This is a genomic window from Photobacterium salinisoli, from assembly GCF_003614885.1.
Lineage (GTDB): Bacteria > Pseudomonadota > Gammaproteobacteria > Enterobacterales > Vibrionaceae > Photobacterium > Photobacterium salinisoli.
Map to the genome: position 1 here is coordinate 1 of NZ_QZMS01000016.1, position 57671 is coordinate 57671.

Here is a 57671-nt window from a genome sequence, read left to right on the forward strand (position 1 = left end):
TTCAATCTGAGCCATGATCAAACTCTTCAATTAAAGTTTTGTTGCCTTTCTGAAGAAAGGCGGCTCAGTGATTACTGATGTTCCAACCGAAGTTGAAACGAATTGACTGTGCCGGTAACCCTTTCGAAAAAGCGCTACCATTTGGTCACTCAGTTCACTGATAAATCTTTTATGACTGTATCATTGTCGAGTGCCCACACAGATTGCATGGTCAAATTGTTAAAGAGCTTTTCCAGACTAGCCATTGACTTGTCGTGGACAGGGCGGCCATTCTATCGAAATGAAAAACTGTGTCAAACACTTTTTTCAATCTATTTCAGAACAACTTTCCTGTGAACCTCTGGTTTTCAGCTTTCTTTGCCGTAATCCCGTTCAGTGAGGCGGCATTATAGGGACTTTATTTCAGGGCGCAAGCGCATTTTCAGATTTTTTTTGATTTTATTGTTTTTCGAACAAAAGCTCATCAAAAGCCCCCTTTTTTAACCATTAAAGTTGCTTAAACACCTGACTAAAAGCACTAACCTTGTCCCAATCCGTATATTCGACTTCTTTTGTCGTATCGGTTTCTCCGCCAGTCATTCGCATAATGAGCTGAATCATGGTTCGGTCAAACCAATGGTAACGCGGATAACGCAGCGCTCCGGCGAATACGGCCAAGAGCTTGGGCTGCCAGGGTGATTTCTGCAGAAACTTCTGCACATAGACGCTGGTCTCCGGTGTATCCTTACCGGGTTTCCGCGCGGTCAGGTTTACGCAAAAGAAAGCCGCTTTATGTTTATCCAGAGCTTGCTGATTCTGCGCTACAAACTGATACAGCTTTTTATTTAAATGGCCATATCTAACGGATGCACCAATCAGCACTCGGTCATAGCGAGTAAAGTCAATCTCAGGTGACCGGTGAATATCCTGTGTCTCACACTGATAGTGCCCGCCTAACTGCTGCTCTATATAGCGTAAGATTTTGATGGTTTGACCGTCACAGCTGGAGTGCAGCAATAAAACCTTCTCCACACACTTCTCCTTAGTTTCGCCAGAATGTCGGGGTGAATAGCACTAGTAAAGTAAATACCTCAAGACGCCCAAACAGCATGGCCACGATTAATGTCCACTTTGCCGCGTCGTTCACCTCTGCGAAATGAACAGCGACTTGCCCTAATCCCGGACCCAGGTTATTGAGGGTGGCAGCGACTGCCGAAAATGCCGTCAGCTCATCCATTCCCGTCCCGACCAGAACCAACATGCAAATGACAAACACCAGTGCATAGGCGGAGAAGAATCCCCAGACCGCATCCACCACACGTTGCGGCAGGGCTTTGTTACCGACTTTAATGGTATACACAGCACGGGGATGCACCAGACGTTTAAGCTCCCTGACGCCTTGCAAAAACAACAGCAGTACGCGAATCACTTTAATCCCGCCTCCCGTGGAACCGGCACAACCACCAATAAAGGAAGAGAACAGAAGCAATACGGGCAAAAACAGTGGCCATTCAGAAAAACTGGTTGTAGTAAAACCGGCTGTCGTTGAAATAGAGACAGTTTGAAACAATGCCTGATCCAGAGTCGTCCACCAACTGTCATAGGTTTGGTGCTTCATTAACATGCCGTAGCAAATAAGCAGCAGGATCAGCTGTATAACCAGAAAAGCCTTGAACTCGGGATCACGCCAATAGGTTCGCAGGTTATGGCCTCGGTTGGAAAATGCCGCAAAGTGCAATGAAAAGTTACAGGCGGAGATCAAAAGAAAGACCACAGTGACCATATTAATGGCGGTACTGTTGTAATAGCCGATACTGGCATCGTGTGTCGAAAAACCGCCAATAGCGACGGTCGAAAAGCTGTGTGCAATGGCATCAAAGAGATCCATCCCGGCCAGCCAGAAAGCACCGGCGCAGGCAACTGTCAGTGTCAGATAGATATACCAGAGCGTCTTGGCGGTTTCTGCAATACGGGGGGTCATCTTACTGTCCTTGACCGGTCCCGGGATTTCAGCCCGGTAAAGCTGCATACCACCGATACCTAAAACAGGTAAGATAGCCACGGCCAGTACAATGATCCCCATACCGCCAAACCACTGCAGCATTTGTCTGTAGAACAAGATGGCTTTGGGTAATTCATCGAGCCCCACAATGACGGTGGCACCCGTGGTAGTCAGAGCGGAAAACGACTCAAAAAAAGAATCGGTAAAAGAGAGATCCGGTGTCTTAGACAAAATAAAGGGCACTGCACCGGCGCTGCCGATAACTGTCCAGAACAGCACAACAATTAAAAATCCGTCACGGGCTTTCAGTTCTCGCCTTTGATGACGATTAGGCAGCCAGAGTGCCGCTCCGCCCGCCAGCAAAATAAAGAAGGTCACCACAAAAGGAAACCCCGCACCGTCACGGTACAGCAATGCTATGAGGGCCGGTACCAGCATAGTGACACTAAATAGCGCCAGTAACAGGCCAACGATACGGATAATGGAACGAATTTGCATAATCTAGCGGGCGCTCATTATTGGTTCTTCAAAATATTGTTTGCGTCCTGAATCACAATCCGGCCGCCACTGCGATTGATCAGCACGGCCTTGAATGTTTCGGCTAAGCGAGCATCCAGCAGAATATCCATGGTGACATCAACCCCGTAATCAGCGCTCTGCACTTCAGCATGATGCTCAGCGATCACAGCCTCAAGTAAAGGCACCTGATTATACGCACAGCGGACATAAAGTGGTGAAGTAATGACCTTTTCTTTGGTTGTGAGCACAGCAAGCGCCTGCTGCACCCCGCCGCCATACGCTTTCACTAAACCGCCCGTCCCCAGCCGGATGCCGCCATAGTAGCGTGTGACGACGGCCGTTACTTCCCCGACCCCACTGCCACTGAGCTGGGCCAGCATAGGTTTACCGGCCGTTCCGGATGGCTCGCCGTCATCACTGAATCCCCAGGACATGGAATCTTCAGGGCGGCCGGCCACGAAGGCCCAGCAATTATGACGTGCATCCGCATGACGTAATTTGATGCTCTGAACAAAGGCTTTCGCCACCTCCGCACCGGGTGTGTGGGCTAAATAGGTAATGAAACGGCTTTTTTTGATCTCTTGTTCGAAAACAACGGGTTCCGCTGGTATTAGATAAGGAGCCTGATCCATTTTGCCTGCCCACATGACGCCATACAAAGGCGCAAGGATAGCATAAACGCGCTCACAGATTCACAGCGAACAACAAAGAGCCGTCTATCGATCGTGCCTTTCCATATCAGGTGATGGCAATGGGTTTGGCGGATCATTCGGAACAGCCCGCAAAATTCAAAGAGTAACGCCATTGTTATTATTTTCATGGACTATACATGAATGACAGTCCACGGCGAAGGCATGGTGGCAACCTGTTGAGTTACCACACAACAAATTGAAATAAAAAACAAAAAACCATAACACCTATACCGGGAAACCCAGAGATAAGCCTAAAGCCAGCGATGTAAATCAGCCTCAGTTACATACTAATATCAAATATTAAACAATTGTTTAAAATAGGTGTTGAAATCCCTTTGCAACAGGTTCAGACTAATCTTTAACCTGGTTGGAGGCCAAACCAGTTAAAATCAAACCGGCAATGAACCGGTATTCACGGAGATAGAACATGATTTACCAAGGTGAAACCCTATCCGTAAGCTATCTGGAAGATGGCATTGCGGAAATCAACTTCAATGCGCCAGGCAGCGTCAACAAGCTGGATCGCAAGACCCTGGAAAACCTCAGTGAAGCTATCAACGCGCTGTATCAGCAAAATGAACTGAAAGGCGTCATCCTGACTTCCGGTAAATCCGCCTTTATAGTTGGTGCGGACGTCACCGAGTTTCCTGACATCATGACCCAAAACGCTGATGTTCTGTCCAGCTGGCTGGCAGAAGCCAATGTCATTTTTAACCGCCTGGAAGACATCCCGGTCCCGACCATTACCGCTATTACCGGCTTTGCATTGGGTGGCGGCTGTGAGTGCGTGCTGGCAACAGACATGCGCGTTGCAGACAATACTGCGCTGGTAGGCCTGCCAGAAACCAAATTGGGTATTATGCCTGGCTGGGGAGGCTCCGTACGCCTGCCTCGCCTGATTGGCGCCGATCCGGCCATGGACATCATCGCTGGCGGTAAAGCCAAAAAAGCCGACGAAGCCTTAAAGCTTGGAATTGTGGATGCCGTTGTGGCACCAGAGACTCTGCGCGAAGCCGCGCTGACCATGCTAAAAGATGCCATTGCCGGCAAGCTGGAATGGCGAGCACGCCGTGAGCAGAAAAAAGCACCACTGAAACTCAACAAAATTGAAGCAACCATGAGCTTCACTATGGCCAAAGGCATGGTGATGCAAGTGGCCGGCCCGCATTATCCTGCTCCAATCACTGCCGTTAAGTGTATTGAAGAAGCTGCAGGCATGAGCCGTGATGACGCCCTGAAAGTAGAAAACAAAGGTTTCGTGGCCCTGGCCAAAAGTGATGTTGCCCCAGCGCTTGTGGGTATCTTCCTCAATGACCAGTACATCAAAGGCAAAGCGAAGCAAGCCGCTAAAGAAGGCAAAGACACCCAGCGTGCAGCCGTTCTGGGTGCCGGTATTATGGGCGGCGGTATTGCCTACCAGTCGGCATTGAAAGGCGTACCGGTTGTGATGAAAGACATCGCTCAGCCATCGCTGGATCTGGGGATGAATGAAGCTTCAAAACTGCTGAACAAGCAGCTGGAACGCGGCAAACTGAATGGCCTGAAAATGGCTAAAATCCTGGCATCCATCCAGCCAACGTTGCATTACGCAGGCATTGAAGAAGCCGATGTGATTGTTGAAGCTGTGGTTGAAAACCCGAAAGTGAAAGCCGCTGTACTGGCGGAAGTGGAAGCGCGTGTCGGCGAAGATACGGTGATCACCTCGAACACTTCTACCATTCCAATCAACCTGCTGGCGAAATCGTTGAAGCGCCCGGAAAAATTCTGCGGCATGCACTTTTTCAACCCGGTACACCGCATGCCGCTGGTTGAAATTATCCGCGGCGAGCACACCTCGGAAGAAACGATTTCGCGCGTGGTGGCTTACGCGGCCAAAATGGGCAAATCCCCTATCGTGGTCAACGACTGCCCGGGGTTCTTCGTCAACCGCGTACTTTTCCCTTACTTTGCCGGTTTCAGCCTGCTGCTGCGTGACGGCGCTGACTTCACCAAGATTGATAAAGTCATGGAGAAGAAATTCGGCTGGCCTATGGGCCCGGCTTACCTGCTCGACGTTGTTGGTATCGACACGGCACACCATGCACAGGCGGTGATGGCTGAAGGCTTCCCGGATCGCATGGGTAAAGACTACAAAGATGCGGTCGACGTGATGTTCGAAAGCCAGCGTCTGGGCCAGAAAAACGGCAAAGGCTTCTATGCCTACTCTGTCGATAAAAAAGGCAAGCCGAAGAAAGATCTGGCTCCAGAAGTAGCTGAACTACTGGCCCCTGTTGTCAGCCGCGCAGCTGATTTCAGTGATGAAGACATCATCGCCCGTACCATGGTGCCTATGATTAACGAAGTGGTGCGCTGCCTGGAAGAAGGCATTATCGCCACACCGGCCGAAGCCGATATGGCGCTGGTATACGGCCTGGGCTTCCCTCCGTTCCGTGGCGGGGTGTTCCGTTACCTGGATTCAATCGGCCTGGCGAACTATGTAGCAATGGCAGAAAAATTCGCGCATCTGGGCGCTGTTTACGAAGTCCCTGCCGGTCTTCGTGAAAAAGCCGCTAAAGGCGAAAGCTATTACAACGCACCAGTAAACGCTTAAGGACGAGGAACACACACATGAATAACGTCGTAATTGTTGATTGCATCCGTACCCCTATGGGGCGTTCAAAAGCCGGTGCTTTCCGTAACAAACGCGCTGAAGATTTGTCAGCGCATCTGATGAAAGGCTTGCTGGAACGTAACCCTCAGGTTGACCCAGCAGCCATTGAAGATATCTACTGGGGCTGTGTCCAGCAAACTCTGGAGCAGGGTTTCAACGTTGCCCGTAACGCAGCGCTGCTGGCAGGTATTCCGCACACTGTAGGCGCTACCACCATTAACCGCCTGTGCGGTTCTTCGATGGATGCGCTGCACAGTGCCACCCGTGCCATCATGGTCGGTGATGCCGATATCTGCCTGGTTGGCGGTGTGGAGCATATGGGCCACGTGCCGATGAACCATGGTGTGGATTTCCACCCTGGTCTGTCTAAGTCTGTGGCTCAGGCTGCGGGTATGATGGGTCTGACCGCTGAAATGCTGGGCCGTATGCACGGCATCAGCCGTGAGCAGCAGGATGCATTCGCTGCCCGCTCTCACCAGCGTGCTTATGCCGCTACCGTTGAAGGCCGCTTCAAGAATGAAATTTTACCGACCGAAGGCCATGACGAGAACGGCGTACTCAAAGTATTCGACTATGATGAAGTGATTCGCCCTGAAACCACAGTTGAAGCTCTGGCCGGTCTGCGCCCTGTGTTCGACCCGGCCAACGGCACTGTGACAGCCGGTACATCCTCAGCCCTGTCTGACGGTGCCTCAGCTATGCTGATCATGAGCGAAAGCAAAGCCAAAGCACTGGGCTTGCGCATTCGTGCCCGTATCAAGTCAATGGCGGTAGCCGGTTGCGATCCATCAATCATGGGTTACGGCCCGGTACCTGCGTCGAAAAAAGCACTGAAACGTGCCGGCCTGACTATCGAGGATATCGGCATGATCGAGCTGAACGAAGCCTTTGCCGCTCAGTCTCTGCCATGCGCCAAAGATCTGGGTCTGTTGGATGCAATGGATGAAAAAGTGAACCTCAACGGCGGTGCTATTGCACTGGGTCACCCACTGGGCTGCTCCGGTACCCGTATCTCAACCACGCTGATCAACCTGATGGAACATCAGAATGTGAAATACGGTCTGGCAACCATGTGTATTGGTTTAGGCCAGGGCATTGCGACCATCTTTGAGCGCGTTGACGACTAATCCGTTACCTTAGTACCGATTAAGCCCGCACCTGTCGCGGGCTTTTTTATATCGATAATCAAACAAAAGTTGTTTTAGGTTCAGGTATGAGACACTCTGACTCATTACAATCAAAAACAGACGCTTATTCCCTGCACGGAGAACCGTAATGTTTAAGGCACTGATCCTCAACCAGCAAGACAAAACGACTCACGCTCATGTTGGCGATATTGACCACAGCCAGTTGCCGGACGGCGATGTCACAGTCGCTGTCGAGTATTCCTCGCTCAATTACAAAGATGGCCTGGCTATTACTGGCGCTGGCAAAATTATCCGTCAGTTTCCTATGGTGCCGGGTATCGACTTTGCCGGTACTGTCATCACTTCCGATGATAGCCGCTACCAGCCGGGCGATCCGGTCATACTGACCGGCTGGGGCGTAGGGGAAAATCACTGGGGCGGCATGGCTCAGCAAGCACGAGTGAAAGCCGACTGGCTGGTTCCCCTGCCGGCAGGTTTAAATGCCGAACAGGCTATGGTCATAGGTACAGCCGGCTTAACCGCCATGCTCTGTATCCAGGCTCTGGAGGATGCTGGTGTCACGCCTGAGTCTGGCGAGATTCTGGTCACCGGCGCCAGCGGTGGTGTCGGTTCCGTTGCCGTGGCTTTGCTGTCCAGACTGGGCTATCGCGTTGCAGCGGTAACTGGCCGCTCTGCTCAAAACGCAGCGCTGCTGAAACAGCTGGGAGCAGAGTCCATCATTGAACGCAGTGAACTGGAAGAAGCGGCCAAACCGCTGGAGAAACAGCGCTGGGCGGGTGCCGTCGACACTGTGGGCAGCAAAGTCCTGGCCAAAGTGCTGACTCAAATGGATTATAATGGCGCGGTCGCGGCCTGCGGACTGGCAGGTGGTTTTGATTTACCGACCACAGTGATGCCTTTCATCCTGCGCAATGTGCGGCTGCTTGGAGTCGATTCTGTATATTGTCCATACGAAAAACGCCAGCAGGCATGGCAACGTCTGAGCGAATTGCTGCCGGATAGTTTTTATCAGCAGGCCGGCCGGACCATATCGCTGGAACAAGTGCCAGAGTTTGCCCAAGCCATCATTAAAGGCCAGGTCACCGGGCGCACGCTGGTTAAACTGTCCTGATAAACCATAACGCCCCCGGTCAGCTACACTGGCCGGGTGATTTTTTCTGTACCCTGGATAAAAAAAATCCCGCTATAAAAGCGGGGAAGCCCAAGAAAACTGGGGAGTGTAGTAGATGTGAAAGTTAGCTTTCCTCTTCTTCAAGCTCAGGAGAATGAGAGAGCTCGAGCCAGAGTCCAATCGCCGCGGCAACCAAGCCCGCCAGCGAAAAGAGAGTTAAGTCGTTTGCATTGCGCAGCACAATAGAGCAGAAAGCGATAAAGCACAGCACACAGTAAATAGTCAGTCTATCCATCTGAGTAATCATTTTCGCCTCCCTGCGATGACAAATTGGTTAACAAGTTGTTAACTAAGTTACACATAATTGTTACCTTTGCCAACCCCCGGTTGATTGTTTATTATCCGTGAGTATGATCTGGCTCTCATTTACGATATGGCTTCACTATGATCACGAAATTTGAATCCGCCACTCACAATCTGGAAGCACAAGGACTGCGTTGTCCGGAACCTGTCATGATGGTGCGTAAAACTATTCGCAGGATGGCAGATGGCGACACACTATTAGTGCTGGCCGATGATCCATCCACCACCAGAGACATCCCCAGCTTTTGCCGGTTTATGGACCATACACTGCTGGCAGCGGAAACAGACTCACTGCCATACCGCTACCTGATCCGTAAGGGCAAGCCATAACAACAAATGACAGAAATAAGTAAGGCAGCCTAACGCTGCCTTATGACAATATCATTGATCGCAGGCATAAAACGCCCACTATTCACTCAATCCGGGTTACAGGCCAAAGGCGGCACCCAGTGCCAGCAAAGCAAATAAGCCTGCCGTCACTTTCCGAATCAGCCCCAGCGGCATTTTATCCGCGGACAGTTTACCAATCAGAACCACAGGCACATTCGCCAGCAGCATACCAATAGTGGTACCCAGCACGACCAGCATCAGGCCATCATGGTATTTCGCTCCAAGCATAGTGGTTGCTACCTGCGTCTTATCGCCGATTTCTGCAATGAAAAATGCAATGAAACTGGCAACAAACGGGCCACGGTTTGAAATGGTCTCATCGTCATCCAGTTTATCCGGGATCAAAATCCAGCCCGCCATCACCACAAAACTCACTACCAGCACCCATTTTAAAATCTCAGGCGACAGATAATCTGCGACAACAACTCCTAACCAGGCAGCTAAAGCATGGTTCGCCAGAGTCGCCAGGAAAATGGCCAGAATGATAGGAACAGGCTTGCGGTACCGACTGGCCAGCAACAATGACAATAACTGGGTTTTGTCCCCAATCTCAGCCAGGGCGACCGTTGTAATAGAAACAGCTAAAATGCTCACGACATGCTCATTGGGGCGAGGATTATTATGCTAACCAAAGACAAACAGACACGCCCCACCCCGGTTCATGTCGATTTGCCTATGGTCTCGCCAAACTGACCGGAGTAATGGTCAGTCACAATCACCATGAAGATTTTGCTTCAATTATGTTGATGATTGTTCCGTCAGAACGGAAGGCTACTCCCCAAAGGAGGTCGCATGATAGCCAGAATGGCAACCGGAATCAAGTGACGAAAAAGGGAAGCCAATGCTTCCCTTTCTTTCCAAAACGCATGCTTCTTTGTGGATCAAGAGGCTGTCGGGCTCAATACAATTTCCACCCGGCGGTTTTGCGCACGTCCCTGATCACTGCTATTAGAAGCAATCGGATGCGCTTCTCCCATGCCTTTTGCCAGCACTCGCTGAGCCGCTACGCCTGTGCGAACCAAATAGTTACTGACTTCACTGGCACGAACCTGAGACAAGCGCAGGTTATAAGCTTCAGACCCTGTGCTGTCAGTAAATCCGTAGACATTCAGCTGCGTTTTATCGTATTCCTTCACCACCAAAGCCACATTTTGCAGCGCATTCATTGCCTGCTGGCTCAGGTTAGACTGGTCGACACCGAAAGTGATGGAGTTTGGCATATTCAGCACAATCTGATCGCCTTCACGCGTAACACTGATGCCGGTTGACTCCAGTTGCTGGCGCAACTTTGCTTCCTGCACATCCATGTAATAGCCGACACCACCACCCAGCGCTGCGCCGGATGCCGCACCGATCAATGCACCTTTACCCCGGTCACTTTTGCTTGAAGAGGCCACACCGATAGCCGCACCCGCGACTGCACCAATCAGTGCACCGCTGGCTGATTTCGCCGTCTGATCTTCACGTGTATAAGGGTTAACTGTGGTACAGCCCGTGGCTACCATAGAGGTAACACCGGCCAAAAGGATAGCGCGTACCCACTTACGTGACGTTGTTGAATATTGTTGTTGCATGTTCTTTCCCCGATAAATTGTCAGTTTGCCCAATGGAACGCCTTTTCCGCTAAGCATTATCCTGCTGCATTGTAGTCAAGTAGAGGCGGCAGATATCAAAAACCTGTCAATTTTTTTACCCTGTTTCTGCTTATAGCGGAAGCCTGATGACAAAAATTTACATTAGAGGCCGTTATGCACAAAAAACGTGCGCAGCCCCTACTCCCTCAAGGCGACCCAAGGTATACTGGATTGTTATCTTTTCTACTTATATCAACGGATCTCGCGAAGCTGACAATGCAAAAATACGACATCAAGACCTTTCAGGGCATGATTCTGGCGCTTCAGGATTACTGGGGCCAGCAAGGTTGTACTATCGTGCAGCCGCTGGATATGGAAGTGGGTGCCGGTACCTCGCATCCAATGACCTGCCTGCGAGCACTGGGCCCGGAGCCGATTGCGGCCGCCTATGTGCAGCCATCACGTCGCCCGACTGACGGCCGTTACGGTGAAAACCCTAACCGTCTGCAGCACTATTACCAGTTTCAGGTGATCATCAAACCATCACCTGACAACATTCAGGAACTCTATCTGGGCTCGCTGGAAGCGCTGGGCGTAGACACGCAAGTACATGACATCCGCTTCGTAGAAGACAACTGGGAAAACCCGACTCTGGGTGCCTGGGGTCTGGGTTGGGAAGTGTGGCTGAACGGTATGGAAGTGACCCAGTTCACCTATTTCCAGCAAGTCGGCGGTCTGGAATGTAAACCGGTCACCGGTGAAATCACTTACGGTATCGAGCGTCTGGCCATGTACATTCAGGGCGTCGATTCTGTTTATGATCTGGTGTGGACTGACGGTCCTTTAGGTAAAGTGACCTACGGTGACATTTTCCACCAGAACGAAGTAGAACAGTCGACCTACAACTTTGAATACGCTGATGTCGACTTCCTGTTTACCTTCTTTGATCAATGCGAGAAAGAATGTAAGTCACTGCTTGAACTGGAACAGCCTCTCCCGCTGCCCGCTTACGAGCGTATTTTAAAGGCCGGCCATGCCTTCAACCTGCTGGATGCCCGTAAAGCGATCTCGGTAACTGAGCGCCAGCGATATATTCTTCGCATCCGTAACCTGACCAAGCAAGTGGCTGAAGCCTACTATGCCTCACGTGAAGCACTTGGCTTCCCGATGTGTAAAAAAGACAAGTAAGGATCACGCATGGCTGACAAGAATTTTCTGATTGAACTGGGTACGGAAGAGCTACCACCAAAAGCCCTGCGCACCCTGGCAGAAGCCTTTGCCGAAAACTTTACGGCGGAACTTAACGCGGCTGAATTAGCCTTTGACCATATCAAATGGTACGCCGCACCCCGCCGGCTGGCCCTGAAAGTCACCGCACTGGCGGACGGCCAGGCAGATAAAGTGGTCGAGAAACGCGGTCCGGCCATCAGTGTCGCTTTCGATGCGGACGGCAACCCAACCAAAGCCGCTCAGGGCTGGGCCCGCGGCAACGGCATTACGGTTGAACAGGCCGAACGCCTGAAAACCGACAAAGGCGAATGGCTGCTGTTCAAAGAGGCAGTGAAAGGCAAACCTGCCGCTGAGCTGCTCTGTGAACTGGCTGCCGCAGCACTGGCGAAACTGCCAATTCCAAAACCAATGCGTTGGGGCGATAAAGAGACACAATTTATCCGTCCGGTAAAAACCCTGGTCATGCTGCTCAATGACGCGCTGATCCCAGGCACCATTCTGGGTGTGGAATCGGCACGTACGATCCGTGGCCACCGTTTCATGGGCGAATCTGAATTCAGCATCGAACATGCTGATCAGTACCCTGCCATCCTGGAAGAACGCGGTAAAGTCATCGCAGATTACGAAACCCGTAAAGCCCAAATCATCGCAGGTGCAAAAGAAGCGGCTATCGCTGTTGGCGGTCAGGCCGATCTGGACGATGAGCTGGTTGAAGAAGTCACCTCTCTGGTCGAATGGCCTGTGGTACTGACAGCCTCTTTTGAAGAAGAATTCCTCAACGTACCGGCCGAAGCTCTGGTTTACACCATGAAAGGTGATCAGAAATACTTCCCGGTCTACGACGCTGACGGCAAACTGCTACCGAAGTTTATCTTCGTGTCGAACATCGTCTCCAAAGAGCCTCGCCACATTATCGAAGGGAATGAAAAAGTCGTTCGCCCTCGCCTGGCGGATGCTGAATTCTTCTTTAACACCGACCGTAAACGTCCGCTGGTCGATCGCCTGCACGAACTGGACAGCGTACTGTTCCAGAAACAATTGGGCACCCTGCGTGACAAAACAGATCGTATTACCGCGATGTCCGGTTATATCGCTCAGCAAATTGGTGCTGATATTGAGCACGCAGAGCGCGCTGGTCTGTTGTCAAAGTGCGATCTGATGACATCCATGGTCTTCGAATTTACCGATACCCAAGGCGTGATGGGCATGCACTATGCACGGCTTGACGGTGAACACGAAGACGTTGCCGTCGCGCTTAACGAGCAGTACATGCCACGCTTTGCCGGTGACAGTCTGCCGGGTTCTGATGTCGCAGCTGCGGTTGCACTGGCTGACAAAATGGACACCCTGGTAGGTATCTTCGGTATCGGTCAGCACCCTAAAGGTGCCAATGACCCGTTCGCTCTGCGCCGAGCGGCTCTGGGTGCCCTGCGCATCATGGTAGAAAAAGGCTATCAGCTGGATCTGGTCGATATGATTGCCAAAGCCAAAGCGCTGTTTGGCCATAAGCTGACGAACCAAAACGTAGAAGCTGATGTGATTGATTTCATGCTGGGCCGCTTCCGTGCCTGGTATCAGGATGAAGGCCACACGGTTGATGTGATTCAGGCCGTTTTGGCCCGTCGCCCGACCTCTCCGGCTGACTTTGATAAGCGCGTCAAAGCAGTCAGTCATTTCCGCTCTCTGGACGCGGCTGAATCACTGGCTGCGGCCAATAAGCGTGTCGGCAATATCCTGGCGAAATTTGACGGTGAATTACCTGCGGCGATTGACAGTCAGTTGCTGGTTGAAGATGCCGAAAAAGCCCTGGCGAAAGACGTAGAAGCAGTTACCGCTAAACTGGCACCTGTCTTTGCTGCCGGTGATTATCAGCAAGCTCTATCAGAGCTGGCGACCCTGCGCGATTCGGTCGATGCCTTCTTCGACAACGTCATGGTCATGGCTGAGGACGAAGCACTGAAAGTGAACCGTCTGACGATGCTCAATCAGCTACGGAATCAGTTCCTCAAAGTGGCAGATATTTCCCTGCTTCAGAACTGACAGTCCTAGCAGAGCGTCAGTGACTCACTGACCTGATCACAAAGCCCGCAGATTACAGCGGGCTTTCTTTTATCTGCTTGTCCCTTCTCGCCCGGCACCAAAAGCTGACAGGCAGAATCTAAGATCTGACTGCCGGCTCACTGCCGCTGTATGTTTCACGTGAAACAGCCCAGTCATACTGTCGCTTGGCTCAACTAGTCCTGAACCCAATGCAATGAAGACAGCGATGCATGATCCCAGGTCCAATGTTGCTCCGGACTGACTTTTATCCCCCCGACCCAATACGTGCCGGACACCATCTTTTGCTGCTGTGACAGGCATAATCTTCCCTGCTCAGTCAGACTGACAGTCTGTTCCAGCCAGGAAGCTGCACCGGTTGACGGCTCAAGACAGATTAAAGGCTGACTGCCTTGCAGCAACGGCTTGAGCAATACCCAGAACATCAAATCGCCCAAAAAGGGTAACGGCTCCAGCGCTTGATAGCCACGAAACAGATCAGCAACCGTCATCGTGCCTGATGCCGACAACACGGTCAGCGCCAACGACTGAGTCAGGCTTAGGCCGGACTGCTGATGTGGCAGTTCCTGCAAATGGCGGCGTATCACCTGCGCCATGTTCTCGAATCGACTCAGCCAGGGAGCATTGAGCAAGCCAAGCAGCGCAGCAGGATCAGGGGAACGAAACCCCTGCCACAGTTCGCTCGCTTTCTGCAGGGTCACAGAATCGACAGACCGTCTGTGCTGCCAGAGCGATCTCAGCCCCTCGGCGGGTAACTGACCCAACCCGATAAAACGGGTGTTGCCCGGAAAATGATTCACTTCGATGATCTCAAGCTGACGGTCGGCCACATCCGGCAGTGACGACACATAAGCCAGCAAGCGTATCAGCATAAGTTGATCGTAATTATCGTGCTCTACCCAGAAGACCAGTCTGCGATACTCAGGGTTTGCGAACTGCGCTAACTTGTCCGCCGTCTCAGTCACGATGTCATCCGTAGTTCGCGGATCGCCGATTTCGCTCAGTAAATACTGCCGGATGTAGTCAGCCCGTTGCCGTTCGAAATCGGGTGCAGCAGTGAGTGGGCCCATGCAGTAGGGATCGATAAAAGGCAAGAAGTCGCCATAAAAGCCCGCCTGCGCTAAGCGCTGCGCAATATCATGGCCGCAGCGAATGTGTAAGGTGGCGAGATCCTTATCCAGCGCTTCACACCCCTGCTCCATTTGCTGTTTGTGATGCTCCAGCATTTCAGCATGGTGTACCAGGCTACTCCAGCTGGGCAGCCCACACTCCCTGGCCATCACAAATTGGACATCTGCCAGTGTGATATTGTCCGGATTGAGCTGTGTCTGTGTCGGATGTAACTGCCGAACAGACTGCAGGGCATGATGATCGCCACTGCGTACGGCTTTCAGGCGAGACTTGGCCTGGGATTTGAGATCGCTCAGGTTAAACGAAAACGCACTGTCAGTTTGCATGATTTCCTATACTCTTTGATTCCTAAGTTCGCACGACAGAAGAGCAGGCAAAAATAGGTTGTCGGCTGTGTTACCGCAAACCCAGTGACCCCGGATATATTTCTTCTGCGAGCAGGTGGCGCAGACAGGGCCATTCAAGGTTACATCACACGGCTCATTAAGCAAGCCAGCCTCAGGATCAAGTCGCCTAAGTATCACCATCGTGCAGACCATCGCCCCCTCCAACCTGCAACCCTGGATGGCCGCGTCGCCAACACAACGATTCACCGGTTAGCTTCATCTAAACTTAAGGTGACACGCCTGATTTACGTCTGTGTTTCACGTGGAACCTATGATGAACACTATGTTGGTCTGCGGTGACTAAAGCCACTTTCACTGTATGAATCATTGTTGTATGTTGTTTGGCTCACCCACAAAATAATCACAACAGACACACTGAGGTCGAAGCAAGATGGAGTTTTCTACATTCGGTAACAAGTTTGCCCGCTACTCAGGCATTACCCAGCTGATGGATGATTTGAACGATGGCCTGCGTAATCCAGACGCCATTATGCTAGGCGGCGGTAATCCGGCACAGATACCTGCTATGGTGGAGTACTTTACCCAGCTCAATAACAGTTTGAATCACAGCGGCGATCTGACAGCTGCCATCACAAATTATGACGGGCCACAAGGTAAAAACACCTTTATTAATGCGCTTGCTGCCCTGCTGAGTGAGCGCTACGGCTGGGACATCAGCAATAAAAACATCAGCCTCACCAACGGTAGCCAAAGTGCCTTCTTCAGTTTGTTCAATTTGCTGGCAGGTGAGTTTCCCGATGGCCGCCACAAGAAAATTCTGTTACCTCTCGCTCCAGAATATATCGGCTATGGTGATGCCGGCGTCAGCCCGGATATGTTTATCTCTTATAAGCCCGAGATCAGCTTACTGGAAAATGGCCTGTTTAAGTACAACGTCGATTTCAACGCCCTGACCCTTGATGACAGTGTCGGTGCTATCTGCGCGTCGCGTCCGACCAACCCGACCGGCAATGTGCTGACCGACGAAGAAATCCGCCATTTGGATCAGCTCGCCCAGCAGCACAACATCCCATTAATCATAGATAATGCTTATGGCATGCCATTCCCTGACATCATCTTTGAAGACGTCACGCCGTTCTGGAACCGCAACACTATCCTGTGCATGAGCCTCTCTAAACTGGGGTTACCCGGCGTGCGCTGCGGCATTGTCATTGCCAGTGAAGAAATCACCACAGCGCTGGCAAACATGAATGGAGTGCTCAGCCTGGCACCGGGCAGCGTTGGCCCTGCGATTGCGAACAAGATGATCGAACAAGGCGACTTGCTGCATTTGAGCGAAACTGTCATCAAACCTTACTACCAGAAAAAGTCACAGCAGGCAGTGCAATGGCTGCAACAAGCCATTCCTGACCCGCGTTTCCGGATCCATAAACCGGAAGGCGCCATGTTCCTTTGGCTGTGGTTTAAAGAATTGCCAATCACCACCATGGAACTGTACCGTCGCCTGAAAGCACGAGGAGTGCTGATAGTACCCGGTGAATACTTTTTCATTGGATTAAATGAAGACTGGCTACACGGTCATGAATGCCTGCGCATGAACTATGTGCAGGAAGACGAAAAGATGCAACGCGGCATTGCCATCATTGCCGAAGAAATCGCAAAAGCTTATCAGCAAGGCTAAGCGTGTCACTAAACACAAGCGTTAAAGACAAATCACAGGGCATTCACTGCCCTGTTTGCTGATCTGGACCAAGACAGGGTCGTCTGCAAGCAGCATAATTTCTGTCACAGATACCGGTGACTCAAAGGATTGTCTTTGTATTCGGATGGTAAACCATAGTGACAAACTGAGAATCTTCAGTGATCTTTTCAAATCCAAACCGCCGATATAAACCGCTCACTGGATTCCCTTGTAAATACGTTAAGCAACAAGGTCGATGTGCTTTGTCAGACCAGGCAATTACTGCGCGTAGCACCGCACTGCCGATCCCCCGTCCCTGCCATTGCGGTAAAAGAAAGAAGCGGCTGAAATAACTGTGCGGTGAACCGGCACTGTCTTGTTCAGCAGCCGGAGGCATTCCGGCTCAATCGTTTCCAACAACACACTGCCAATCGGGATGCCGTCCATCAAGATCAATAAAGGTTGGCATTCCTGCCACTCAGTCAAATGCAGTTGATACTGCAACGCTTCATCCCAGCCAAAGACCTGTGTGACAGCCTGCCGTTCAGCGGCTTTCTTTAATTCGAAAATGAAGCGTTCATGATGAGGCGCTGCAATAACAAGAGACAATCCGGCTGGTTTATCCGCAGGTAACAACTGCAGCAGATAGGCTGCGCTGACGGTTGAGGCTTAATTGTGGTTTGCTATCTATAGCCACGTCTTTCTTCCTTGATAATTGATCATCGCTTGACGAAGATAGCCCAAACCAAAGCGTCACTACAGTGTTGTTTCACGTGAAACCTTCATCATGGGATACCGCCTGTGTTTCACGTGAAACATAGGCCGCAGCTCTGGAAGTTATGGCCATCAATAAAAAAGGCCAGCGCTGAGGCTGGCCTTCCATACAGACAGAGAAAACTCAGAGGCTGTCGCTGACAACCGATTCATCTCGACCAATCAAACGCTGACCGTTAATGGCAATCTTACGCGGTTTTTCCTCTTCAGGAATTTCCCGCTCCAGTTCGATGTGCAGCAAACCGTTTTCCATTGAGGCTCCCACCACTTTGACGTGATCGGCTAACTGAAACTTGCGCTCAAAATCGCGCTCAGCAATGCCCTGGTACAGATAATGGCGCTTTTCTTCGTTGCTGTCGGCATCGGCACGTTTGCCCGTCACAATCAGGCGGTTTTGATGCTGACTGATGTCCATCTGCGCTTCAGAAAAGCCGGCCACTGCCATGGTAATACGGTAGTGGTTCTCGTCTTGCTGCTCTATGTTGTATGGAGGATATCCGCCATTGCTGTTATTCATATTCTGTTCCATCTGGTTGAACAGACGGTCGAAACCAATGGCAGAACGGTACAGGGGAGAAAAATCTAGGGTACGCATAATCACTATCCTTCTATGAAGCAATACTATTACGATAATCAGTTATGAAGCGGGTTTTCCTCATGGACAAACCTGTGAAGGCCCAATGTCTGGCGCCTCCTGCTTCACAAATAGATATAAGGGCATCTGAATTGGCTTCAAGGGATCATGGAAAAAAATTTTTCGACACCGGCTCACAACGACAACTCATCCAATGATGAAGGCAAGAACTCGCAAGACGACAGCCTCTCAGGCCAGCAACTGACGACGGTATTCGCCCGGCGCCTGCCCTGTCCAGCGCTTGAACGCGCGGTGAAAATTCGCCTCGCTGGCAAAGCCCACCAGATAACCGATTTCACTTAAGGTTACATCTCGCCGACGGATATGGTTAAGCGCCAGGGTTTTACGGCTGTGTTCCAGTATCTGCTTATAGCTGGTGCCTAACTCACTGAGTTTACGCTGCAGATTACGCACGCTCATTCCTAAAGCCGCTGCAACCTGGGTTTGGGTCGGGGCGCCAAGCGAAAGCCGTTCGAGAATGTTGCACTTCACCTGGTGCACCAGATCGATACGAGCCAAAAACTCGTTGAGGATCTTTTCATGGCCAGCTCGTATCGCCGGGTTGCCACTGAGTAATGGCTGCCTTGCTGCACTCCTGTCAAATGCCAGCAAATTACGCGGCTGCTCAAAACTAACCGGGCATCGAAAGAAAGCCCTCAGATACTGCCCTTGGTCAGCCGGCGGGGAAAACTGGAACGTCACATAAGCCGGTTGCAAATCGACATCTACCACATCACGCGCAAAACTGACCACCATTGCCATAAAAGCTTCCAGTTCCTGGCGACGCATGAGCGACTGCTCCTCAGTCCCGGCCATCAAAGCGATATCCAGCACCAGAGCTTCCGGGCTCTCGATTAATTGCAGATTACTGATGTCACAAACCACGCTGTTATAATCGACAAGCTGTAACAGCGCCTCTTCCAGGGTATCCGCCGACATCATGGCGTAACCCAGAATATGAAAAACACCGGGATGAAAATACCGTGCAATCTGGACAGTAAAATCCTGCTCGGGTAAAAAGCGGTTACAGTAATCGATCAGTGCCGACAATTTTCGGATGGATATCCGTACTTCCTGGCTCTGCAGTTCACGCAGATCGAGACCGCACTCATGGAGAGCCTGCTCCATATCCAGGCCATAATGCTGCATCGCTTTCGCGATAGGGATCATCCAGCTGCTCAGGGTTGAGTAATAACCTTCCATCAATACTGTCGCGCACTCTTGCGGCCTGCCTCCCAAAAATGTCATCACAACTGCCGGTTGCACAGATCAACAATAAATTGGCGTGAACAGACATAGTCAAACATGACTGCTGGTATACAGTCTGATGTTAAGGCGATGTTAATGATATTGGCGGGGAATGTCGAATGCCATGATCGCCAAAGCCACAGAAAATCAACAGGACACACTGCCCCCTTACAACCAAAGAGAGCCGAATATGGAACCTTTCAACCCGGCCACCAGCCAGGATACCCACGCGGTACTGAACCAGCCAAAACCCTTAGAAAACTACAACGCATATGACTCTGACAGCATATTAAAATATTGGGTAGCACAGTTTTCCGGGGACTGGGCAAACAGCCGGCTGTCGCGTTTTGGTCATCATACAGGTCATGAATTACAGAAAGCCGGCTTTCTGGCCAATAAACATTTACCTGAGTTTCAGTCCCATGACCGCTTCGGATACCGGGTTGATCAGGTGGATTACCATCCGGCATACCACCAGCTCATGGCGCACGCGATCGAAAACGGCCATACCAGCCTGCCGTGGACACAGCCCAAAGCCGGTGCCCATGTTGCCCGGGCGGCGCTGGCCTTTATGCACAACCAGGCCGATCCCGGCTCAGGCTGCCCGCTGACCATGACCTTTGCCTGCGTGCCGGCCCTGCAGCACCAGCCTGACGTTGCAGCACTCTGGCTGCCGAAAATCACAGCCCCTGTCTATGACGGCAGTAACAAGCCTTATTTCGACAAAGCCGGCGTCACCATAGGCATGGCGATGACAGAAAAACAGGGCGGATCGGACGTGCGGGCAAACAGCACACTGGCAACGCCTGTCGCTGACGCCGGACCGGGAAAACTCTACAGCCTGGTCGGCCATAAATGGTTCTGCTCGGCACCTATGTGTGATGCGTTTCTTGTCCTGGCCAAAACCGGCGAGACGCTGTCCTGTTTCCTGGTACCGCGCTGGCGTGAGGACGGCAGTAAAAACCCGATGCAAATCCAGCGCCTGAAAAACAAGCTCGGGAATAAATCCAATGCCAGCTCTGAAATCGAATTTCGCGGCGCACACGGCTGGCTGCTTGGCGAGGAAGGACGGGGGATCCGCACCATTATTGATATGGTCGCCCTCACCCGCTATGACTGCATGATTGGCTCCAGTGCACTGATGGCTCAGGCCGCCAAAGAAGCTATCTGGCATACTTCAGGCCGCAGCGTCTTTGGCCGCAATCTTCACGACCAGCCACTGATGATCAATGTCCTGGCTGATCTGGCACTCGAAGCCGAAGCGGCACTGGCGATCACCATGCGCATTGCTCATGCTCTGGATAACAGCAAGGACAGCAAGCAAGCGGCACTGATCCGCAGTGCAACGGCCATCGGCAAATACTGGATCTGCAAGCGGGCAATTCAGCATACCGCCGAGGCGATGGAGTGCATCGGCGGTGTGGGCTACGTCGAAGAAAACATTGCCAGCCGGCTGTATCGCGAAGCCCCGGTCAATTCGATCTGGGAAGGCTCTGGCAATGTACAGTGCCTGGATCTGTTACGTGTGCTGCAGCGCGAACCCGATACCTTCAGCGCCCTGTTTGCCGAATTTGATCAGGCACAAGGTAAGCACCCACTTTTCGATCGCAAGCTGGCACAACTGAAAGCCGAATTTGCCAGCACAGACAACATTGAGGTACGTGCCCGGCAAATGATGGAGCAGTTGGCGCTGATCTGGCAGGCCGCGACCCTGTTCAGCTATGGCGAACCCCACATTGCCGAGGCCTTCGCCCAGGCTCGCTTAACCGATCATTTTTTCCAGTTCGGCACCCTGCCGGCAGACATCGATGCCAAATCCATCGTTGAGCGGGCGCTGGCCAAAATCTGAACCTCCCCCTTATAACAATAAGCCTCCGCCATGATGCGGAGGCAATCCCTGAACGGAACAAGAAGAGAGATCATCATGGATGCATACCAATAGCTGAACACCTTACTAACCTGGCGGATTTTCTGGAAGACGGTTTTGCCCGCTATACGCATAACCCGGCCTTTCACTGCCTGGGACAAACCCTGACCTATAACGACATTGAGCAGCGCTCGCGGCATCTGGCGCAGTGGCTGCAGCACCAGAGCGGGCTGCAGGCCGGTGAGCTGGGTTTCATCGCACCAGATGGTTACATCAAGATAGTCGATCGCCTCAAAGACATGATCATAGTGTCCGGATTTAACGTGTACCCGAACGAGATTGAAGAAGTGCTGTGTCGTCACCAACACATTGTCGAAGCGGCTGTAGTCGGTGAGGCCGATGAGAAAACCGGCGAAGCGGTCCATGCGCACATCACCACCTCCGCCCGGTTAAACGAAGCGGATGTCATCGCCTTCTGCCGCGAGCACCTGACAGCCAACAAGGTGCCCAAACGTATTTCCGTGCATCAGGAATTACCTAAATCCACGGTCGGTAAAATCCTTCGCCATGAACTGCGCACGACCTGAGTAACCAGAATAACCCGCATAAAAAAACGCCGCTCTGTCTGAGCGGCGTTTGTCTGTCAACCCTATTGTTTATCCGGCGTACTGGTTACACATCCAGATTCGCATTCAGGGCGTTCTCTTCAATGAACTGACGACGCGGTTCAACATGATCGCCCATCAAAGTAGTGAACAGCTCATCGGCAGCCACCGCATCATTGATAGTAACCTGCATCATGCGACGCGAGTTCGGATCCATAGTCGTTTCCCACAGCTGATCCGGGTTCATCTCACCCAGACCTTTGTAACGCTGACGGCTCAGACCACGGGTTGAATCTTTAATCAGCCACTCCAGCGCTGTCTTAAAGCTGTCAACCGGCTGCTTACGCTCTCCGCGCTGAACATAGGCTGTCTCTTCCAGCAGATCGCACAATGCTTCAGACAAGTCAGCCAGCTTAGCGTACTCTTTCGAGTGCAGCAGATCGTAGCTCAGCGGATACTGGTAATCGACACCGTGGGTACGCACAACAATCTTAGGCAGCCAGGCGTTATGCTCCGTGTCCTGGAACACTTCATAACCGTAATGGCTCTCACCGGCCTGCTTGCTGTTCAGGGCATCCACCACCCCTTTAACCCAGGCTTCCACCTGAGACTGATCCGCCAGTTTATCTTCACCCAGACGAGGCTGGTAGGTCAGCTCATTGAGCAGCAGGGTCGGGTAACGACGGCTCATACGCTCAATCAGTTTCACCGCACCATTGTATTGTTTGACCAAGGTTTCCAGCGCCAGACCGGAAATGGCCGGTGCACTGTCGCTGGTGAACAGAGAGGCATTTTCCAGTGCCAGGGCCACCTGGAACTGGTTCATGTCTTCATCGTCTTTAATGTACTGCTCTTGCTTGCCTTTCTTCACTTTATACAGTGGCGGCTGGGCAATATAGATGTGACCACGCTCGATCAGCTCAGGCATCTGACGGTAGAAGAAAGTCAGCAGCAGCGTACGAATGTGCGAACCATCGACGTCGGCATCGGTCATGATGATGATACTGTGGTAACGCAGTTTGTCCGGGTTGTACTCGTCGCGGCCGATACCACAACCCATGGCCGTGATCAGAGTGGCCACTTCCTGTGACGACAGCATTTTGTCGAAACGGGCTTTTTCTACGTTGAGGATCTTACCTTTCAGCGGCAGAATCGCCTGATTCTTACGGTTACGACCCTGCTTGGCGGAACCGCCGGCCGAGTCACCCTCCACAATGTAAAGTTCAGACAGCGCCGGGTCTTTTTCCTGACAATCAGCCAGTTTGCCTGGCAGGCCGGCCAAATCCAGCGCGCCTTTGCGGCGGGTCATTTCGCGGGCACGACGTGCCGCTTCACGGGCACGTGAGGCATCGATAATCTTGCCGCAGACAATCTTGGCATCGGTTGGGTTTTCCAGCAGGTATTCACTCAGCTTCTCACCCATGGCCGACTCAACCGCCGGTTTCACTTCGCTCGACACCAGCTTATCTTTGGTCTGGCTGGAGAATTTAGGATCCGGCACTTTTACCGAAACCACAGCGGTCAGACCTTCACGGGCATCGTCACCTGAGGTCGCCACTTTGGCTTTTTTGGTATAGCCCTCGGCATCCATGAAATTGTTCAGGGTACGGGTCAGTGCACCGCGGAAACCGGCCAGGTGACTACCACCATCGCGTTGCGGAATGTTGTTGGTGAAACAGTAAATGTTTTCCTGGAAGCTGTCGTTCCACTGCATCGCCACTTCAACAGAAATACCGTCCTCACGCTCATAGGCAAAGTGGAACGCTTTCGGGTGGATAGGCGTTTTATTGCGGTTCAGGTGCTCAACAAACGCACGGATACCACCTTCATACATAAAGTGGTCCTGCTTGCCGTCACGCTCGTCGCTCAGCTTGATAGAAACACCTGAGTTGAGGAAAGACAGTTCGCGCAGACGCTTGGCCAGAATCTCATAATGGAAAGTGGTATCGGTAAAAATAGTATCACTCGGCCAGAAACGGATTCGGGTACCGGTGCGGTCCGAGTCGCCCACGACGCCCAGCGGCGCCTGAGGTTCACCCAGGTGATAAATCTGTTGATGAATGTGACCGTGGCGATGAATAGTCAGTTCCAGTTTGTCAGACAGGGCGTTCACAACCGACACACCTACCCCGTGCAGACCGCCGGACACTTTATAGGAGTTATCATCGAACTTACCGCCGGCGTGCAGAACTGTCATGATAACTTCAGCGGCGGACACTCCTTCTTCCGGGTGCATGTCTGTCGGGATACCACGACCATCATCGCTGACAGAGACCGAGCCATCCTCATGAATCGTGACTACGATATCTTCACAGTGACCAGCAAGAGCTTCGTCGATAGAGTTATCGACGACCTCAAAAACCATGTGGTGCAAACCTGTACCGTCATCCGTATCGCCGATGTACATACCCGGACGCTTACGTACCGCATCAAGACCCTTTAATACCTTGATACTTGATGAATCGTAATTGTTGGACATTGAGTTACTCTCGCTTTAATTATCTTGCGGTTATTTTACCCTGTTCGACATGAAACATCTTGCCCTTTTCGGCCTTCATATCGCCCAGTTGCTCCTCGCTGATGGCACTGATGACCACCTGAGCCTGAGTATCGTGTAATCCCTTTGCCAGCAGTGCACGTTTGCTGCTGTCGAGCTCTGAGGCAAAGTCGTCAATCAGGTAAAGACACTGCTTGCCTGTTGCCTGACGAAGCTGCTGACCCTGTGCCAATCGCAGCGCACACATCAATAGTTTAAGCTGGCCGCGGGACAGGACATCGTCCACAGGCATAGCCGACACCTTGAGCCGCAGATCCGCTTTATTGGGGCCGCTGACGGTATAACCGAGCTGCAGATCCCGCTCAAAGTTGGCGGCCAGCAGCTCGCTGTAAGGGGTCGTTTTTTCCCAGCCACGGTAGTAGCCGAGCTGAATATCGTATTCCGGCAGAAAATCGCCACAGAAGGCTGTTGCCTGCTCACGCAGGGCATCGATGTAATCCCGGCGCCAGCCGTCAATCACTTCCGCCAGTTGTGCCAGTTCCTGATCCCAGTAACTGAGTTCACGGTAGCTGCGCGCGGTTTTCAGCAGCGCATTGCGCTGCCTGGTCAGCCTTTTTACCCGACTCCAGGCCTGATAAAACCGCGGTTCCACGTGAAACACCCCCCAATCGATAAACGCACGACGGTATTTGGGGCCGCCCACCATCAGCTCAAACCCTTCCGGGGTGATCAGCTGCAACGGCAGAATCTGCGCCAGCTGTGCCACTTTCTGGCCAGTCTGGCCGGCTATTTTAACCTGAGTCGTGCCATCCCGCTGCTTTCTGATCCCCAGCGGTCGCTCCAGATCACCTTTCAGTGCACTGTCCGCATGCACCCGGCCATGCAGTACCAGTTCATCCTGACCATGGCGGATAATCCGGCTGGTCAGGTGGCTACGAAAGGAGCGGCCATGGCCGAGAAAATAGATGGCTTCCAGTAAACTGGTTTTACCGCTGCCATTGGCACCGACCAGAAAATTGAACCCCTCCGAGAAGGTGAGATCGCAGGCCTCAAGATTACGAAAATCTTTAACAATGAATCGCGTTAACGCCATAGGTTAGAGCCGGATCGGCATAACCACGTACAGCGCATCACTGTCAGCGACATCTTCAATAAGGGTACTGGCGGTCGCATCCGTCATCGAAATACGCACCTGATCGCATTTCAGGGTATTGAGCACATCCAGGATATAACTGACGTTAAACCCAATCTCCAGCTCGTCGCCCTGGAAGTCGACATCCAGCACTTCTTCTGCTTCTTCCTGCTCCGGGTTGTTGGCCGTGATCCGCATTTCATTGTTGCTCAGGTTCACCCGCACACCGCGGAATTTCTCATTCGATAAAATGGCGGCGCGGGAAAAGGCCTGACGGAGTTCCTCGCAGCTGGCTTGCAAAAACTTGCTGCTGTTTTGCGGCAACACACGGCGATAATCCGGGAAACGGCCATCAACCAGTTTTGAGGTGAAAATGAAATTGTTCACCACGGCACGCAGGTTCGACTGGCCAATCTGCAGCACGACCTCGGCATCCGGGCTATCGAGCAAACGCATTAACTCCATCACCCCTTTACGCGGCAGGATAATTTGCTTGCCTGGCATGTCGCTCTCGGTCTCCACAGTGCAAACCGCCATACGGTGCCCATCGGTCGCCACAGAGCGCAGCTGTTTACCATCGGTTTCCATCAGCATACCGTTCAGGTAGTAACGCACATCCTGATTGGCCATGGAAAACTGGGTACTTTCAATCAGCTGGCGTAACTGGCCCTGTGCCAGATGCAGTTCAACATCGCTTTGCCAGTCTTCAATATTGGGAAAGTCGCTGGCCGGCAGCGTCGTCAGTGAGTAACGACTACGGCCAGAGCGCAGTAGCAGCCTGTCACCCTGCAATTCAATCTTGAGTTGCGCACTGTCTGGCAGGCCGCGGCAGATATCGAGAAATTTCCGGGCAGGCACAGTGGTCGCCCCCGGTTCCCAGTCGCCGTCCAGTGCCAGATTGGCCACCAGCTCCACTTCCAGATCGGTCGCAGTCAGAGACAGCTTACCCGCTTCTACCTGCAGCAACAGGTTGCCGAGGATAGGCAGTGCCGGACGGCCACCCAGGGCACCGTTTACCTGCTGCAGAGGTTTAATGAGATGTTCTCGTTCAACGGAAAATTTCATATTACGACGACAATGTCCTGATCAGGTTAGAGTAATCTTCTTTAATATCATGGCTTTCTTCACGCAACTGTTCGATTTTACGACACGCGTGGAGCACAGTAGTATGGTCGCGGCCACCAAATGCATCACCGATTTCCGGCAGGCTGTGGTTAGTCAGCTCTTTGGCCAGGGCCATCGCCATCTGACGAGGGCGGGCCACCGATCGGGAACGGCGCTTGGAGAGCATATCAGCCATCTTGATTTTATAGTACTCGGCCACTGTCTTTTGAATGTTATCAATTGTGACCAGCTTTTCCTGCAGCGCCAGCAAGTCACGCAGTGCTTCGCGGACAAAATCAATCGTGATGGCACGGCCGGTAAAATTGGCGTTGGCAATCACCCGGTTCAGCGCCCCTTCCAGCTCACGCACGTTCGAGCGCAGACGCTTGGCAATAAAGAAAGCCACTTCATCGGCCAGGCGAATGTTGTGGTCTTCGGCCTTTTTCATCAGGATAGCTACCCGGGTTTCCAGTTCAGGCGGCTCAATCGCCACAGTCAGCCCCCAGCCAAAGCGGGACTTCAGGCGATCTTCCACCCCGCTGATCTCGCGCGGGTAACGGTCTGAGGTCAGGATGATCTGTTGGTTACCTTCCAGCAGGGCATTGAAGGTATGGAAAAACTCTTCCTGCGAGCGCTCTTTATTGGCAAAGAACTGAATATCATCGATCAGCAGAGCATCGACGCTGCGGTAGTAGCGCTTAAATTCTTCAATCGCATTGTTCTGCAGAGCCTTTACCATGTCCTGAACAAAACGCTCAGAGTGCATGTAGACCACTTTGGCGTTAGGTTTGCGATCCGCAATGGCGTTACCCACAGCATGCAGCAAGTGGGTTTTACCCAGACCTGTGCCACCATAGAGAAACAAGGGGTTGTACGCCGCACCCGGGTTATCCGCCACCTGGCGGCAGGCGGCCAGCCCGAGCTGGTTCGATTTACCTTCAACAAAATTGTTGAAGTTATGTTTCGGGTTAACGTTGGAGCGGTAACCTTTTTGCGATTCCGGCTGAACCGGCGATGGGGCCGGCTCCCAGGTCGGTGACGGCGGATCGATTTTATCCCCGCTCACCACAGCGGCTGGCTGAGGCGGCGGCACAGTCACAGGCTTGCTGCCCACTTCAAAACGCAGCATTGGGGTATCAGCACCGCAAAATTCATTTAACAGGCGGTTGATACTATTGAGGTACTTATCCCGTACCCAGTCCAACACAAATCGGTTCGGGGCGAACAAGGTCAAGGTGTTGTCGTTTAACTCGGCCTGTAGCGGACGAACCCACATGCTGAATTCCGTGGCAGGGAGTTCTTCCTGAAGGCGTTGAAGGCACTGCAGCCAAAGCGAAGATGACAAGTTCGACTCCACATTGAATAACGAAAATACGAAAAGGGACGCAATTTTATACCTGCTGGCTTAGGATCTCCAGCAAAGAGATCCCAGATCCAGTGAATAAGATCTAAGTTATTCACACAGATCCCACAAGCCAGGGGCAGATCAGCACAGTTTAGCCTAGTCTTACCCACAGTTATTTGCACAATCAACAGGATCTTGAGGACAAAAACAGCAGATTGCCTATTAAAAGGCTATCATTTCATGCCTTATATAAGCAGCAGCCGCTTTTACCTGCACAAACTTTTCCGCTTCGCCGAGTAATAGCCCCTATAGTTATTACAAATAACTTTTGGTTATTTAAGCATTGTTCTTACTGACAAGTAGGATGATAGGAATCACCCTACAAAAACAACATCATCTCAGGAGTAGACAGATGAAAAACTGGGTTAAAGTTTCATTAACCGCCCTTACACTTGGTCTGAGCGTCAGCCAGGCAGCCATTGCTGCTACTGACGTTAAAGTCGGCATGTCTGGCCGCTACTTCCCGTTCACTTTCGTGAAACAAGATCAGCTGCAGGGATTTGAAGTCGATCTGTGGAATGAAATTGGTAAACGTAACGATTACAAAGTGGAATATGTTACCGCCAACTTCTCCGGTCTGTTTGGTTTGCTGGAAACCGGCCGTATTGACACGATTTCTAACCAGATCACTATCACTGATGAGCGTAAAGCCAAATACGTATTCAGCGACCCTTATGTGATTGACGGTGCGCAACTGGTGGTGCGTAAAGGTAACGAAAACATTAAGAGCACAGACGATCTGAACGGCAAAACCGTGGGTGTGAATCTGGGCTCTAACTACGAGCAACTGCTGCGTGGCCTGGATAATGCTGATGAAATTACCATCAAAACTTATGACACCGGCATTGAACACGATGTCGCGCTGGGCCGGACTGACGCCTTCGTGATGGACCGTTTGTCTTCTGTTGAACTGATCAATAAAGCAGGCTTGCCGCTGCAGCTGGCGGGGCCGACTTTTGAGCGCATTGAAAATGCCTGGCCTTTCCAGAATAACGAAAAAGGCCAGCAGTTGCGTGACGAAGTGAACCAGGCGCTGAACGCCATGCGTGAAGACGGCACACTGACCGAAATTTCACAAAAATGGTTCGGTACTGATATTACCCGCTAATTTGCAGTAATTAATCCTGCCATTTCAGGTCACCTTCCTTATACTAATACGTAATATCAAGACTCACCTTTAGGTGGGTCTTGTCACTTTCGTTATCAATACTCCACGGAACACGCATCCATATGGGCTTCGATTTTGAATACATGCTGTCGCTCATGCCTATTTTGCTCAAATACCTGAGCACCACCATGGGCATGGCGGTATGGGGACTGTTTTTTGCGCTGATCATCTCCGTCACCCTGGCTTTGGTTCGGGTTTATCGGTTACCTGTGCTGGATCAGCTCAGTCAGGTATATATCAGCTTCTTTCGCGGCACTCCCCTGCTGGTACAATTGTTTCTGCTTTATTACGGCTTGCCGCAAATCTTTCCTCCGCTGGTCGGCCTGGATGCATTCAGTGCTGCCGTAATAGGACTCAGCCTGCACTTTGCCGCCTACATGGCGGAAAGTATCCGCGCTGCCATTATCGGTGTCGACCATAGCCAGCGCGAAGCCAGCCTGTCTATCGGCATGACTGAAATGCAGGCCATGCGCCGTATCATACTGCCGCAGGCGACCCGGGTCGCGCTGCCGTCGCTGATGAACTATTTTATCGACATGATCAAATCCACCTCGCTGGCGTTTACCCTGGGAGTTGCCGAGATCATGGCCAAGGCGCAGATGGAAGCCTCCTCCAGTTTCAAATTCTTCGAAGCATTCCTGGCTGTCGCCCTGATTTACTGGGGGATAGTGGTGGTACTGACCCGGATTCAAAACTGGGCAGAAGTGAAACTTAACAGGGCATACGTACGATGATTGAGCTGCATAACTTAAGTAAACGCTTTGGCGATAACACCATTTTCTCGGGGATTGACCTGTCGATCAGCCAAGGTGAGATTGTCGTGATCATCGGCCCGTCCGGGACAGGAAAATCCACCCTGCTGCGCTGTATCAATTTTCTGGAACAGGCCAACACTGGCCATATGACCATTGACGGCATCCATGTTGAAACCCCGGTGGCGACCAAAAAAGACATATTGGCCATTCGACGCAAAACCGGCTTCGTGTTCCAGAACTATGCCCTGTTCGCCCACATGACGGCCCGGCAGAACATCGCCGAAGGCCTGATCACGGTCAAAGGCTGGCAGAAACAGGCCGCCAACGACAAAGCCCAACAGATACTCGATGACATCGGGCTGGGCGACAAAGGCGACAGCTACCCGGCAGCCCTGTCCGGCGGCCAGCAGCAAAGGGTCGGCATCGGCCGGGCCATGGCGCTGGAAGCCGAGCTGCTGTTATTTGATGAGCCGACCTCCGCGCTGGATCCGGAATGGGTCGGCGAAGTGCTTAACCTGATGAAAATGCTGGCGACACGCAACCAGACCATGCTGGTGGTGACCCACGAAATGCAGTTCGCCCGTGAAGTGGCCGACCGAGTGATCTTTATGGCCGACGGTGAGTTTGTTGAACAGGGATCGCCAGAAGCGATCTTTAACCATGCGCAGGATCCGCGCCTGAAAAAGTTCCTGCGCCAGGTGGGGATCCGGTAAGGATCCTTGCACTCCGCCCAACAAAACGTATAATTCAGCGCCCGGGCGCATCCTGACTGAAACAGGATAAAAACCGACCCACAGAGAGGGGGTAAAGATTGACTCCGAGCGGGTCAGTGATTACAATTCCGCCTCTTTGTGGACGTAATGGGTTTTTTTGAAGACCTTCCAGGGGTCCTTCGGGCAACCGGTTAACACAAAAACTTAAAACTGATCAGTAATTTTAAGGTAAAACCATGAAACGCACTTTTCAACCTTCAGTTCTAAAGCGCAAGCGTACTCACGGCTTCCGTGCACGCATGGCAACTAAGAACGGTCGCGCTGTAATCAATGCACGTCGCGCCAAAGGCCGCAAGCGTCTGTCTAAGTAATCATTGCGATTATTTTGACTAAGTACGCTTTTTCTCGGGAGTTACGTCTGTTAACTCCCGAAGATTATAAACATGTCTTCCAGCAAGCTCACAGTGCTGGCTCTCCTCACTTCACCATTCTGGCCCGCAACAATGACCTGAACCATCCACGGCTCGGTCTGGCAGTTCCTAAAAAACAAATCAAAACCGCGGTAGGCCGCAATCGGTTTAAACGCCTGGTACGGGAACGCTTCCGTCTCAAGCAACATGATCTGCCTGCGAAAGACTTTGTGGTGATTGCTAAAAAAAGTGCCAGTGAGATGAATAACGCCGATCTGTGTAAGTTGCTTGATAAGCTATGGCATCGCCTGTCTCGCCCCTCGCGTGGCTAGTCGTAGGACTAGTCCGCTTTTACCAACTGGCAATCAGCCCGCTGATCGGGCCGCGTTGTCGTTTCACCCCAACCTGCTCCCAGTATGCGATTGAAGCACTAAAAACCCACGGGGCAATAAAAGGTTGTTGGTTCACGGCGAAACGTCTATTAAGATGTCACCCTTTGAACAACGGTGGCTACGACCCCGTTCCGCCAACCCAGGATAACGACAGAGAACATTAACGATGGATTCCCAACGCAATATTCTGTTAATTGCCCTGCTGTTCGTGTCTTTTCTGCTGTTTCAACAGTGGAATACTGACACCAGCACGCAACCTCAGAACCAGACAGCTGCGCAAAGCGCGACGACCCAGGGCGACGTCCCGTCACACAGTGGCGAGAGTCAGACTATCCCAGGGCCTAGCAGTTCCGACAAGCTGATCCACATCCGCACCGATGTGCTGGATCTGACTGTTGATACTCTGGGTGGTGACATTGTTGAAGCCAGACTGCTGGCCTACAACAACGAACTGGATTCGAGAGATCCCTTCGTGCTGCTGAAAAACGAACCCGCGCACCAGTACATCGCACAGTCTGGCCTGATCGGCGCCAACGGTATCGACTCGACCGCCGGCCGTGCGCAACTGACCGCAACAGCGACTGACTTTGTGCTGGCCGACGGCCAGGACGAACTGGTTGTCCCGCTGACTTACAGCAAAGATGGTATCGAGTACACCAAAACCTTCACCCTGACGCGTGACAGCTACGCGGTGGACGTCTCCTACACCATCAACAACCAGTCTGACGCACCTGCCACAGTACAGATGTACGCGCAGCTGAAGCAAACTCTGCTCGATGACGGTGGCAGCCTGACCATGCCGACTTACCGCGGCGGTGCCTTCTCAGCGGACGACGAGAAATACAAAAAGTACAGCTTCGATGACATGGTCGATAAGAACCTCAACCTGAGCATGACACAGGGCTGGGCGGCCATGATGCAGCATTACTTCGTGTCAGCGTGGATCCCGCGCACCGAAGACACCAGCAATCTGTTCTCCCGCACCAGCCAGGGCCAGGGTTACATTGGTGTTCGCCTGCCAAGTGCGACTGTTGCACCGGGTACAGAGCAGACGCTGACAGCAACCCTGTGGTCAGGTCCTAAACTGCAGGACAAACTGGAAGCAACGGCACCAAACCTGAATCTGACCGCTGATTACGGCTGGTTGTGGTTCATCGCCAGTCCGCTGCACAAACTGCTGTCCATTATCCATGATTTCGTGGCTAACTGGGGTATTGCTATCATCATCCTGACGTTTATCGTCCGTGGTGTGATGTTCCCGCTGACCAAAGCCCAATACACCTCCATGGCCAAAATGCGCATGCTGCAGCCAAAACTGCAGGCAATGCGTGAGCGCTTCGGCGACGACCGCCAGCGCATGAGCCAGGAAATGATGGAGATGTACAAGAAAGAGAAAGTCAACCCTCTGGGTGGCTGTCTGCCGTTGCTGCTGCAAATGCCAATCTTCATCGCCCTTTACTGGGCACTGATGGAGTCGGTGGAACTGCGTCACGCACCTTTCTTCGGCTGGATCCATGACCTGTCTGCTCAGGACCCTTACTACGTGCTGCCTATCCTGATGGGTGTCACTATGTTCCTGATCCAGAAGATGAGCCCGACCACAGTTACCGATCCTATGCAGCAGAAGATCATGACCTTCATGCCTGTGCTGTTTACCGGTTTCTTCCTGTTCTTCCCGGCAGGTCTGGTACTCTACTGGCTGGTGTCGAATATCGTCACCCTGATTCAGCAGTACATCATCTTCAAACAACTGGAAAAGAAAGGCCTGCACAGCAAAAACGCATAAGCCAGTTTCTTAACTGACAGTTGACAAGGCGGCCAATATGGCCGCCTTTTTGTTGCCCGCTTCAGAGTTGGCTATCCTGATCAACACTGATTACAATAGCGCCCACGCTTAAAGACGAAACCTATCATGATGACTCAGACAACGGACACTATCGTCGCTCAGGCCACCCCTCCGGGCCGTGGTGGAGTCGGCATTATCCGCGTATCCGGCCCGCTGGCCGGCCTGGTGGCCGAAGCCGTGACCGGACGCAGCCTCAAGCCACGTTACGCCGAATACCTGCCCTTCAGGGCCGCAGACGGCACCGCACTCGATCAGGGCATCGCCCTGTATTTCCCGAACCCGAATTCTTTCACCGGTGAAGATGTGCTGGAATTACAGGGCCACGGTGGTCCGGTGCTGATGGACATGCTGATCAAACGCATCCTGCAAATCGAGGGCGTGCGTCCGGCCCGTCCGGGTGAGTTTTCCGAGCGGGCCTTCATGAACGACAAGCTGGATCTGGCCCAGGCCGAAGCCATTGCCGATCTGATTGACGCCAGCAGTGAGGAAGCCGCCAAGAGTGCCTTTCAGTCGCTGCAGGGCGCCTTTTCCCAGCGCGTCAATACGCTGGTGGAAGCCCTGATCCACCTGCGTATCTATGTTGAAGCCGCGATTGATTTCCCGGAAGAAGAAATTGATTTTCTCAGTGACGGCAAGGTCAGCGCCGATCTGGACAAGGTCATGGCAGAACTCAATGCGGTGCGCCGAGAAGCCAATCAGGGCGCGATTATGCGCGAGGGGATGAAAGTGGTGATTGCCGGCCGTCCAAATGCCGGCAAATCCAGCCTGCTCAATGCCCTGTCAGGCAAAGACAGCGCCATCGTCACCGACATTGCCGGCACCACCCGGGACGTGCTGCGCGAGCACATCCACATCGACGGCATGCCGCTGCACATCATAGATACCGCCGGCCTGCGCGATGCCAGCGACGAAGTGGAACGTATCGGTATCGAACGGGCGTGGGAAGAAATCCGCCAGGCAGATCGTGTGTTGTTTATGGTCGATGCCACCACCACGGATGCGACCGACCCGGCTGAGATCTGGCCGGATTTCATTGAACGCCTGCCCGACTCCATGGGCCTGACCGTAATCCGCAATAAAGTGGAGCTGACCGGTGAATCAACCGGCATTTGCCATGTCAACCAGCCGACCCTGATCCGGCTGTCGGCCCGCACCGGCGAAGGGGTTGACGACCTGCTCGATCACCTCAAAGCCTGCATGGGCTTTGCCGGCACCACCGAAGGGGGCTTCATGGCCCGTCGCCGCCACCTGGATGCGCTGGAACGTGCCGCCATGCATCTGGACACAGGAAAATCGCAGCTGGAAGGTTACATGGCCGGTGAAATCCTGGCCGAAGAACTACGCCTGGCACAGCAGCACCTGAGCGAAATCACCGGGGAATTTACCTCTGATGACTTGCTGGGCCGCATCTTTACCTCCTTCTGTATCGGTAAATAAAGCCAGCTATGCCAACCACACAGCCCTGCCAGACTGGCGGGGCTTTTTTTCACCTCATAGCCATGACTCAGTACGGTGATCCCGCTTTACCGTCGAGGCAGTGCTCCGGAAACAAGATCCTCGGATATCGGCAGCGATCAAAAGCCGTTGATAACTGCCACTTTAACAAGGATCAAGCACAGAGGATCCTTGGGATTAGCTGTTGGCAACTTAGCTAAAGCACTGAAATAAATAACAATAATGTGTTCATGGTATTATTGCCGGTTACCAGCCTCCTTTACACCCCAACCGGGAGCATGACGTCACGCAGCTCCGTCACAGCTCTGCGACGAGAAAAGGCAGGCAACAGACACATTTTTCCAGGGGTTTTCTTATCGCCAACTCAGAGTACAATTCAGCCATTCTGACATTTGTCTATATAAAGAGGCCCCTATGGCGACCATTACCCTAATCACAGGCAGCACTCTGGGCGGCGCGGAATATGTCGCCGATCACCTGGCCGAACTGCTCACTGACGCTGGTCACGACACCGAAATCCTCAACCAGGCAGCCCTGGATGCGCTTAATTCAGACCACATCTGGCTGCTGATTTGCTCAACCCATGGAGCCGGTGAATTCCCCGACAATATTCAGCCTTTTGTCAACCAGTTGAAAGATCAGCACCCCAACCTCAGTGCGCTCAAATATGGGGTGGTGGCCATTGGCGACAGCAGTTACGACACTTTCTGCCAGGCAGGTAAAGAGCTGGATCAACTGCTGGCCGACTTGGGCGCTCAACGTCTCGGTGAACGGCTCGACATCGACGTTTCTCAGGATCCTGTACCGGAAGACCCGGCCGAAATCTGGCTGGATAGCTGGAAAAACCTCCTTTAACCCTTCCCGACTGGCGAAATTTACTCCCAATTACGCCAGTTTTTTATTTTTCTTCTGTGTATAACTATAGATCTAAACGGTGATCAACCCTTTGTTATCCAATGAACAACTTGATCGACATTCTACCCCTGTGGATAAAAGGCCATTTAGATCCCAGGAAGTCCTTACGAAGATCCCACACACCTAACAAGAAGTGATCCTCCCTAACACCATGATCATTAGGATCAAAAGTCACTTATCCACATGATCGGGCGATCCTAATAGTAGATCCAATAAGAGATCTTCTTAAAAAGATCTTATATATATTTAGGATCTCAGCGCCTGATCATTTGATCGCCGACAGTGATTCTTTCTTGCCTGGAAACGAGGTAGAATATACCCCCTTTGCTTCAAGCAAATTGAATGGCTAATTGATCACCTGAGGTAATTTCATGTTTTACCAGGAAAATTTTGATGTCATCGTAGTTGGTGGCGGTCATGCCGGAACGGAAGCCGCATTGGCAGCAGCACGTATGGGTCAGAAAACCCTGTTGCTGACCCATAATATCGATACCCTGGGCCAGATGTCCTGTAACCCGGCGATTGGCGGGATCGGCAAAGGCCATCTGGTAAAAGAAGTGGATGCTTTGGGTGGCGTAATGGCACAAGCCATTGATAAAGGCGGAATTCAGTTCCGTACTCTGAATTCTTCTAAAGGCCCGGCAGTGCGTGCAACTCGCGCTCAGGCTGATCGGGCACTTTACAAAGCCGCGGTTCGTGAAGCATTGGAAAACCAGCCAAATCTGATGCTGTTTCAGCAGGCTGTTAACGATCTGATCGTCGAGCAGGATCGTGCTGTTGGCGTGGTGACCGAAATGGGCCTGAAGTTTCGTGCCCGCAGCGTGGTATTAACCGTAGGCACCTTCCTGGGCGGCAAGATCCATATCGGCCTGGAGAATTACAGCGGCGGACGCGCCGGGGATCCCCCGTCGATCGCTTTGGCGGATCGCTTGCGTGCCTTGCCTTTCCGTGTCGATCGTCTGAAAACCGGTACACCACCACGTATCGATGCCCGTACGGTGGATTTCAGCCAGCTGGAAGCACAGCATGGTGATAATCCGACTCCGGTGTTTTCTTTCCTGGGTAAACATTCGGATCATCCGCGTCAGATCCCGTGTTTTATTACCCATACCAATGAAAAAACCCATGATGTGATCCGCAATAACCTGGATCGCAGCCCTATGTATTCCGGCGTGATTGAAGGTATCGGTCCCCGTTATTGCCCGTCTATCGAAGACAAGGTGATGCGCTTTGCGGACAAAAACAGTCACCAGATTTTTATTGAGCCGGAAGGCCTGACGACGCACGAGCTGTATCCGAACGGTATCTCCACCAGCCTGCCGTTTGACGTACAGATGCAAATTGTCCGTTCGATGAAAGGCTTTGAAAATGCCAGCATTATTCGCCCTGGCTATGCCATTGAATACGATTTCTTCGATCCACGAGATCTGAAACCTACGCTGGAAACCAAATTCATCAGCGGTCTGTTCTTTGCCGGCCAGATCAACGGCACGACAGGGTACGAAGAAGCCGCAGCCCAGGGGCTGCTGGCGGGCATGAATGCCGCTTTGTTGTCGCAGGAAAAAGAAGGCTGGAATCCGCGCCGCGATCAGGCTTATCTGGGCGTACTGATTGACGATTTATCGACTATGGGTACCAAAGAGCCGTACCGCATGTTTACCTCGCGTGCCGAGTACCGTCTGTTGTTGCGTGAAGACAATGCCGATATTCGTCTGACCGAGCTGGGTCGTCAGTTTGGTCTGGTCGATGATGAACGCTGGTCCCGTTTTAATGAAAAAATGAACAGCATCGAGCTGGAGCGCCAGCGTCTGAAAGACATCTGGATCCATCCGGGTTCTGAGCACGCGGCGACGATCAATGACATTCTGAAAACTCCGCTGACCCGTGAAGCCAGTGGTGAGGATCTGCTGCGCCGCCCGGAAGTGACCTATGAGCAACTGACGGCTCTGGCACCGTTTGGCCCGGCCAGCGCCGATGCCGAAGCCAGCGAGCAGGTCGAAATCCAGGTTAAATACCAGGGCTATATCGACCGCCAAAGAGAAGAGGTGGAAAAATCCCTGCGTCATGAGCAGAGCAAACTGCCGGCTGAGCTGGATTACAAGCAAGTGAAAGGCTTGTCCAATGAAGTGATTGCCAAGCTGAACGACGCGAAACCGGCGACTATCGGCATGGCATCGCGTATCTCAGGCGTGACCCCGGCTGCGATTTCGCTATTGCTGGTATACCTGAAAAAACATGGCCTGCTGAAAAAAGGCGACTCGGAGGTGGCTGCGTGAAAGAGCGTCTGGCACAGCTGATTGCAAAAACTGAACTCAAGGTCACAGAACAGCAACTTGAGCAACTGGTGGGCTATGTTAGCCTGCTGCACAAGTGGAACAAAGCGTATAATCTGACGTCGGTACGGGATCCCAATGAGATGCTGGTCAAGCACATCATGGACAGCCTGGCCGTCAGTCCTTACCTGTCACAGGGAACGCGGTTTATTGATGTCGGTACCGGACCTGGCCTGCCGGGCATTCCGCTGGCCATCATGCTGCCCGAGAAACAATTTACCCTGCTCGACAGTCTGGGTAAGCGGATACGTTTTATCCGTCAGGTTATCCATGAACTGAAGATTGACAATGTCACACCTGTGCAAAGCCGGGTAGAGGCCTTTATCCCAGAACAGGGGTTTGATGCTGTATTAAGCCGGGCATTTGCGTCCATGTCTGATATGGTTAACTGGTGCCGTCATCTGCCTGCAGCGGAAGGCCAGTTTATGGCGCTCAAAGGCCAGGTTACTGAAGAGGAACTGACAGAACTGCCGAGCTGGTGTTCTGTGAGTGAGGTCAAATCTTTGCATGTCCCCGACTTGGAGGGGGCGCGTCATTTAGTACTCTTGACGGCAAAGGAATGAATTAACGAGGGTGTTTCGTGGGAAAAGTCATAGCTGTTGCCAACCAAAAGGGTGGTGTGGGTAAAACCACAACCTGTGTCAATTTAGCTGCGTCACTGGCCGCCACCCAGCGTAAAGTGCTGGTGATTGATCTCGACCCGCAAGGGAATGCTACCATGGCCAGCGGTGTCGACAAGTATCAGGTTGATGCCACGGCCTATGAGCTTCTGGTCGAAGAAACCCCGTTTTCAGACGTTGTGATCACCGAAAATGCCGGTGGCTATCACCTGGTAGCCGCCAACGGTGATGTCACTGCTGCCGAAATCAAACTGATGGAAGTGTTTGCCCGTGAAGTGCGGTTACGTACCGCGCTGGAACCGGTGCGGGATAAGTACGATTTTATTTTTATCGACTGTCCCCCTTCCCTCAACCTGCTGACCATCAATGCGATGACAGCGGCGGATTCTGTTCTGGTGCCTATGCAGTGCGAATATTTCGCCCTGGAAGGCCTGACGGCCCTGATGGACACCATCAGCAAGCTGGCAGCTGTAGTCAATGCCGATCTCAAGATAGAAGGCTTGCTCCGCACCATGTATGATCCGCGCAACAGGCTGGCGAATGAAGTATCCCAGCAACTGAAGAAGCATTTTGGTGACAAGGTGTACCGCACCGTGATCCCACGCAATGTGCGTCTGGCCGAAGCCCCGAGTCATGGCTGTCCGGCCATGTACTACGATAAGACCTCCAGCGGTGCCAAGGCGTACCTGGCACTGGCCGGAGAGATGATTCGTCGTGAGGAAACCACGCGGGAACCTGCTCAGGTAGAGGCGTAAGCAAGCATGACCATGAATAAACGAGGCCTGGGAAAAGGCCTTGATGCACTGCTGGCCACCAGTTCGGTGGCCCGTGAGAGGCAACAAGCCGCAGAGGCTGTCAGCAAGGAAGAAACGGTACCGGCCGAAGGCGCGCTGCGCGAACTGCCGGTCAGTCAGCTGCAACCGGGTCAGTATCAGCCTCGTCAGGATATGTCAGCAGACGCCCTGGCGGAACTGACTGATTCTATCCGCGCTCAGGGGGTGATCCAGCCAATCGTGGTTCGCCAACTGGCCCCGCAACAGTATGAAATCATTGCCGGCGAACGTCGCTGGCGGGCGTCACGCCAGGCTGGCCTGTCTAAGGTTCCCTGTCTGGTCAAAGACGTGGATGATCGCGCCACTGTCGCGATTGCCCTGATTGAAAACATCCAGCGTGAAGATCTCAATGCCATTGAGGAAGCTCAGGCGCTGGAGCGATTGCAGAATGAATTCTCCCTCACCCATCAGCAAATTGCCGAAGCCGTCGGCAAATCCCGTGCTGCTGTGTCTAACCTGCTGCGTTTAAACCAGCTGGAGCCACAGGTTAAGCGGTTGCTGGCCCAGCGGCAGCTGGAAATGGGTCACGCCCGTGCATTGCTGTCACTGGTTGCTGAACAGCAACTGGAAGCGGCTCACACCGTCGTGGCGAAATCTCTGACGGTAAGGGATACCGAGCGTTTGGTGAAAAAACTGCTCACCCCTGCCTCTGAGGTAGCCCCTGTCTCTGTCGATCCCAAGGTTGAAGCGATGGAAAATCGTCTGAGTGAGCAATTTGGCACTCAGGTTGCGATTAATCAAAGCAAAAGCGGCAAAGGTAAAATAATCATAAATTTTGACGAGCCCCAGAAGTTACAGCAACTTTTGGCAATGTTAAGTTCAGAAGTGTGACCGGATTCTTACTATTTTTGCCGTAAAAATGACCACTGCGTGATCGGGATAATGTGTTATAAATTCTAACTGTTTTTTTATTGTGATTAGATTGCATTCAATCTAATGAACCGTATAATTTTCGCAGTTTTCCCAGCACGACGTATGTGTAGTGGAACGGACTCGAGGAATGAATACATGGTTTCGACGCTAGTCAGGCCGGGACGCCAATTGGCGAAGCGGTTGTTGTTACTACAATCTGGCGTCGTTTTGACAACGGCAATCATGGCAGTGTTTGCTGTCAATGTTGACTGGGGAATCTCTGCACTTATCGGTGGCGGCATCTTTGTGATAGCTAACGCCGCTTTTTCTGTGTGTGCTTTTCTCTTCGGCGGGGCCACGAAGGCTCGTCTGGTGATGGCGTCATTTTACGGCGGAGAAGTGCTGAAAATCCTCATTACAGTCATCTTGTTTTCCCTTGTCTACCTGTATGTCGAGGTGGAACTTGTTCCCCTCAAGCTGACCTATTTGCTGGCTCTGGGTATTAATATCTGTGCGCCGGTTTTATTCATTAACAACAACAAATAGGATGAGTTATGGCTGCGCCAGGTGAAGCGCTTACACCTTCCAGTTACATCACTCACCACCTGACAAACTTATCAACCGATAAGCTGGGTCTGGTGGCCGAGGGAAGTTTCTGGGCGGTACACATCGACAGCCTTTTCTTTTCTGTGTTGACAGGGGTGATCTTTCTGGGATTGTTCCGTCTGGCAGCGAAGAAGGCAACCTCAGGGGTGCCGGGTAAGCTACAGTGTTTTGTGGAAATAATGGTGGAATTCGTTGACAACAGCGTTAAAGAAACCTTTCATGGCCGCAACGCGCTGATAGCTCCGTTAGCTCTGACGATTTTCTGCTGGATTTTCTTGATGAACGTCATGGACCTGGTTCCAATCGACTTCATTCCGTATCCGGCGGAGCATTGGCTTGGTATTCCTTATATGAAGGTTGTACCGTCAGCTGATGTTAACATCACCATGGCAATGGCGCTGGGTGTCTTTGCATTGATGATCTACTACAGCATCAAGATCAAAGGCCTGGGCGGTTTTGCCAAAGAACTGGCACTGCACCCGTTCAATCACCCGGTCATGATTCCGTTCAACCTGCTACTGGAAGTAGTTTCGCTGCTGGCGAAGCCTATTTCTCTCGGCATGCGTCTGTTCGGTAACATGTTCGCCGGTGAGGTGGTGTTTATTCTTATCGCGGCGCTGATGCCGTGGTGGGCACAATGGCTGGGCTCGGTTCCGTGGGCAATTTTCCACATCCTGGTCATTACGATTCAATCTTTCGTCTTTATGATGCTGACTATCGTGTACCTGTCTCAGGCTCACGAAGACAATCATTAATACGTAAACAATTTTATTTTTTATTTACTGGCATTTAGGCCGACAACAATAAACTGGAGATAGTGATGGAAACTTTACTAAGCTTTTCTGCAATTGCCGTGGGCATCATTGTAGGTCTTGCTGCCCTGGGTACTGCGATTGGTTTCGCCCTGCTGGGTGGTAAGTTCCTTGAAGGCGCTGCTCGCCAACCTGAAATGGCTCCTATGCTGCAAGTTAAGATGTTCATCATCGCAGGCCTGCTGGATGCGGTTCCAATGATCGGTATCGTTATCGCTCTGCTATTCACATTCGCTAACCCATTCGTTGGACAACTGGCTGGTTAATCCACGAACGTAACGGACCCATAGCTACCCTGTTTAAGGAGATGCCGTTGTGAATATGAATGCAACATTACTGGGTCAGGCTATCGCGTTTTTCCTGTTTGTGGTCTTCTGCATGAAATATGTATGGCCACCAATTATGGAAGCGATTGAAGAGCGTCAGAAAAAAATTGCTGACGGTTTGGCAGCAGCGGATCGCGCTGCCAAAGATCTCAACCTGGCGCAGGCAAATGCTTCTGATCAACTGAAAGAAGCAAAACGTACTGCAACTGAACTGATTGAGCAAGCTAACAAGCGTAAAGCTCAAATCATCGAAGAGGCCAAAGCGGAAGCAACGGCCGAGCGTGAAAAAATTCTGACTCAAGGTCGTGCTGAAATTGATGCAGAACGTAATCGCGCGCGCGATGACCTAAGAAAACAAGTTGCAACTCTGGCTGTGATTGGTGCTGAGAAAATCATTGGGCGTACTATCGATAAAGACGCTCATGCTGATGTTCTTAACAAAGTCACTGCAGAACTGTAATAGAAGGGGCAAGCACCATGTCGGAAATGACTACTATCGCACGCCCCTACGCTAAAGCAGCCTTTGATTATGCGGTTGAGAAAGGTGAGCTGGCCCAGTGGTCAGAAATGCTCACCTTTGCTTCGGAAGTCGCTAAAAACGACACCATTCTGGATGTACTGGATGGTGGTTTTGCGGCGGACAAGCTGACGGAAATCTTCCTGTCGGTTTGCGGCGAGCAACTCAACGACGCCGGCCAGAACCTGATTAAGGTCATGGCCGAAAACGGACGCCTGAAAATTCTTCCTGAAGTCTGTACTCAGTTCCTGTTCTTGAAAGATGAACTGGAAAAAACCATCGAAGCCAATGTGATCTCTGCGGTCACCCTGGACGAAGGTCAAATGAGTGCAATCATCAGTAAGCTGGAACAGCGTCTGGCGCGCAAGGTTAAGCTGAACTGCAGTGTAGACGAGACCCTGATTGCCGGGGTTGTAATTAGAGCCGGAGACTTAGTCATCGATCAGTCAGTACGAGGCAAACTTGCCCGTCTGAACGATACTTTGCAGTCTTGATTTGGGGAATTGGAGCATGCAACTTAATTCCACGGAAATTAGCGCACTGATCAAGCAACGGATTGAAAATTTCAACGTTGCCAGTGAAGCGCGTAACGAAGGCACCATCGTTTCTGTAAGCGACGGTATCATTCGTATCCACGGCCTTGCAGATGTCATGCAAGGTGAAATGATTGAACTACCAGGCGGCCTGTACGCACTGGCACTGAACCTTGAGCGTGACTCGGTAGGTGCTGTTGTAATGGGTCCATATGCCAGCCTTCAGGAAGGCATGAAAGTGACCGCAACCGGTCGTATCCTGGAAGTGCCTGTCGGCCCTGCCCTGCTGGGTCGTGTTGTTAACACTCTGGGTGAGCCGATTGATGGTAAAGGTCCGATTGAGACCGATACTTTCTCTCCGGTAGAAGTGATCGCACCGGGTGTAATCGACCGTAAATCTGTTGACCAGCCTGTTCAGACTGGTTACAAGGCGGTTGACTCAATGATTCCAATCGGCCGTGGCCAGCGTGAGCTGATCATCGGTGACCGTCAGATTGGTAAAACTGCCCTGGCGATCGATGCCATCATCAACCAGAAAAATTCTGGTATTTACTCTATCTATGTAGCTATCGGCCAGAAAGCGTCCACTATCGCCAACGTGGTTCGTAAACTGGAAGAGCACGGTGCACTGAAGAACACTATCGTTGTAGTGGCGTCTGCTTCTGAAGCGGCAGCTCTGCAATACCTGGCACCTTACTCTGGTTGTGCCATGGGTGAATACTTCCGTGACCGCGGCGAAGATGCACTGATCGTATACGATGACCTGTCTAAGCAGGCTGTGGCTTACCGTCAGATCTCTCTGCTGCTGCGCCGTCCACCAGGCCGTGAAGCTTTCCCTGGTGACGTTTTCTACCTCCACTCCCGTCTGCTTGAGCGTGCTGCGCGCGTGAGCGAAGAGTACGTAGAAAAGTTCACTAACGGTGAAGTGAAAGGTAAGACTGGTTCTTTGACTGCTCTGCCAATCATCGAAACTCAGGCGGGTGACGTTTCTGCGTTCGTACCGACTAACGTAATTTCGATCACCGATGGTCAGATCTTCCTGCAAACAGAACTGTTTAACTCTGGTATTCGTCCAGCGGTTGACCCAGGTATCTCTGTATCGCGTGTAGGTGGTGCTGCTCAGACCAAGATCATCAAGAAGCTGTCTGGTGGTATCCGTACTGCACTGGCTCAGTACCGTGAACTGGCGGCCTTTGCCCAGTTCTCCTCTGATCTGGACGACGCGACTAAGCGTCAGCTGGACCACGGTCAGAAAGTAACTGAACTGATGAAGCAGAAGCAGTACTCGCCAATGTCTGTTTTCGAGCAGGCCCTGGTGATTTTCTCTGCTGAGAAAGGTTACCTGAAAGATGTTGAGCTGACTAAGCTGGCAGATTTCGAAGCTGCGTTACTGTCTTACGCCAAGAGTCAATTTGCTGAGCTGGTAGCTCAAATTGATGAAACGGGTGCGTGGAACAATGAAATTGAAGCCCAGTTCGCGAAACTGGTTGAAGATTTCAAAGCGACCCAGACTTGGTAATTGGTTGGTGATCGCATGCGATCACCAGCTCAAGGAGAGTAACGATGGCCGGCGCAAAAGAGATACGTAACAAGATCGGTAGTGTTAAAAACACTCAGAAGATCACTAAAGCGATGGAGATGGTTGCTGCGTCTAAAATGCGTAAATCGCAAGACGCTATGGAATCATCACGTCCATACGCACAAACAATGCGCAAAGTGATCGGTCATATCGCCCTTGGTAGCCTCGAATATAAGCATCCTTATTTAGAGGAGCGTGAGGCCAAGCGCGTAGGTTACATCATTGTTTCAACTGACCGTGGTCTGTGTGGCGGTTTGAACGTGAACCTGTTCAAACAAGCCATTGCAGGGATGAAGTCATGGTCAGATCAGGGAGCTGAGGTTGAACTGGCGCTGATTGGTGCTAAAGCCACAGCTTTCTTTAACAACTACGGTGGCCGTGTAGCGGCTCAGGTAACAGGTTTGGGCGACAAGCCTTCTGTTGATGAGCTGATCGGTACCGTAGGTGTGATGCTGAAGAAATATGATGAGGGCCAGCTGGACCGTTTGTATCTGGTGTACAACAAGTTTGTTAACACCATGATTCAAGAGCCAGTGATCGATCAATTGCTGCCTTTGCCTAAGTCAGAAGACGAAGAAATGAAACGCAGCCATGCTTGGGACTACATTTATGAGCCTGAGCCTAAACCTCTGCTGGATACCTTACTGGTTCGCTATGTCGAATCTCAGGTCTATCAGGGTGTGGTCGAAAACCTTGCCTGTGAGCAAGCGGCCCGAATGGTTGCGATGAAAGCGGCAACGGATAACGCAGGTAATCTGATTGACGAACTGCAACTTGTGTATAACAAAGCCCGTCAGGCTGCGATTACACAAGAGCTGTCGGAAATCGTCTCCGGTGCATCCGCTGTTTAAGGCAAAGAATTAATAAGTTTAGAGGATTAACGATGGCTACAGGTAAGATCGTACAGATCATCGGTGCGGTAGTCGACGTAGAGTTTCCACAGGACTCTGTACCACAGGTATATGATGCCCTACACGTTGATGCCAAAGAAAAAGGTACCTTGGTACTGGAAGTTCAGCAGCAGCTGGGTGGCGGCGTAGTTCGTGGTATCGCCATGGGTAGTTCTGATGGTATGCGTCGTGGTCTGACTGTTGAAAATACAGGCCGACCAATTGAAGTACCGGTAGGTACAGCGACTCTGGGACGTATCATGAACGTTCTGGGTCAGCCTATTGACGAATGCGGTGAGATCGGTGAAGAAGAGCGTTACGCTATTCACCGTGCAGCACCAAGCTATGAAGAGCAGTCTAACACGGTTGAACTGCTGGAAACTGGCGTTAAAGTTATCGACCTGGTTTGTCCATTCGCTAAGGGTGGTAAAATCGGCCTGTTCGGTGGTGCGGGTGTAGGTAAGACCGTTAACATGATGGAACTTATCAACAACATCGCCCTGAAACACTCAGGTCTGTCGGTATTCGCCGGTGTGGGTGAGCGTACCCGTGAAGGTAACGACTTCTACTACGAGATGCAGGAAGCCGGGGTTGTAAACCTGGAAAATCCAGCAGAATCAAAAGTAGCAATGGTTTACGGTCAGATGAACGAGCCACCGGGTAACCGTCTGCGCGTTGCACTGACTGGTCTGACTATGGCTGAGAAGTTCCGTGATGAAGGCCGTGACGTACTGCTGTTCATCGATAACATCTATCGTTATACCTTGGCCGGTACTGAAGTATCAGCACTGCTGGGCCGTATGCCATCTGCGGTAGGTTACCAGCCTACTCTTGCAGAAGAGATGGGTGTACTTCAGGAGCGTATCACGTCGACTAAGACGGGTTCTATCACCTCTGTTCAGGCCGTTTACGTTCCTGCGGATGACTTGACTGACCCATCACCAGCGACCACGTTTGCTCACCTGGATGCGACAGTTGTACTGTCTCGTCAGATCGCTTCTCTGGGTCTGTACCCAGCGATCGACCCACTGGATTCTACTTCGCGTATGCTGGATCCTCTGGTAGTTGGTCAGGAGCACTATGACATTGCTCGTGGTGTACAAAGCACCCTGCAGCGTTATAAAGAGCTGAAAGACATCATCGCAATTCTGGGTATGGACGAGCTGTCTGAAGACGACAAGCAAACTGTTGCCCGTGCACGTAAGATTGAGCGTTTCCTAACTCAGCCTTACCACGTAGCACAGGTCTTCACTGGCGACCCTGGTATCTATGTTCCTCTGAAAGATACTCTGCGCAGCTTCAAAGGCCTGCTGGCTGGCGAATACGATGATATTCCAGAGCAGGCATTCATGTACTGCGGCGCGATCGAAGACGCACTGGAAAACGCGAAGAAGCTGTAAGCTGAACAGGAGGCGATATGGCAGCGATAACTTTCCATCTGGACGTAGTAAGCGCAGAAAAGAGTCTTTTCTCTGGTCGTGCTGAAAATATCCAGGTGACCGGTAGCGAAGGTGAACTGGGTATCCACGCAGGCCACACCCCGCTGCTGACCGCTATCACGCCAGGAATGGTTCGGATCGTTAAACAGAACGGTAGCGAGGAAGTCATTTACCTCTCCGGCGGTATGCTGGAAGTGCAGCCAGGTGCAGTCACTGTACTGGCTGATACTGCAATCCGTGGTGTTGATCTGGACACAGCCAAGGCTGAAGAAGCGAAACGTCAGGCTGAGGAGCGTATCCACAATCAGCATGGCGACATCGACTTCGCCCAAGCGGCCAGTGACCTGGCTAAAGCAATCGCCCAGCTTCGAGTGATCGAGCTGACCAGGCGTAAGCGTTAATCAGGTATCTGTGCAAAAAAGCGACCTTAGGGTCGCTTTTTTTTTGCCTGCGGGCAGCGGAATGGCTTGCGGTTGACGGTGAAACGCCCTGGATTAGTTCACAAAGCCGTGGTTTGTCTGTCTGTGCTGTGTCAATAATGATCGACAAAGACTTATATCGGACGCAACGAGCCGATACAATGCATCCAGATATCTACCACATTGATAAGAAGGGACACTGATTCATGAGCTTCAGCGCTGTGATCCTGGCCGCGGGTAAAGGTACCCGCATGTATTCTGCTCTGCCTAAAGTTTTGCATACTCTGGCAGGTAAGCCGATGGTAAAACACGTAATCGATACCTGTAGTGATTTGGGTGCCGCGAATATTCATCTGGTGTATGGCCATGGCGGCGATCTGATGCAGGCGCGCCTGGCAGAAGAATCAGTCAATTGGGTACTTCAGGCTGAGCAGCTTGGTACCGGTCATGCCGTGAATCAGGCATCGGGTGATTTTGGTGATGATGAGCAGGTATTGATTCTCTATGGCGATGTCCCCCTGATCAGTGGCGAGACGCTGGAAAATTTACTCCAAGCCCAGCCAGAAGGTGGTATTGGCCTGCTGACAGTGGTGCTGGATGATCCGAGCGGTTATGGCCGCATCGTGCGTGAAAATGAGGCCGTCGTTGCCATAGTGGAGCAAAAAGATGCCACGGAAGCGCAACAGCAAATTCGTGAAATCAACACAGGTGTGATGGTCGCCAATGGCGGTGATCTCAAGCGCTGGCTGAGCCAGCTGAAAAACGACAACGCGCAGGGTGAATATTATCTGACCGACGTGATTGCCATGGCTCATGCAGAAGGCCGTCATATCCAGGCTGTCCACCCGGCATTAGCGGTTGAAGTGGAAGGCGTGAATAACCGCCTGCAACTGGCGCGTCTGGAGCGTGCTTACCAGTCTCTTCAGGCTGAGCGTTTGCTGATGCAGGGCGTGATGCTGCGTGACCCGGCTCGTTTTGATTTACGCGGTACCCTGCAATGCGGCCAGGATGTCGAAATTGATGTCAATGTCATCATCGAAGGCCATGTTACCCTGGGCGACAATGTGGTGATCGGTGCGGGGTCGGTGCTGATCGACTGCGAAATCGATGATAACACCCTGGTGCGTCCTTACAGCATTATCGAAGGAGCGACGGTCGGTGAAGACTGTACTGTGGGGCCGTTTACCCGTCTGCGCCCGGGCGCTGAGCTGGTGGGGGATTCGCACGTCGGTAACTTTGTCGAAATGAAGCAATCTCGCCTCGGCAAAGGCTCTAAGGCCAGCCACCTGACGTATCTGGGCGATGCGCAAATCGGTGATCGGGTCAATATTGGCGCAGGCACCATCACCTGTAATTATGACGGTGCGAATAAGTTCCGCACTGAAATCGAAGACGATGTCTTCGTCGGTTCAGATACACAGCTGATCGCTCCGGTGAAAATCGGAAAGGGTGCCACTATCGGAGCTGGTGCGACGATCAACCGTGATGTGGGTGACGGTGAGTTAGTGATTACTCGCGCTCCGGCTCGCACAATTAAAGGCTGGAAGCGTCCGGAAAAGCAAAAGTAACCCGGAACGGCTCACAGACAGGCAGCGCTCAGGCGCTGCTTTTTTTTGCCGTAAACTATGCTTGCCGTACAGCTTATGAGCTCTCATCCTGGTATTTTCTTGATCTTGCTTCTTTTGGTTTGCTATATTTGGTTTCAGTTCGAAACTTAAATAATAAGTAAACCTTACATGTCGAAACGTAACACCCAGCAGAGACGCCATGCCATTGTCGCTCTGGTCAATGAACAGGGCGAGGTCAGTGTCGATGCGCTGGCGCAGCAATTTGCCACTTCCGAAGTAACTATCCGTAAAGATCTTGCTGCATTGGAAAAAGCCGGCCTGCTGCTGCGCCGTTATGGCGGCGCGATTGCCATGCCCTCAGAGATTGTGGCGGCGGGTCATGAACCGGAAGTTTCGATTCGAAAGCAAGCGATCGCTCAGGCAGCCGCCGCCCGTATCCGCGATCATAACCGCATTATCATAGACAGCGGCAGTACCACGGCCGCACTGATTGGTCTGCTCGGTGACAAGCAGGGCCTGATAGTGATGACCAACTCACTCAATGTCGCCAATGCCCTCAATGAGCTGGAAAACGAGCCGACCCTGCTGATGACGGGGGGCACCTGGGATCCGCATTCCGAAGCGTTTCAGGGCCAGGTCGCCGAGTCCGTTCTGCGCTCCTATGATTTTGACCAGCTGTTTATCGGTGCCGACGGTATTGATATCACTCGCGGTACCACCACCTTCAACGAATTGATCGGCCTGAGCCGGGTGATGGCAGAAGTCTCACGTGAAGTGGTGGTCATGGTCGAATCGAGCAAAATCGGACGCAAAATCCCAAATCTTGAACTGCCGTGGAACAGCATCAGCACCCTGATCACCGATGAGGGGCTGGATCCGGTTGCCAGGGCAGAAATCGAACAGCAAGGGGTGCAGGTGATCTGCGCCGCCGCCAAAGTATAAATCTTATTTTTTCAGGAGTATTTTCTATGTGTGGAATCGTCGGGGCGGTTGCCCAACGCGATGTGGCTGGCATTCTGATCGAAGGCTTGCGCCGACTGGAATACCGGGGTTACGACTCTGCCGGTGTGGCCGTGGTAGGCAGCGACAATGCCCTGCAGCGTGTTCGCCGCTTGGGTAAGGTGCAGGAGCTGGCTGATGCTGTAGCCGCCAACCCGCTGTCGGGCGGGACAGGCATTGCCCATACACGCTGGGCGACGCACGGTGAACCCTCCGAAGCCAATGCTCACCCTCATGTGTCCGGCGAGCATATCTCGATTGTTCATAACGGTATCATTGAAAATCACGAATCGCTGCGCGCTGTGCTCACTGAACGTGGGTATACCTTCGTGTCGCAGACAGATACCGAAGTCATTGCTCACCTGGTGGACTGGGAGTTGCGCAGCGCCGACAGTCTGCTGCAAGCGGTGCAAAATACTGTGTCTCAGCTCGAAGGTGCCTATGGCACCGTAGTGATGGACAGCCGTGATCCGAGCCGGATTGTGGTAGCCCGCTCCGGCAGTCCGCTGGTGATCGGCTATGGTGTTGATGAACATTTTGTCGCCTCCGACCAGCTGGCCCTGCTGCCAGTGACCCGCCGTTTTGCGTTCCTGGAAGAAGGGGATGTCGCGGAAGTGACCCGTTTTGACGTCAGCATCTTCGATAAGCATGGTGAGCCGGTTGAGCGCGAGATCAAAGAATCGGAAGTGTCGCACGATGCCGGTGACAAAGGTCAGTACCGCCATTACATGCTGAAAGAAATCTACGAACAGCCGGTAGCACTGCAACGTACCATGGAAGGCCGGCTGGCGAACGGTAAGGTGCTGGCATCCGCCTTTGGCGATAACGCCGAAGCCCTGCTGCAGAAAGTGAAACACGTTCAGATCATTGCGTGCGGCACCAGTTATCACGCCGGTCTGGTCGCGCGTTACTGGCTGGAGCAGTGGGCGGGCGTGTCCTGCAACGTCGAGATTGCCTCTGAGTTCCGTTACCGCAAATCACATGTCTATGAGAACAGTCTGCTGGTCACCCTGTCCCAGTCTGGCGAAACCGCCGATACCCTGGCTGCACTGCGTCTGGCGAAAGAAATGGGTTACATGGCCAGCCTGACTATCTGTAACGTGCCCGGCTCCTCGCTGGTGCGTGAATCTGATCTGGCCTACATGATGAAAGCCGGCGCGGAGATCGGTGTGGCGTCCACCAAAGCCTTTACCGTGCAGCTGGCTGGTTTGCTGATGCTGGTGGCGGCGATTGGCCGCGGTAAAACTATTGATGATGCGCTGGAAGCCAAGCTGGTGGCGGCACTGCAAAGCCTGCCGGCCAAAATTGAGCAGACGCTGGCCATGGCTGATGATATTGAAGCGCTGGCAGAAGATTTTGCCGACAAGCACCACGCCCTGTTCCTGGGCCGCGGCGAGCAGTCGCCGATTGCAATGGAAGGTGCGCTCAAGCTGAAAGAGATCTCCTACATCCATGCCGAAGCCTATGCCGCCGGTGAGCTCAAACACGGCCCGCTGGCCTTGATTGATGCCGACATGCCGGTGATTGTGGTGGCACCGAACAACGAGCTGCTGGAAAAACTGAAGTCGAATGTCGAAGAAGTGCGTGCCCGTGGCGGTCTGATGTATGTATTTGCCGATGTGAATGCCCACTTCGCCAGTGACGACACCATGACAGTGCTGAATGTACCGCATTGCGACGAGTTCATTGCCCCAATTCTCTACACCCTGCCGCTGCAGTTACTGTCGTACTATGTGGCGCTGATCAAAGGCACGGATGTTGACCAGCCGCGCAACCTGGCCAAATCGGTGACCGTAGAATAAGACACGGCTGTCTTAGCCCTGAGATAAAGGCGTCAATTGTGGCGCCTTTGTTCGTTTTGCCCCTCGCCCCTATTCCCAGCGTCTATGATCTAGTACAGAAGTGACGTTTTTTGTTTGCGAAATCAGATGCTTTGGTTGAATTCTTCCTGTTTTGCATTGCGCTTTGCAATCCCAAAATGTCGTCTTCTTTAAGCTCTTGATATTTTTATAAAAATAATAACACCTGAGTTGGCTGATTTTATGCTGACCTGTTTGGTCGGAACATATTGCAGTGGTGGAGGTATTGATGACAGATCCTAAAGCGACAATCGCCTCGCGGATCAAGGAAGCGCGAGAGTGGAAAGGCCTGACTCAGGTACACATGGCCCAGCAACTGGGGGTTGCCCGGCAAACTTATCTTGACCTGGAGACAGGTAAAACCGAACCGAAAGTACGTTTGCTGTCGGCGATTTCAGAAATCACTGAGCGGCCGCTGACCTGGTTCGTGTACGGGGACGAAGGATTAGAAATTCTGGAAAGCGAATATAAAGAAGAAATTGACCGCTTATTACAGTATTTCAGCCGCCTGCCCCATTCGGCCCGGAATGTGATTTTGCAGCAGAGTATCAATCTGGCCGGTTTCATGGCGGAATACACCCGGGCGCTGACCCAAAAAGATAAATCCTGACGGGGGTGAGAAAGGGAAGTGAAAAGGGACAAAGGTGAAAGAAAACAGCCCCGTTTTATGCGGGGCTGTGTCTTTCAGACCGGCTATCTTACCGGCTTACTGGTCTTGGCTTACTGGGCGAGGAAGAACTGGTAGGCCGGATTGTCGGTCTCGTCTTTCCACTGGTAACCCAGTTCACGCAGGTGGCTGGTGAAGGACAGCAGATCATGATCTTCGAGTTCAAAACCGCATAACACCCGGCCGTAGTCGGCACCGTGGTTACGGTAATTGAACAGGCTGATGTTCCAGTGGGTACCTAATGTGGTCAGGAACTTCAGCAGTGCTCCCGGGTATTCCGGAAATTCAAAGCTGTACAGACGCTCCTGCAGTGGCTTGGACGGGCGGCCGCCAATCATATAGCGCACATGCACTTTGGCCATTTCATCATCAGACAGATCCACCACCGGATAACCGCCTTTGCGCAGATCGGTAATGATGCTTTCCAGCTCGTCCTGTCCCTGCAGCAAACGGACACCGACAAACACATTGGCCAACGTGTCGTCATTGTAACGATAGTTGAACTCAGTCACTGCTCTGCCGCCCAGCAGGTGGCAGAAATCAAGAAACGCACCCGGCCGTTCCGGTACAGTGACGGCCAGCAAACCCTCACGTTTTTCACCCAGTTCGCAACGTTCAGACACATAACGCAAGCCATGGAAGTTGAGGTTGGCACCTGACAAAATCGAAGCCAGCTGCTGGCCTTGCAGCCGATGCTGCTCGCTGTATTTTTTCAGACCGGCCAGCGACAGTGCCCCTGACGGTTCGGCGATGGCGCGGGTATCTTCAAAAATGTCTTTCACTGCGGCGCAGATCTCGTCACTGCTGACCGTAATGACATCATCAAGATACTGCTGGCAAAGACGGAAGGTTTCGTCGCCGATACGTTTCACGGCCACACCGTCAGCAAACTGGCCAACCTGATCCAGAGTAACCGGCTCACCGGCATCAAGTGCGGCACGCAGGCAGGCGGAATCCTCGGCTTCGACACCTATCACCTTGATTTCCGGCATCAGCTGTTTGAGCAGCACCGACACCCCGGCAGCCAGGCCACCGCCGCCGACAGGCACGAACACATAGTTGAGATGGCCGTTTTGCTGGACCAGCTCAATCCCTATGGTGCCCTGCCCGGCAATCACTGCCGGGTGGTCGAACGGAGGAATAAAGGTGAATTGGTGCTCCTCAGCCAGTTCGATGGCGTACGTTTTGGCCTCATCAAAGTTGCTGCCATGCAGCACCACTTCGCCGCCGAAGCTTTTGACTGCTTCCACTTTGATGTCTGGGGTAGTACGCGGCATGACAATAACGGCTTTGACGTCCAGCTGGCGGGCTGACAAGGCCAGACCCTGCGCATGATTGCCCGCTGACGCCGCAATCACACCTGCCTGGCGTTGTGCAGCGCTCAGCTGAGACATCATGTTGTAAGCGCCACGAAGTTTGAATGAGTGCACTGGCTGGCGGTCTTCGCGCTTGATCTGGATGCGGTTCCCCAAACGCTTGGATAACCTTTCCATGTCCTGAAGCGGAGTGACCAGCGCCACTTCGTACACCGGGGCGCGCAGTGTTTCCCTTAAATAGTCAGCGCCGCTGAGAAACTCAGCAGCCCTGGCCTGTGTCACCTCACTCATCATACTTACCCTTCCAGTTTGGATTTGTCGCGGACTGCGCCTTTATCGGCACTGGTCGCCAGGTTGGCGTAGGCACGCAGGGCAAAGGAGACGCTGCGCTGACGGTCGACCGGTTTCCAGCCTCGCTGATCGGCGACAGCCCGGCGCTGGGCCAGGGTAGCATCGTCGACATTCAGCTCAATGCTGCGGTTAGGGATGTCGATAGTGATCAGATCCCCGTCTTCAATCAGGCCTATGGTGCCGCCATTGGCCGCTTCCGGTGACACGTGGCCGATCGACAGGCCGCTGGTACCGCCGGAGAAACGGCCATCTGTGATCAGGGCGCATTCTTTGCCCAGTCCCATCGATTTGAGGTAAGTGGTCGGATACAGCATTTCCTGCATGCCCGGGCCGCCTTTAGGGCCTTCATAACGGATCACCACCACATCACCGGCTTTGACTTTACCGCCGAGTATGCCTTCCACTGCGGTTTCCTGACTTTCGAACACCACAGCCGGGCCTTTGAAGGTCAGGCAGCTTTCATCAACGCCCGCGGTTTTCACGATACAGCCGTCGACGGCCATGTTGCCTGACAGAACGGCCAAACCGCCATCCTGACTGAAAGCGTGTGCTTTGCTGCGGATACAGCCGTTCTCGCGATCGTCATCCAGAGTGTCCCAGCGGCAGTCCTGTGAGAAAGCCTGAGTGGTACGGATACCGGCCGGGCCGGCGCGGAAGAAGGTGGCAACCTCCTCAGAATCGGTTTGTTTGATGTCGTAAAGAGCCAGCGCTTCTGACAGCGTCATGCCCAGTACGTTGGGAACGTCTGAATGCAGCAGGCCGGCGCGGTCCAGTTCACCCAGAATGCCGTATACGCCTCCGGCGCGGTGAACATCTTCCATGTGGTATTTCTGCGTCGACGGCGCCACTTTACACAGGTGAGGCACGCGGCGGGACATGCGGTCGATGTCTTCCATGGTGAAATCGATCTCGCCTTCCTGCGCTGCTGCCAGCAGGTGAAGCACAGTATTGGTCGACCCGCCCATGGCAATATCCAGCGCCATGGCATTTTCGAAGGCTTTCTTGCTGGCAATATTGCGCGGCAGCACGCTGTCGTCGTCCTGCTCGTAGTAACGCTTGGTCAGACCGACAATGCGCTGACCGGCGGTGATGAACAGCGCTTTACGATCGGCATGGGTGGCCAGGCATGAACCGTTACCCGGCTGGCTCAGGCCCAGGGCTTCGGTCAGGCAGTTCATCGAGTTGGCGGTGAACATACCCGAGCAGGAGCCGCAGGTCGGGCAGGCTGAGCGCTCGATCTGCTCGCTTTGCTCGTCAGAGACTTTAGGATCTGCGCCCTGGATCATGGCGTCTACCAGATCCAGTTTCAGGATCTGATCCGAGAGTTTGGTCTTACCGGCTTCCATCGGGCCGCCGGAGACGAAGATCACCGGAATATTGAGGCGCATGGACGCCATCAGCATGCCCGGGGTGATTTTATCGCAGTTGGAGATACAGACCATGGCGTCGGCACAGTGGGCATTGACCATGTATTCGACCGAGTCGGCAATCAGCTCGCGCGACGGCAGCGAATAGAGCATACCGCCGTGGCCCATGGCAATCCCGTCATCAACGGCAATGGTGTTGAATTCTTTGGCAATCCCACCGGCTTTCTCGATTTCAGCGGCAACCAGCTGACCCAGATCTTTCAGGTGTACATGACCCGGCACAAACTGGGTGAAGGAGTTGACGACGGCGATGATAGGTTTGCCAAAATCTTCATCTTTGACGCCGGTGGCACGCCACAGGGCGCGGGCACCCGCCATATTACGGCCGTGGGTGGTGGTGGCTGAACGGTACTTAGGCATAACGTGAAATTCCTTTTTTGGCCGCTGATGCCCGAAGGCACCAGCGGGGACATTGCTTCTCTTGCTGTTAAGTGTGGCTTATTTTGCCGGATATACAGGATCCAGCCAGCCCCACTTATCTTCAGTCTGGCCGTTGAACAGGCCAAAGAAGGCCGCTTGAATCTTTTCGGTGATCGGGCCGCGCTTGCCTTCGCCGACTGTGATCTGATCAACACTGCGTACCGGGACGATTTCCGCCGCGGTACCTGTCATGAAGACTTCATCGGCCAGATACAGGGCCTCGCGGGCGATGTTTTCTTCGCGGATCTCATAACCCATGTCTTTGGCCAGCGTAACTATGGCATCGCGGGTAATGCCCGGCAGAATGGCGCTGGTGGCTGGTGGGGTCGAAATCACCCCGTTACGGATCACAAAGATGTTTTCACCGGCCCCTTCGGAGAGGTAGCCGCGCACGTCCAGCGCAATCCCTTCGGCATAACCGTGTCGACGGGCTTCACCACCGACTAACAGGGAAGACAGGTAGTTACCGCCCGCTTTGGCGGCGGTCGGAATGGTATTTGGTGCAGCGCGGTTCCAGCTCGACACCATGGCATCGACACCGTTGGCCAGCGCTTCTTCACCCAGGTAAGAGCCCCAGGAGAACGCGGCGATGATCAGATCCATTTCCGTGCCGTTTGGCGGACAGACGCCCAGACCGACGTTAGGCACATAGCCGAGCGGACGGATATAGGCAGAATTGAGTTTGTTGGCGCGCAGGGTTTCGCGGCAGGCTTCCATCAGCTCATCGACAGTATAAGGGATCGGGAAGCGGTAGATCTTGGCAGAATCTTTCAGTCGGGCCATGTGCTCACGGTGACGGAAGACCACAGGTCCGTTTGGCGTCTCGTAGCAGCGAATGCCTTCGAATACGGAAGTACCGTAGTGCATCGCGTGAGTCAGTACGTGTACTTTCGCGTCTGCCCAAGGCACCATGTCGCCATTGAACCAAATGTAATCTGCTGTGTTTGCCATTGTGTAATCCTTTCGTTATGCGCTGATTTGTTGTTTTTGTTGTTGCTCTAAAATGGTGACGCCGTTGACATCCCACAGTTTGTCCAACTGGTGATAGAGGGCACTGATGGGACGCTCGCTGTCTACCGTGACTTCAATGTCGACGGACTGACAATCTTCACTATGCGCCATTGAAAACTGTTTTACCATGAATCCGCGATGGCGTGTGATTCTTAGAACACGTTCCAGTAATTCCGGACGGCTGGTGGCTTGGATAGTCAGGGTGTGCTGGGTCATACAGGTTCCTCCATCATGTCGTGGTTGGCACCACCGGGTGGAACCAGCGGCCAGACGTTATCAGCTTCAGAAATGGCAACGTGCAGCAGGTAGGCTGTCTCGCTGGCCAGCAGGGTATCCAGCGCAGGACCGACTTGATCTTTGCGCGTAATGGTCTGGCCCGGGATGCCGAAGGCACTGGCCAGGGTGACGAAATCCGGGTTATCGGACAGGTTGGTTTCGCTGTAGCGGCCGTCAAAGAACAGCTCCTGCCACTGGCGCACCATGCCCAGACGCTGGTTGT

Annotated in this window: 55 protein-coding genes and 1 riboswitch (1 of these 56 running past the window's edge); of the genes, 35 read left to right on the forward strand and 20 right to left on the reverse strand. The window is 52.6% G+C overall.

Annotated features, from left to right (window positions below):
* Window positions 1–486 precede the first annotated feature (486 nt).
* The 3 genes from hemG to D6M16_RS20925 are packed head-to-tail and all read right to left on the reverse strand — an operon-like array spanning window position 487 to window position 3132.
* Entirely contained in the window at window positions 487–1011 is a 525-nt protein-coding gene (gene hemG / locus D6M16_RS20915; RefSeq protein WP_120513827.1) for a menaquinone-dependent protoporphyrinogen IX dehydrogenase, read from the reverse strand.
* 10 nt (window positions 1012–1021) lie between these two features.
* Window positions 1022–2479, reverse strand: a complete 1458-nt coding sequence (locus D6M16_RS20920) for a TrkH family potassium uptake protein (protein WP_120513828.1) — start codon at window positions 2477–2479, stop codon at window positions 1022–1024.
* Between the two features lie 17 nt (window positions 2480–2496).
* Window positions 2497–3132: a YigZ family protein gene (locus tag D6M16_RS20925; RefSeq protein WP_120513891.1), complete on the reverse strand. Its 636-nt coding sequence runs from the start codon at window positions 3130–3132 to the stop codon at window positions 2497–2499.
* Between the two features lie 487 nt (window positions 3133–3619).
* Between D6M16_RS20925 and fadB the strand changes: the two genes are divergently transcribed.
* The 3 genes from fadB to acuI all read left to right on the forward strand — a co-directional run bounded on the left by fadB (window position 3620) and on the right by acuI (window position 8101).
* Window positions 3620–5782 (forward strand): fatty acid oxidation complex subunit alpha FadB, encoded by a 2163-nt coding sequence (gene fadB / locus D6M16_RS20930; RefSeq protein ID WP_120513829.1) that lies wholly within the window; start codon window positions 3620–3622, stop codon window positions 5780–5782.
* A gap of 17 nt (window positions 5783–5799) precedes the next feature.
* On the forward strand, window positions 5800–6969 hold the full coding sequence (fadA, locus tag D6M16_RS20935) for an acetyl-CoA C-acyltransferase FadA (protein ID WP_120513830.1): 1170 nt from the start codon (window positions 5800–5802) through the stop codon (window positions 6967–6969).
* Between the two features lie 148 nt (window positions 6970–7117).
* Window positions 7118–8101 carry an acrylyl-CoA reductase (NADPH) gene (gene acuI, locus D6M16_RS20940; protein WP_120513831.1) on the forward strand — a complete coding sequence of 328 codons (984 nt, stop codon included), beginning with the start codon at window positions 7118–7120 and terminating at the stop codon, window positions 8099–8101.
* Between the two features lie 124 nt (window positions 8102–8225).
* On the opposite strand, the gene D6M16_RS20945 is transcribed toward acuI, so the two are convergent.
* Window positions 8226–8408: a hypothetical protein gene (locus D6M16_RS20945; RefSeq protein ID WP_027251764.1), complete on the reverse strand. Its 183-nt coding sequence runs from the start codon at window positions 8406–8408 to the stop codon at window positions 8226–8228.
* 137 nt (window positions 8409–8545) lie between these two features.
* On the opposite strand from D6M16_RS20945, the gene tusA reads away from it, so the two are divergent.
* On the forward strand, window positions 8546–8794 hold the full coding sequence (tusA, locus tag D6M16_RS20950) for a sulfurtransferase TusA (RefSeq protein ID WP_027251763.1): 249 nt from the start codon (window positions 8546–8548) through the stop codon (window positions 8792–8794).
* 96 nt (window positions 8795–8890) lie between these two features.
* On the opposite strand, the gene D6M16_RS20955 is transcribed toward tusA, so the two are convergent.
* Both D6M16_RS20955 and D6M16_RS20960 read right to left on the reverse strand, forming a co-directional pair.
* A complete protein-coding gene (locus tag D6M16_RS20955; protein ID WP_120513832.1) occupies window positions 8891–9448 on the reverse strand; it encodes a TMEM165/GDT1 family protein in 558 nt (185 codons plus the stop codon).
* A 19-nt stretch (window positions 9449–9467) separates the two neighbouring features.
* Window positions 9468–9642, reverse strand: a riboswitch (yybP-ykoY riboswitch).
* A 93-nt stretch (window positions 9643–9735) separates the two neighbouring features.
* Window positions 9736–10428: a YiaD family glycine zipper/OmpA-like lipoprotein gene (locus D6M16_RS20960; protein WP_120513833.1), complete on the reverse strand. Its 693-nt coding sequence runs from the start codon at window positions 10426–10428 to the stop codon at window positions 9736–9738.
* Window positions 10429–10704: 276 nt separating this feature from the next.
* Here D6M16_RS20960 and glyQ point away from each other — a divergent pair, with 276 nt between their 5' ends.
* Both glyQ and glyS read left to right on the forward strand, forming a co-directional pair.
* Window positions 10705–11616, forward strand: a complete 912-nt coding sequence (gene glyQ, locus D6M16_RS20965) for a glycine--tRNA ligase subunit alpha (RefSeq protein WP_027251759.1) — start codon at window positions 10705–10707, stop codon at window positions 11614–11616.
* 9 nt (window positions 11617–11625) lie between these two features.
* Window positions 11626–13698, forward strand: a complete 2073-nt coding sequence (gene glyS, locus D6M16_RS20970) for a glycine--tRNA ligase subunit beta (protein WP_120513834.1) — start codon at window positions 11626–11628, stop codon at window positions 13696–13698.
* Window positions 13699–13892: 194 nt separating this feature from the next.
* Here the strand turns inward: glyS and D6M16_RS20975 are convergent, their stop codons facing one another.
* Complete coding sequence (locus tag D6M16_RS20975; RefSeq protein ID WP_120513835.1) at window positions 13893–15173, reverse strand: DUF1835 domain-containing protein; 1281 nt, start codon at window positions 15171–15173, stop codon at window positions 13893–13895.
* A gap of 451 nt (window positions 15174–15624) precedes the next feature.
* Between D6M16_RS20975 and D6M16_RS20980 the strand changes: the two genes are divergently transcribed.
* Window positions 15625–16875, forward strand: coding sequence for a valine--pyruvate transaminase (locus D6M16_RS20980; protein ID WP_120513836.1), 1251 nt, complete (start codon window positions 15625–15627; stop codon window positions 16873–16875).
* A 121-nt stretch (window positions 16876–16996) separates the two neighbouring features.
* On the opposite strand, the gene D6M16_RS22565 is transcribed toward D6M16_RS20980, so the two are convergent.
* The 4 genes from D6M16_RS22565 to D6M16_RS20995 all read right to left on the reverse strand — a co-directional run bounded on the left by D6M16_RS22565 (window position 16997) and on the right by D6M16_RS20995 (window position 19531).
* Window positions 16997–17272 carry a GNAT family N-acetyltransferase gene (locus D6M16_RS22565; protein ID WP_240435675.1) on the reverse strand — a complete coding sequence of 92 codons (276 nt, stop codon included), beginning with the start codon at window positions 17270–17272 and terminating at the stop codon, window positions 16997–16999.
* Entirely contained in the window at window positions 17155–17484 is a 330-nt protein-coding gene (locus D6M16_RS20985) for a hypothetical protein (RefSeq protein WP_240435676.1), read from the reverse strand. Before D6M16_RS20985 ends, D6M16_RS22565 begins: the two co-directional genes overlap by 118 nt.
* Before the next feature lie 289 nt (window positions 17485–17773).
* On the reverse strand, window positions 17774–18244 hold the full coding sequence (gene ibpA / locus D6M16_RS20990) for a small heat shock chaperone IbpA (protein WP_120513837.1): 471 nt from the start codon (window positions 18242–18244) through the stop codon (window positions 17774–17776).
* A 228-nt stretch (window positions 18245–18472) separates the two neighbouring features.
* Entirely contained in the window at window positions 18473–19531 is a 1059-nt protein-coding gene (locus D6M16_RS20995; RefSeq protein WP_120513838.1) for an AraC family transcriptional regulator, read from the reverse strand.
* Window positions 19532–19643: 112 nt separating this feature from the next.
* Here D6M16_RS20995 and D6M16_RS21000 point away from each other — a divergent pair, with 112 nt between their 5' ends.
* Window positions 19644–21380: an acyl-CoA dehydrogenase family protein gene (locus D6M16_RS21000; protein WP_205576952.1), complete on the forward strand. Its 1737-nt coding sequence runs from the start codon at window positions 19644–19646 to the stop codon at window positions 21378–21380.
* Between the two features lie 317 nt (window positions 21381–21697).
* Window positions 21698–21985 (forward strand): AMP-binding enzyme, encoded by a 288-nt coding sequence (locus D6M16_RS21005; RefSeq protein ID WP_120513839.1) that lies wholly within the window; start codon window positions 21698–21700, stop codon window positions 21983–21985.
* A gap of 85 nt (window positions 21986–22070) precedes the next feature.
* Here D6M16_RS21005 and gyrB read toward each other — a convergent pair whose 3' ends face one another.
* Genes gyrB through dnaA form a run of 4 tightly spaced genes read right to left on the reverse strand, consistent with a single transcriptional unit; the run spans window position 22071 to window position 28081 of the window.
* Window positions 22071–24482: a DNA topoisomerase (ATP-hydrolyzing) subunit B gene (gyrB, locus tag D6M16_RS21010; protein WP_120513840.1), complete on the reverse strand. Its 2412-nt coding sequence runs from the start codon at window positions 24480–24482 to the stop codon at window positions 22071–22073.
* A gap of 19 nt (window positions 24483–24501) precedes the next feature.
* Window positions 24502–25593, reverse strand: coding sequence for a DNA replication/repair protein RecF (gene recF, locus D6M16_RS21015; protein ID WP_120513841.1), 1092 nt, complete (start codon window positions 25591–25593; stop codon window positions 24502–24504).
* Window positions 25594–25596: 3 nt separating this feature from the next.
* On the reverse strand, window positions 25597–26697 hold the full coding sequence (gene dnaN, locus D6M16_RS21020) for a DNA polymerase III subunit beta (protein ID WP_120513842.1): 1101 nt from the start codon (window positions 26695–26697) through the stop codon (window positions 25597–25599).
* A gap of 1 nt (window position 26698) precedes the next feature.
* Entirely contained in the window at window positions 26699–28081 is a 1383-nt protein-coding gene (gene dnaA, locus D6M16_RS21025) for a chromosomal replication initiator protein DnaA (RefSeq protein ID WP_120513843.1), read from the reverse strand.
* Window positions 28082–28493: 412 nt separating this feature from the next.
* On the opposite strand from dnaA, the gene D6M16_RS21030 reads away from it, so the two are divergent.
* From D6M16_RS21030 to D6M16_RS21155, 26 genes are all read left to right on the forward strand, one after another.
* On the forward strand, window positions 28494–29249 hold the full coding sequence (locus D6M16_RS21030; RefSeq protein WP_120513844.1) for an amino acid ABC transporter substrate-binding protein: 756 nt from the start codon (window positions 28494–28496) through the stop codon (window positions 29247–29249).
* 122 nt (window positions 29250–29371) lie between these two features.
* Entirely contained in the window at window positions 29372–30043 is a 672-nt protein-coding gene (locus D6M16_RS21035) for an amino acid ABC transporter permease (RefSeq protein ID WP_120513845.1), read from the forward strand.
* Entirely contained in the window at window positions 30040–30777 is a 738-nt protein-coding gene (locus D6M16_RS21040; RefSeq protein WP_120513846.1) for an amino acid ABC transporter ATP-binding protein, read from the forward strand. Before D6M16_RS21035 ends, D6M16_RS21040 begins: the two co-directional genes overlap by 4 nt.
* A 236-nt stretch (window positions 30778–31013) precedes the next feature.
* Window positions 31014–31148, forward strand: coding sequence for a 50S ribosomal protein L34 (gene rpmH / locus D6M16_RS21045; protein WP_081669218.1), 135 nt, complete (start codon window positions 31014–31016; stop codon window positions 31146–31148).
* 14 nt (window positions 31149–31162) lie between these two features.
* Window positions 31163–31519, forward strand: a complete 357-nt coding sequence (gene rnpA / locus D6M16_RS21050; RefSeq protein ID WP_120513847.1) for a ribonuclease P protein component — start codon at window positions 31163–31165, stop codon at window positions 31517–31519.
* Window positions 31486–31743 carry a membrane protein insertion efficiency factor YidD gene (gene yidD, locus D6M16_RS21055; RefSeq protein ID WP_081669217.1) on the forward strand — a complete coding sequence of 86 codons (258 nt, stop codon included), beginning with the start codon at window positions 31486–31488 and terminating at the stop codon, window positions 31741–31743. Before rnpA ends, yidD begins: the two co-directional genes overlap by 34 nt.
* 2 nt (window positions 31744–31745) lie before the next feature.
* Complete coding sequence (gene yidC, locus D6M16_RS21060; protein WP_120513848.1) at window positions 31746–33365, forward strand: membrane protein insertase YidC; 1620 nt, start codon at window positions 31746–31748, stop codon at window positions 33363–33365.
* A 129-nt stretch (window positions 33366–33494) separates the two neighbouring features.
* Window positions 33495–34862: a tRNA uridine-5-carboxymethylaminomethyl(34) synthesis GTPase MnmE gene (gene mnmE / locus D6M16_RS21065; RefSeq protein WP_120513893.1), complete on the forward strand. Its 1368-nt coding sequence runs from the start codon at window positions 33495–33497 to the stop codon at window positions 34860–34862.
* A 432-nt stretch (window positions 34863–35294) separates the two neighbouring features.
* Window positions 35295–35735 (forward strand): FMN-binding protein MioC, encoded by a 441-nt coding sequence (mioC, locus tag D6M16_RS21070; RefSeq protein WP_120513849.1) that lies wholly within the window; start codon window positions 35295–35297, stop codon window positions 35733–35735.
* Window positions 35736–36166: 431 nt separating this feature from the next.
* Window positions 36167–38071: a tRNA uridine-5-carboxymethylaminomethyl(34) synthesis enzyme MnmG gene (gene mnmG, locus D6M16_RS21075; RefSeq protein ID WP_120513850.1), complete on the forward strand. Its 1905-nt coding sequence runs from the start codon at window positions 36167–36169 to the stop codon at window positions 38069–38071.
* Entirely contained in the window at window positions 38068–38691 is a 624-nt protein-coding gene (rsmG, locus tag D6M16_RS21080) for a 16S rRNA (guanine(527)-N(7))-methyltransferase RsmG (RefSeq protein WP_120513851.1), read from the forward strand. Before mnmG ends, rsmG begins: the two co-directional genes overlap by 4 nt.
* Before the next feature lie 17 nt (window positions 38692–38708).
* Window positions 38709–39503 (forward strand): ParA family protein, encoded by a 795-nt coding sequence (locus D6M16_RS21085; RefSeq protein ID WP_120513852.1) that lies wholly within the window; start codon window positions 38709–38711, stop codon window positions 39501–39503.
* A 12-nt stretch (window positions 39504–39515) separates the two neighbouring features.
* Complete coding sequence (locus D6M16_RS21090) at window positions 39516–40412, forward strand: ParB/RepB/Spo0J family partition protein (RefSeq protein ID WP_120513853.1); 897 nt, start codon at window positions 39516–39518, stop codon at window positions 40410–40412.
* A 177-nt stretch (window positions 40413–40589) separates the two neighbouring features.
* Entirely contained in the window at window positions 40590–40979 is a 390-nt protein-coding gene (locus tag D6M16_RS21095) for a F0F1 ATP synthase subunit I (protein WP_027251736.1), read from the forward strand.
* An 8-nt stretch (window positions 40980–40987) separates the two neighbouring features.
* Window positions 40988–41794 (forward strand): F0F1 ATP synthase subunit A, encoded by an 807-nt coding sequence (gene atpB / locus D6M16_RS21100; protein WP_120513854.1) that lies wholly within the window; start codon window positions 40988–40990, stop codon window positions 41792–41794.
* 65 nt (window positions 41795–41859) lie between these two features.
* Window positions 41860–42117 carry a F0F1 ATP synthase subunit C gene (gene atpE, locus D6M16_RS21105; protein WP_005302247.1) on the forward strand — a complete coding sequence of 86 codons (258 nt, stop codon included), beginning with the start codon at window positions 41860–41862 and terminating at the stop codon, window positions 42115–42117.
* 49 nt (window positions 42118–42166) lie between these two features.
* Entirely contained in the window at window positions 42167–42637 is a 471-nt protein-coding gene (gene atpF, locus D6M16_RS21110; protein ID WP_027251734.1) for a F0F1 ATP synthase subunit B, read from the forward strand.
* Window positions 42638–42654: 17 nt separating this feature from the next.
* Window positions 42655–43188 (forward strand): F0F1 ATP synthase subunit delta, encoded by a 534-nt coding sequence (gene atpH / locus D6M16_RS21115; RefSeq protein WP_120513855.1) that lies wholly within the window; start codon window positions 42655–42657, stop codon window positions 43186–43188.
* 16 nt (window positions 43189–43204) lie between these two features.
* Window positions 43205–44746: a F0F1 ATP synthase subunit alpha gene (gene atpA, locus D6M16_RS21120; protein WP_120513856.1), complete on the forward strand. Its 1542-nt coding sequence runs from the start codon at window positions 43205–43207 to the stop codon at window positions 44744–44746.
* Window positions 44747–44790: 44 nt separating this feature from the next.
* Window positions 44791–45657, forward strand: coding sequence for a F0F1 ATP synthase subunit gamma (atpG, locus tag D6M16_RS21125; RefSeq protein ID WP_120513857.1), 867 nt, complete (start codon window positions 44791–44793; stop codon window positions 45655–45657).
* A 32-nt stretch (window positions 45658–45689) separates the two neighbouring features.
* Window positions 45690–47096 (forward strand): F0F1 ATP synthase subunit beta, encoded by a 1407-nt coding sequence (gene atpD / locus D6M16_RS21130; protein WP_120513858.1) that lies wholly within the window; start codon window positions 45690–45692, stop codon window positions 47094–47096.
* 17 nt (window positions 47097–47113) lie between these two features.
* Window positions 47114–47536, forward strand: a complete 423-nt coding sequence (locus D6M16_RS21135) for a F0F1 ATP synthase subunit epsilon (RefSeq protein WP_120513859.1) — start codon at window positions 47114–47116, stop codon at window positions 47534–47536.
* A gap of 224 nt (window positions 47537–47760) precedes the next feature.
* Window positions 47761–49122 (forward strand): bifunctional UDP-N-acetylglucosamine diphosphorylase/glucosamine-1-phosphate N-acetyltransferase GlmU, encoded by a 1362-nt coding sequence (gene glmU, locus D6M16_RS21140; protein WP_120513860.1) that lies wholly within the window; start codon window positions 47761–47763, stop codon window positions 49120–49122.
* 168 nt (window positions 49123–49290) lie between these two features.
* On the forward strand, window positions 49291–50064 hold the full coding sequence (locus D6M16_RS21145) for a DeoR/GlpR family DNA-binding transcription regulator (protein ID WP_120513861.1): 774 nt from the start codon (window positions 49291–49293) through the stop codon (window positions 50062–50064).
* 26 nt (window positions 50065–50090) lie between these two features.
* Window positions 50091–51923 carry a glutamine--fructose-6-phosphate transaminase (isomerizing) gene (gene glmS / locus D6M16_RS21150; RefSeq protein ID WP_120513862.1) on the forward strand — a complete coding sequence of 611 codons (1833 nt, stop codon included), beginning with the start codon at window positions 50091–50093 and terminating at the stop codon, window positions 51921–51923.
* Between the two features lie 286 nt (window positions 51924–52209).
* Window positions 52210–52590, forward strand: a complete 381-nt coding sequence (locus tag D6M16_RS21155) for a helix-turn-helix transcriptional regulator (protein WP_120513863.1) — start codon at window positions 52210–52212, stop codon at window positions 52588–52590.
* Between the two features lie 110 nt (window positions 52591–52700).
* Here the strand turns inward: D6M16_RS21155 and ilvA are convergent, their stop codons facing one another.
* The 5 genes from ilvA to ilvG form a co-directional block, all read right to left on the reverse strand.
* Window positions 52701–54254 (reverse strand): threonine ammonia-lyase, biosynthetic, encoded by a 1554-nt coding sequence (gene ilvA, locus D6M16_RS21160; protein WP_120513894.1) that lies wholly within the window; start codon window positions 54252–54254, stop codon window positions 52701–52703.
* A gap of 5 nt (window positions 54255–54259) precedes the next feature.
* Window positions 54260–56101 (reverse strand): dihydroxy-acid dehydratase, encoded by a 1842-nt coding sequence (ilvD, locus tag D6M16_RS21165; RefSeq protein ID WP_120513864.1) that lies wholly within the window; start codon window positions 56099–56101, stop codon window positions 54260–54262.
* A gap of 78 nt (window positions 56102–56179) precedes the next feature.
* The gene (locus D6M16_RS21170) at window positions 56180–57112 is read right to left on the reverse strand and encodes a branched-chain amino acid transaminase (RefSeq protein ID WP_120513865.1); all 933 of its coding nucleotides are present in this window, start codon (window positions 57110–57112) and stop codon (window positions 56180–56182) included.
* Between the two features lie 15 nt (window positions 57113–57127).
* Window positions 57128–57388 (reverse strand): acetolactate synthase 2 small subunit, encoded by a 261-nt coding sequence (ilvM, locus tag D6M16_RS21175; RefSeq protein WP_027251721.1) that lies wholly within the window; start codon window positions 57386–57388, stop codon window positions 57128–57130.
* Window positions 57385–57671 carry the end of an acetolactate synthase 2 catalytic subunit gene (ilvG, locus tag D6M16_RS21180; protein WP_120513866.1) on the reverse strand. It continues 1363 nt past the right edge of the window, so the window shows 287 of its 1650 coding nt (coding positions 1364–1650); its start codon lies beyond the right edge, outside the window — the gene reads right to left on this strand; its stop codon occupies window positions 57385–57387. Before ilvG ends, ilvM begins: the two co-directional genes overlap by 4 nt.

Bases quoted from the DNA above. Each gene is read 5' to 3' on its own strand.
- D6M16_RS20920 (WP_120513828.1), bottom strand. From the start codon at position 2,479: ATGCAAATTCGTTCCATTATCCGTATCGTTGGCCTGTTACTGGCGCTA.
- D6M16_RS20925 (WP_120513891.1), bottom strand. From the start codon at position 3,132: ATGGATCAGGCTCCTTATCTAATACCAGCGGAACCCGTTGTTTTCGAA.
- fadB (WP_120513829.1), top strand. From the start codon at position 3,620: ATGATTTACCAAGGTGAAACCCTATCCGTAAGCTATCTGGAAGATGGC.
- fadA (WP_120513830.1), top strand. From the start codon at position 5,800: ATGAATAACGTCGTAATTGTTGATTGCATCCGTACCCCTATGGGGCGT.
- acuI (WP_120513831.1), top strand. From the start codon at position 7,118: ATGTTTAAGGCACTGATCCTCAACCAGCAAGACAAAACGACTCACGCT.
- D6M16_RS20945 (WP_027251764.1), bottom strand. From the start codon at position 8,408: ATGATTACTCAGATGGATAGACTGACTATTTACTGTGTGCTGTGCTTT.
- tusA (WP_027251763.1), top strand. From the start codon at position 8,546: ATGATCACGAAATTTGAATCCGCCACTCACAATCTGGAAGCACAAGGA.
- D6M16_RS20960 (WP_120513833.1), bottom strand. From the start codon at position 10,428: ATGCAACAACAATATTCAACAACGTCACGTAAGTGGGTACGCGCTATC.
- glyQ (WP_027251759.1), top strand. From the start codon at position 10,705: ATGCAAAAATACGACATCAAGACCTTTCAGGGCATGATTCTGGCGCTT.
- glyS (WP_120513834.1), top strand. From the start codon at position 11,626: ATGGCTGACAAGAATTTTCTGATTGAACTGGGTACGGAAGAGCTACCA.
- D6M16_RS20975 (WP_120513835.1), bottom strand. From the start codon at position 15,173: ATGCAAACTGACAGTGCGTTTTCGTTTAACCTGAGCGATCTCAAATCC.
- D6M16_RS20980 (WP_120513836.1), top strand. From the start codon at position 15,625: ATGGAGTTTTCTACATTCGGTAACAAGTTTGCCCGCTACTCAGGCATT.
- D6M16_RS22565 (WP_240435675.1), bottom strand. From the start codon at position 17,272: ATGCCTCCGGCTGCTGAACAAGACAGTGCCGGTTCACCGCACAGTTAT.
- ibpA (WP_120513837.1), bottom strand. From the start codon at position 18,244: ATGCGTACCCTAGATTTTTCTCCCCTGTACCGTTCTGCCATTGGTTTC.
- D6M16_RS20995 (WP_120513838.1), bottom strand. From the start codon at position 19,531: ATGACATTTTTGGGAGGCAGGCCGCAAGAGTGCGCGACAGTATTGATG.
- D6M16_RS21000 (WP_205576952.1), top strand. From the start codon at position 19,644: ATGTCGAATGCCATGATCGCCAAAGCCACAGAAAATCAACAGGACACA.
- D6M16_RS21005 (WP_120513839.1), top strand. From the start codon at position 21,698: ATGATCATAGTGTCCGGATTTAACGTGTACCCGAACGAGATTGAAGAA.
- gyrB (WP_120513840.1), bottom strand. From the start codon at position 24,482: ATGTCCAACAATTACGATTCATCAAGTATCAAGGTATTAAAGGGTCTT.
- recF (WP_120513841.1), bottom strand. From the start codon at position 25,593: ATGGCGTTAACGCGATTCATTGTTAAAGATTTTCGTAATCTTGAGGCC.
- dnaN (WP_120513842.1), bottom strand. From the start codon at position 26,697: ATGAAATTTTCCGTTGAACGAGAACATCTCATTAAACCTCTGCAGCAG.
- D6M16_RS21030 (WP_120513844.1), top strand. From the start codon at position 28,494: ATGAAAAACTGGGTTAAAGTTTCATTAACCGCCCTTACACTTGGTCTG.
- D6M16_RS21035 (WP_120513845.1), top strand. From the start codon at position 29,372: ATGGGCTTCGATTTTGAATACATGCTGTCGCTCATGCCTATTTTGCTC.
- D6M16_RS21040 (WP_120513846.1), top strand. From the start codon at position 30,040: ATGATTGAGCTGCATAACTTAAGTAAACGCTTTGGCGATAACACCATT.
- rpmH (WP_081669218.1), top strand. From the start codon at position 31,014: ATGAAACGCACTTTTCAACCTTCAGTTCTAAAGCGCAAGCGTACTCAC.
- yidD (WP_081669217.1), top strand. From the start codon at position 31,486: ATGGCATCGCCTGTCTCGCCCCTCGCGTGGCTAGTCGTAGGACTAGTC.
- yidC (WP_120513848.1), top strand. From the start codon at position 31,746: ATGGATTCCCAACGCAATATTCTGTTAATTGCCCTGCTGTTCGTGTCT.
- mnmE (WP_120513893.1), top strand. From the start codon at position 33,495: ATGACTCAGACAACGGACACTATCGTCGCTCAGGCCACCCCTCCGGGC.
- mioC (WP_120513849.1), top strand. From the start codon at position 35,295: ATGGCGACCATTACCCTAATCACAGGCAGCACTCTGGGCGGCGCGGAA.
- mnmG (WP_120513850.1), top strand. From the start codon at position 36,167: ATGTTTTACCAGGAAAATTTTGATGTCATCGTAGTTGGTGGCGGTCAT.
- D6M16_RS21090 (WP_120513853.1), top strand. From the start codon at position 39,516: ATGAATAAACGAGGCCTGGGAAAAGGCCTTGATGCACTGCTGGCCACC.
- D6M16_RS21095 (WP_027251736.1), top strand. From the start codon at position 40,590: ATGGTTTCGACGCTAGTCAGGCCGGGACGCCAATTGGCGAAGCGGTTG.
- atpB (WP_120513854.1), top strand. From the start codon at position 40,988: ATGGCTGCGCCAGGTGAAGCGCTTACACCTTCCAGTTACATCACTCAC.
- atpE (WP_005302247.1), top strand. From the start codon at position 41,860: ATGGAAACTTTACTAAGCTTTTCTGCAATTGCCGTGGGCATCATTGTA.
- atpH (WP_120513855.1), top strand. From the start codon at position 42,655: ATGTCGGAAATGACTACTATCGCACGCCCCTACGCTAAAGCAGCCTTT.
- atpA (WP_120513856.1), top strand. From the start codon at position 43,205: ATGCAACTTAATTCCACGGAAATTAGCGCACTGATCAAGCAACGGATT.
- atpG (WP_120513857.1), top strand. From the start codon at position 44,791: ATGGCCGGCGCAAAAGAGATACGTAACAAGATCGGTAGTGTTAAAAAC.
- atpD (WP_120513858.1), top strand. From the start codon at position 45,690: ATGGCTACAGGTAAGATCGTACAGATCATCGGTGCGGTAGTCGACGTA.
- D6M16_RS21135 (WP_120513859.1), top strand. From the start codon at position 47,114: ATGGCAGCGATAACTTTCCATCTGGACGTAGTAAGCGCAGAAAAGAGT.
- glmU (WP_120513860.1), top strand. From the start codon at position 47,761: ATGAGCTTCAGCGCTGTGATCCTGGCCGCGGGTAAAGGTACCCGCATG.
- D6M16_RS21145 (WP_120513861.1), top strand. From the start codon at position 49,291: ATGTCGAAACGTAACACCCAGCAGAGACGCCATGCCATTGTCGCTCTG.
- glmS (WP_120513862.1), top strand. From the start codon at position 50,091: ATGTGTGGAATCGTCGGGGCGGTTGCCCAACGCGATGTGGCTGGCATT.
- D6M16_RS21155 (WP_120513863.1), top strand. From the start codon at position 52,210: ATGACAGATCCTAAAGCGACAATCGCCTCGCGGATCAAGGAAGCGCGA.
- ilvA (WP_120513894.1), bottom strand. From the start codon at position 54,254: ATGAGTGAGGTGACACAGGCCAGGGCTGCTGAGTTTCTCAGCGGCGCT.
- ilvD (WP_120513864.1), bottom strand. From the start codon at position 56,101: ATGCCTAAGTACCGTTCAGCCACCACCACCCACGGCCGTAATATGGCG.
- D6M16_RS21170 (WP_120513865.1), bottom strand. From the start codon at position 57,112: ATGGCAAACACAGCAGATTACATTTGGTTCAATGGCGACATGGTGCCT.
- ilvM (WP_027251721.1), bottom strand. From the start codon at position 57,388: ATGACCCAGCACACCCTGACTATCCAAGCCACCAGCCGTCCGGAATTA.